The 57,394-nt window shown below is 52.6% G+C and carries 51 protein-coding genes and 2 pseudogenes (2 of these 53 only partly in view); 26 read left to right on the top strand and 27 right to left on the bottom strand.

Annotated elements, in window-relative coordinates; genetic code table 11:
• Both hlyD and cecR read right to left on the bottom strand, forming a co-directional pair.
• Positions 1 to 958, bottom strand: partial view of a secretion protein HlyD gene (gene hlyD / locus M4I31_RS15640; RefSeq protein ID WP_069323206.1) — the 5' portion only. The gene continues 38 nt to the left of window position 1, outside the view; the window shows 958 of its 996 coding nt (coding positions 1–958); it begins with the start codon at positions 956 to 958; its stop codon lies off the left edge, out of view.
• The gene (gene cecR / locus M4I31_RS15635) at positions 955 to 1,632 is read right to left on the bottom strand and encodes a transcriptional regulator CecR (protein ID WP_061381910.1); all 678 of its coding nucleotides are present in this window, start codon (positions 1,630 to 1,632) and stop codon (positions 955 to 957) included. The genes hlyD and cecR overlap by 4 nt, the downstream gene beginning before the upstream one ends.
• Before the next feature lie 221 nt (positions 1,633 to 1,853).
• On the opposite strand from cecR, the gene rhlE reads away from it, so the two are divergent.
• Positions 1,854 to 3,194, top strand: coding sequence for an ATP-dependent RNA helicase RhlE (rhlE, locus tag M4I31_RS15630; RefSeq protein WP_085047470.1), 1,341 nt, complete (start codon positions 1,854 to 1,856; stop codon positions 3,192 to 3,194).
• Between the two features lie 67 nt (positions 3,195 to 3,261).
• Here rhlE and M4I31_RS15625 read toward each other — a convergent pair whose 3' ends face one another.
• Positions 3,262 to 3,996 (bottom strand): GntR family transcriptional regulator, encoded by a 735-nt coding sequence (locus M4I31_RS15625; RefSeq protein WP_079224891.1) that lies wholly within the window; start codon positions 3,994 to 3,996, stop codon positions 3,262 to 3,264.
• Between the two features lie 202 nt (positions 3,997 to 4,198).
• Here M4I31_RS15625 and M4I31_RS15620 point away from each other — a divergent pair, with 202 nt between their 5' ends.
• The 5 genes from M4I31_RS15620 to M4I31_RS15600 all read left to right on the top strand — a co-directional run bounded on the left by M4I31_RS15620 (position 4,199) and on the right by M4I31_RS15600 (position 11,625).
• Positions 4,199 to 5,551, top strand: a complete 1,353-nt coding sequence (locus M4I31_RS15620) for an adenylosuccinate lyase family protein (RefSeq protein ID WP_085047469.1) — start codon at positions 4,199 to 4,201, stop codon at positions 5,549 to 5,551.
• A 33-nt stretch (positions 5,552 to 5,584) separates the two neighbouring features.
• Complete coding sequence (locus tag M4I31_RS15615) at positions 5,585 to 7,006, top strand: DASS family sodium-coupled anion symporter (RefSeq protein ID WP_085047468.1); 1,422 nt, start codon at positions 5,585 to 5,587, stop codon at positions 7,004 to 7,006.
• A gap of 177 nt (positions 7,007 to 7,183) precedes the next feature.
• Positions 7,184 to 9,334 (top strand): ATP-dependent DNA helicase DinG, encoded by a 2,151-nt coding sequence (dinG, locus tag M4I31_RS15610; RefSeq protein WP_085047467.1) that lies wholly within the window; start codon positions 7,184 to 7,186, stop codon positions 9,332 to 9,334.
• Positions 9,335 to 9,362: 28 nt separating this feature from the next.
• Positions 9,363 to 10,331, top strand: coding sequence for a DNA-binding protein YbiB (gene ybiB, locus M4I31_RS15605; RefSeq protein WP_038639100.1), 969 nt, complete (start codon positions 9,363 to 9,365; stop codon positions 10,329 to 10,331).
• 163 nt (positions 10,332 to 10,494) lie between these two features.
• Positions 10,495 to 11,625 (top strand): malate/lactate/ureidoglycolate dehydrogenase, encoded by a 1,131-nt coding sequence (locus M4I31_RS15600; RefSeq protein ID WP_085047466.1) that lies wholly within the window; start codon positions 10,495 to 10,497, stop codon positions 11,623 to 11,625.
• A 52-nt stretch (positions 11,626 to 11,677) separates the two neighbouring features.
• Here the strand turns inward: M4I31_RS15600 and ybiJ are convergent, their stop codons facing one another.
• The 3 genes from ybiJ to mcbA form a co-directional block, all read right to left on the bottom strand.
• Positions 11,678 to 11,938 carry a DUF1471 family protein YbiJ gene (ybiJ, locus tag M4I31_RS15595; protein ID WP_006685371.1) on the bottom strand — a complete coding sequence of 87 codons (261 nt, stop codon included), beginning with the start codon at positions 11,936 to 11,938 and terminating at the stop codon, positions 11,678 to 11,680.
• A gap of 301 nt (positions 11,939 to 12,239) precedes the next feature.
• On the bottom strand, positions 12,240 to 12,506 hold the full coding sequence (locus tag M4I31_RS15590) for a DksA/TraR family C4-type zinc finger protein (protein WP_085047465.1): 267 nt from the start codon (positions 12,504 to 12,506) through the stop codon (positions 12,240 to 12,242).
• A 143-nt stretch (positions 12,507 to 12,649) separates the two neighbouring features.
• A complete protein-coding gene (gene mcbA, locus M4I31_RS15585) occupies positions 12,650 to 12,910 on the bottom strand; it encodes a DUF1471 family periplasmic protein McbA (protein WP_069323210.1) in 261 nt (86 codons plus the stop codon).
• Between the two features lie 211 nt (positions 12,911 to 13,121).
• Between mcbA and rlmF the strand changes: the two genes are divergently transcribed.
• Positions 13,122 to 14,048, top strand: coding sequence for a 23S rRNA (adenine(1618)-N(6))-methyltransferase RlmF (gene rlmF / locus M4I31_RS15580; protein WP_085047463.1), 927 nt, complete (start codon positions 13,122 to 13,124; stop codon positions 14,046 to 14,048).
• Here rlmF and ybiO read toward each other — a convergent pair.
• From ybiO to rhtA, 6 genes are all read right to left on the bottom strand, one after another.
• Positions 14,045 to 16,282: a mechanosensitive channel protein gene (gene ybiO / locus M4I31_RS15575; protein WP_038639109.1), complete on the bottom strand. Its 2,238-nt coding sequence runs from the start codon at positions 16,280 to 16,282 to the stop codon at positions 14,045 to 14,047. The genes rlmF and ybiO overlap by 4 nt on opposite strands.
• A gap of 117 nt (positions 16,283 to 16,399) precedes the next feature.
• A complete protein-coding gene (glnQ, locus tag M4I31_RS15570; RefSeq protein ID WP_042309588.1) occupies positions 16,400 to 17,122 on the bottom strand; it encodes a glutamine ABC transporter ATP-binding protein GlnQ in 723 nt (240 codons plus the stop codon).
• Entirely contained in the window at positions 17,119 to 17,778 is a 660-nt protein-coding gene (glnP, locus tag M4I31_RS15565) for a glutamine ABC transporter permease GlnP (protein ID WP_006685364.1), read from the bottom strand. The genes glnQ and glnP overlap by 4 nt, the downstream gene beginning before the upstream one ends.
• Positions 17,779 to 17,914: 136 nt before the next feature.
• Positions 17,915 to 18,661, bottom strand: a complete 747-nt coding sequence (glnH, locus tag M4I31_RS15560; protein WP_038639115.1) for a glutamine ABC transporter substrate-binding protein GlnH — start codon at positions 18,659 to 18,661, stop codon at positions 17,915 to 17,917.
• A gap of 365 nt (positions 18,662 to 19,026) precedes the next feature.
• Entirely contained in the window at positions 19,027 to 19,530 is a 504-nt protein-coding gene (gene dps / locus M4I31_RS15555) for a DNA starvation/stationary phase protection protein Dps (RefSeq protein ID WP_038639118.1), read from the bottom strand.
• Between the two features lie 303 nt (positions 19,531 to 19,833).
• Positions 19,834 to 20,721, bottom strand: a complete 888-nt coding sequence (gene rhtA / locus M4I31_RS15550) for a threonine/homoserine exporter RhtA (protein WP_085047462.1) — start codon at positions 20,719 to 20,721, stop codon at positions 19,834 to 19,836.
• 399 nt (positions 20,722 to 21,120) lie between these two features.
• On the opposite strand from rhtA, the gene ompX reads away from it, so the two are divergent.
• Complete coding sequence (ompX, locus tag M4I31_RS15545) at positions 21,121 to 21,636, top strand: outer membrane protein OmpX (protein WP_003035257.1); 516 nt, start codon at positions 21,121 to 21,123, stop codon at positions 21,634 to 21,636.
• A 63-nt stretch (positions 21,637 to 21,699) separates the two neighbouring features.
• Here the strand turns inward: ompX and M4I31_RS15540 are convergent, their stop codons facing one another.
• Complete coding sequence (locus M4I31_RS15540; RefSeq protein ID WP_085047461.1) at positions 21,700 to 23,286, bottom strand: phosphoethanolamine transferase; 1,587 nt, start codon at positions 23,284 to 23,286, stop codon at positions 21,700 to 21,702.
• Between the two features lie 276 nt (positions 23,287 to 23,562).
• Positions 23,563 to 23,691 carry a manganase accumulation protein MntS gene (gene mntS / locus M4I31_RS15535; protein WP_003831584.1) on the bottom strand — a complete coding sequence of 43 codons (129 nt, stop codon included), beginning with the start codon at positions 23,689 to 23,691 and terminating at the stop codon, positions 23,563 to 23,565.
• Between the two features lie 186 nt (positions 23,692 to 23,877).
• Between mntS and mntR the strand changes: the two genes are divergently transcribed.
• Positions 23,878 to 24,351: a manganese-binding transcriptional regulator MntR gene (gene mntR, locus M4I31_RS15530; protein WP_038639127.1), complete on the top strand. Its 474-nt coding sequence runs from the start codon at positions 23,878 to 23,880 to the stop codon at positions 24,349 to 24,351.
• Positions 24,348 to 25,457 (top strand): anion transporter, encoded by a 1,110-nt coding sequence (locus M4I31_RS15525; RefSeq protein ID WP_085047460.1) that lies wholly within the window; start codon positions 24,348 to 24,350, stop codon positions 25,455 to 25,457. The genes mntR and M4I31_RS15525 overlap by 4 nt, the downstream gene beginning before the upstream one ends.
• Before the next feature lie 94 nt (positions 25,458 to 25,551).
• On the opposite strand, the gene ldtB is transcribed toward M4I31_RS15525, so the two are convergent.
• The gene (ldtB, locus tag M4I31_RS15520) at positions 25,552 to 26,472 is read right to left on the bottom strand and encodes a L,D-transpeptidase (RefSeq protein ID WP_038643088.1); all 921 of its coding nucleotides are present in this window, start codon (positions 26,470 to 26,472) and stop codon (positions 25,552 to 25,554) included.
• Between the two features lie 232 nt (positions 26,473 to 26,704).
• Between ldtB and M4I31_RS15515 the strand changes: the two genes are divergently transcribed.
• Positions 26,705 to 28,300, top strand: coding sequence for an ABC-F family ATPase (locus tag M4I31_RS15515; protein ID WP_038639134.1), 1,596 nt, complete (start codon positions 26,705 to 26,707; stop codon positions 28,298 to 28,300).
• A 187-nt stretch (positions 28,301 to 28,487) separates the two neighbouring features.
• On the opposite strand, the pseudogene M4I31_RS24125 reads toward M4I31_RS15515, so the two are convergent.
• Positions 28,488 to 28,571: pseudogene (locus tag M4I31_RS24125) on the bottom strand (hypothetical protein); the annotation flags it as partial.
• On the opposite strand from M4I31_RS24125, the pseudogene M4I31_RS15510 reads away from it, so the two are divergent.
• Positions 28,570 to 28,860: pseudogene (locus M4I31_RS15510) on the top strand (substrate-binding domain-containing protein); the annotation flags it as partial. The pseudogenes M4I31_RS24125 and M4I31_RS15510 overlap by 2 nt on opposite strands.
• On the opposite strand, the gene M4I31_RS15505 reads toward M4I31_RS15510, so the two are convergent.
• The 4 genes from M4I31_RS15505 to M4I31_RS15490 all read right to left on the bottom strand — a co-directional run bounded on the left by M4I31_RS15505 (position 28,857) and on the right by M4I31_RS15490 (position 34,646).
• Positions 28,857 to 30,119, bottom strand: a complete 1,263-nt coding sequence (locus M4I31_RS15505; RefSeq protein ID WP_085047458.1) for a DUF1479 domain-containing protein — start codon at positions 30,117 to 30,119, stop codon at positions 28,857 to 28,859. The pseudogene M4I31_RS15510 and the gene M4I31_RS15505 sit on opposite strands and share 4 nt — an antisense overlap.
• Positions 30,120 to 30,273: 154 nt before the next feature.
• Positions 30,274 to 31,086: a Cof-type HAD-IIB family hydrolase gene (locus M4I31_RS15500; RefSeq protein ID WP_038639148.1), complete on the bottom strand. Its 813-nt coding sequence runs from the start codon at positions 31,084 to 31,086 to the stop codon at positions 30,274 to 30,276.
• A 222-nt stretch (positions 31,087 to 31,308) separates the two neighbouring features.
• Positions 31,309 to 33,741: a glycyl radical protein gene (locus M4I31_RS15495; protein WP_038639151.1), complete on the bottom strand. Its 2,433-nt coding sequence runs from the start codon at positions 33,739 to 33,741 to the stop codon at positions 31,309 to 31,311.
• 5 nt (positions 33,742 to 33,746) lie between these two features.
• Positions 33,747 to 34,646 carry a glycyl-radical enzyme activating protein gene (locus M4I31_RS15490; RefSeq protein ID WP_085047457.1) on the bottom strand — a complete coding sequence of 300 codons (900 nt, stop codon included), beginning with the start codon at positions 34,644 to 34,646 and terminating at the stop codon, positions 33,747 to 33,749.
• A 132-nt stretch (positions 34,647 to 34,778) separates the two neighbouring features.
• Here M4I31_RS15490 and fsa point away from each other — a divergent pair, with 132 nt between their 5' ends.
• Positions 34,779 to 35,441 (top strand): fructose-6-phosphate aldolase, encoded by a 663-nt coding sequence (fsa, locus tag M4I31_RS15485; RefSeq protein WP_085047456.1) that lies wholly within the window; start codon positions 34,779 to 34,781, stop codon positions 35,439 to 35,441.
• A gap of 174 nt (positions 35,442 to 35,615) precedes the next feature.
• Positions 35,616 to 36,557, top strand: coding sequence for an Rpn family recombination-promoting nuclease/putative transposase (locus tag M4I31_RS15480; RefSeq protein WP_085047455.1), 942 nt, complete (start codon positions 35,616 to 35,618; stop codon positions 36,555 to 36,557).
• Between the two features lie 47 nt (positions 36,558 to 36,604).
• Here M4I31_RS15480 and moeB read toward each other — a convergent pair whose 3' ends face one another.
• Together moeB and moeA are read right to left on the bottom strand one after the other, a co-directional pair.
• A complete protein-coding gene (gene moeB / locus M4I31_RS15475) occupies positions 36,605 to 37,354 on the bottom strand; it encodes a molybdopterin-synthase adenylyltransferase MoeB (RefSeq protein WP_085047454.1) in 750 nt (249 codons plus the stop codon).
• Entirely contained in the window at positions 37,354 to 38,589 is a 1,236-nt protein-coding gene (gene moeA / locus M4I31_RS15470; RefSeq protein ID WP_085047453.1) for a molybdopterin molybdotransferase MoeA, read from the bottom strand. The genes moeB and moeA overlap by 1 nt, the downstream gene beginning before the upstream one ends.
• 176 nt (positions 38,590 to 38,765) lie before the next feature.
• On the opposite strand from moeA, the gene M4I31_RS15465 reads away from it, so the two are divergent.
• The 6 genes from M4I31_RS15465 (at position 38,766) to gsiD (ending at position 46,015) form a co-directional block, all read left to right on the top strand.
• Positions 38,766 to 39,554 carry an aminoglycoside adenylyltransferase family protein gene (locus tag M4I31_RS15465; RefSeq protein WP_085047452.1) on the top strand — a complete coding sequence of 263 codons (789 nt, stop codon included), beginning with the start codon at positions 38,766 to 38,768 and terminating at the stop codon, positions 39,552 to 39,554.
• Positions 39,555 to 39,743: 189 nt separating this feature from the next.
• The gene (gene iaaA, locus M4I31_RS15460) at positions 39,744 to 40,709 is read left to right on the top strand and encodes a beta-aspartyl-peptidase (protein ID WP_069323360.1); all 966 of its coding nucleotides are present in this window, start codon (positions 39,744 to 39,746) and stop codon (positions 40,707 to 40,709) included.
• Complete coding sequence (gene gsiA, locus M4I31_RS15455; protein WP_069323224.1) at positions 40,696 to 42,567, top strand: glutathione ABC transporter ATP-binding protein GsiA; 1,872 nt, start codon at positions 40,696 to 40,698, stop codon at positions 42,565 to 42,567. Before iaaA ends, gsiA begins: the two co-directional genes overlap by 14 nt.
• 28 nt (positions 42,568 to 42,595) lie before the next feature.
• Positions 42,596 to 44,134: a glutathione ABC transporter substrate-binding protein GsiB gene (gene gsiB / locus M4I31_RS15450; RefSeq protein WP_038639178.1), complete on the top strand. Its 1,539-nt coding sequence runs from the start codon at positions 42,596 to 42,598 to the stop codon at positions 44,132 to 44,134.
• A 46-nt stretch (positions 44,135 to 44,180) separates the two neighbouring features.
• On the top strand, positions 44,181 to 45,101 hold the full coding sequence (gene gsiC / locus M4I31_RS15445; RefSeq protein WP_085049169.1) for a glutathione ABC transporter permease GsiC: 921 nt from the start codon (positions 44,181 to 44,183) through the stop codon (positions 45,099 to 45,101).
• A gap of 2 nt (positions 45,102 to 45,103) precedes the next feature.
• Positions 45,104 to 46,015: a glutathione ABC transporter permease GsiD gene (gene gsiD / locus M4I31_RS15440; RefSeq protein ID WP_069323226.1), complete on the top strand. Its 912-nt coding sequence runs from the start codon at positions 45,104 to 45,106 to the stop codon at positions 46,013 to 46,015.
• A 54-nt stretch (positions 46,016 to 46,069) separates the two neighbouring features.
• On the opposite strand, the gene rimO is transcribed toward gsiD, so the two are convergent.
• Entirely contained in the window at positions 46,070 to 47,377 is a 1,308-nt protein-coding gene (gene rimO / locus M4I31_RS15435; protein ID WP_038639187.1) for a 30S ribosomal protein S12 methylthiotransferase RimO, read from the bottom strand.
• Between the two features lie 231 nt (positions 47,378 to 47,608).
• Here rimO and M4I31_RS15430 point away from each other — a divergent pair, with 231 nt between their 5' ends.
• Positions 47,609 to 47,794: a glycine cleavage system protein T gene (locus M4I31_RS15430; RefSeq protein ID WP_223229568.1), complete on the top strand. Its 186-nt coding sequence runs from the start codon at positions 47,609 to 47,611 to the stop codon at positions 47,792 to 47,794.
• A gap of 52 nt (positions 47,795 to 47,846) precedes the next feature.
• Positions 47,847 to 50,297, top strand: coding sequence for a glycogen phosphorylase (glgP, locus tag M4I31_RS15425; RefSeq protein ID WP_085049171.1), 2,451 nt, complete (start codon positions 47,847 to 47,849; stop codon positions 50,295 to 50,297).
• Positions 50,298 to 50,328: 31 nt separating this feature from the next.
• Here the strand turns inward: glgP and M4I31_RS15420 are convergent, their stop codons facing one another.
• Entirely contained in the window at positions 50,329 to 51,255 is a 927-nt protein-coding gene (locus M4I31_RS15420; protein WP_085049172.1) for a LysR family transcriptional regulator, read from the bottom strand.
• 220 nt (positions 51,256 to 51,475) lie between these two features.
• On the opposite strand from M4I31_RS15420, the gene bssR reads away from it, so the two are divergent.
• Together bssR and M4I31_RS15410 are read left to right on the top strand one after the other, a co-directional pair.
• Positions 51,476 to 51,859, top strand: coding sequence for a biofilm formation regulator BssR (bssR, locus tag M4I31_RS15415; protein WP_038639191.1), 384 nt, complete (start codon positions 51,476 to 51,478; stop codon positions 51,857 to 51,859).
• 102 nt (positions 51,860 to 51,961) lie between these two features.
• Entirely contained in the window at positions 51,962 to 53,059 is a 1,098-nt protein-coding gene (locus M4I31_RS15410) for a PQQ-dependent sugar dehydrogenase (protein WP_085049173.1), read from the top strand.
• 5 nt (positions 53,060 to 53,064) lie between these two features.
• On the opposite strand, the gene M4I31_RS15405 is transcribed toward M4I31_RS15410, so the two are convergent.
• Entirely contained in the window at positions 53,065 to 53,691 is a 627-nt protein-coding gene (locus tag M4I31_RS15405; protein WP_069323230.1) for a glutathione S-transferase family protein, read from the bottom strand.
• Positions 53,692 to 54,020: 329 nt separating this feature from the next.
• Here M4I31_RS15405 and dacC point away from each other — a divergent pair, with 329 nt between their 5' ends.
• Positions 54,021 to 55,223, top strand: a complete 1,203-nt coding sequence (gene dacC, locus M4I31_RS15400; RefSeq protein WP_032940149.1) for a serine-type D-Ala-D-Ala carboxypeptidase — start codon at positions 54,021 to 54,023, stop codon at positions 55,221 to 55,223.
• Between the two features lie 48 nt (positions 55,224 to 55,271).
• On the opposite strand, the gene deoR is transcribed toward dacC, so the two are convergent.
• Positions 55,272 to 56,030 (bottom strand): DNA-binding transcriptional repressor DeoR, encoded by a 759-nt coding sequence (deoR, locus tag M4I31_RS15395; RefSeq protein WP_085049174.1) that lies wholly within the window; start codon positions 56,028 to 56,030, stop codon positions 55,272 to 55,274.
• A 63-nt stretch (positions 56,031 to 56,093) separates the two neighbouring features.
• Complete coding sequence (ybjG, locus tag M4I31_RS15390) at positions 56,094 to 56,702, bottom strand: undecaprenyl-diphosphate phosphatase (RefSeq protein ID WP_038639201.1); 609 nt, start codon at positions 56,700 to 56,702, stop codon at positions 56,094 to 56,096.
• Positions 56,703 to 56,998: 296 nt separating this feature from the next.
• On the opposite strand from ybjG, the gene M4I31_RS15385 reads away from it, so the two are divergent.
• Positions 56,999 to 57,394 carry the 5' portion of an MFS transporter gene (locus M4I31_RS15385; RefSeq protein WP_038639204.1) on the top strand. The gene runs 837 nt beyond the window's last position, so 396 of the gene's 1,233 nt are visible here — the first part of the coding sequence; it begins with the start codon at positions 56,999 to 57,001; the stop codon falls past the right edge of the window.

Here is a 57,394-nt window from a genome sequence, read left to right as displayed (position 1 = left end):
CCGGCATCCCCTGGCGCAGCGCATCGTCTGCGTCGGTCACCACAATGCGCAGACGATAAACAAGGTCGGTGCGCAGGTCAGGGGTCTCGACCGTTTTCGGGGTAAACTCGGCGGTAGGCGACACGAAGCCAATTTTACCGTGATAAGGCTTGTCCGGGCGGCCATCGGTGTAGAGCAGGATTTCGCGTCCTGGCTGCGCCTGGCTCAGATTTCGTTCGTCAACGTAGGCGCGAATCCAGACCGGACGCGTGAGTGATAGCGTCAGTACCGTGCCGCCTTCGTTCAGCATGCTACCCGGTTCAACCGCCCGGGTGAGAATCGTGCCGTCAGACGGAGAGGTTAACGTGGTGTCATGCAAATTCAGTTCAGCCTGCGCCAGCTCAGCTTGTGCTTGTTCGAGCGTGGCTTTTGCCTGCTCAATATCCTGCACACGATTACCACTGCGATACTGGGCGAGTTTATCCTGCGCGGATTTCAGTGAGGCCAGCGCCTGGTCACGTGATGAACGGGCGTTTTCCAGATCGTTAGCGGAGATGGTGCGGCTTTTCCACAGTCCTACCTGGCGATTGTAAAAGTTTTGCGCATAATCATAGGCGGCCTGCGCCTGTTTGACCGCCGCTGCGGTTTGCGCAATCTCTTCTTCACGATAACCGGCCAGCATCAGATCGTACTGTGCCTGGGCGGCGGCAACATTCGCTTTTGCCTGCATTAGCGCGTTTTCATACGGCGCGTGGTCCAGTTCGCCCAGCACCTGACCAGCGGTAATGGCGTCGCCTTCGTCAACCGCCAGCGAGGCCAGCCTGCCGCCGACGCGAAAACTCAGATTGACGCTACGGATATCGACGTTGCCGTAGAGCGTCAGACCGTTATCTTGCCGACTTTGATACCACCACGTTCCTCCAGCAATCACGGCAACGAGGGCCGCGATAACCAGCCCGAGAACGACAGGTTTTTTCATGACTCCAGACTCCTTTGCGTTAAACCTTGCAGAATAAGATCGATGTGACAGGTAACGGTGTGCTCAATCAGCGCGGTTTTATCCTCATCAAATTGTGACCAGCCCGTACGCAACAGAATAGTTTCTTTCCCCAGACGAAAGGCCAGCACCTCGCCGAGTATGGCGTGGGTGTGCAGAATCATTTGGGTGTCGTTGGCATCGCGACCAGTATAGGCAGCAATCAGGCGCGTCAGGTGGGTATGCAGCGGATTGATAACCTGGTCGTGCACCAGTTGATAAGCCGCGGTGGGTGAAAGCTGTTCACGTGAGATAAATTTGCTCAGGTTAACGGTGTCGTCCTGGGTTAACAGCATGATCATATTTTTACAGGCGCGCAGGATAAGTTCGCGCATCGCGCCACGATCGGGCTCCGGCTGAGCAAACAGACGTTCGGCTTCTTCCGCATGCGGGCGAAACTGTGAGCCAATAAAATCGGCAATCCACTGGGCGCAGGCGAGGTATAAATCCTCTTTTGAGCCAAAATAGTAGGTGATGGCCGCAATGTTTTGTCCGGCCTGCGCGGCGATATCGCGCGTTGTGGCGTGCAGACCATACTCGCCAAACTGCGCCAGCGCGGCGGCAATGAGCTGGTTTTTCGCCTGTTCGCCTTTGGTTGTCATAGTGGGTGTATTCATTGCACGGCTCTGATCTTAATCAATCGATTGATTAAGATTATGACTGATATGCCACCTTGTCCAGTCCGCGAGGTTATTTTCCGATGAAGGGATAATTTATGCGGTGCATCACAAAAACTGCTACACTCCGCCCCTTCATGACATTGTGGTTTTTGTCATCTCTATTGTGTGTATCTCCCTGAAAACGACACCGGTAACGGTCAGGGCGGTTCGGAGTTGTTATGTCTTTTGATTCCCTTGGTTTGAACCCTGAGATTTTACGTGCCGTTGCCGAGCAGGGTTACCGTGAACCTACCCCTATTCAGCAGCAGGCGATCCCCGCCGTGCTGGAAGGCCGCGATCTGATGGCCAGCGCCCAGACCGGTACGGGGAAAACAGCAGGCTTTACCCTGCCGTTGTTGCAGCATCTTGTGACTCATCAGCCGCATGGTAAAAGCCGTCGTCCGGTTCGTGCGCTGATCCTCACGCCGACTCGCGAGCTGGCGGCTCAGATTGGCGAAAACGTACGTGATTACAGTAAGTATCTCAATATTCGCTCGCTGGTGGTTTTCGGCGGTGTCAGCATTAACCCACAGATGATGAAGCTGCGTGGCGGCGTAGATGTGCTGATTGCCACCCCGGGTCGTTTGCTCGATCTGGAACACCAGAATGCGGTGAAACTGGATCAGGTTGAGATCCTGGTGCTGGATGAAGCTGACCGCATGCTGGATATGGGCTTTATTCATGACATTCGTCGCGTTCTGGCGAAACTGCCGGCAAAACGCCAGAACCTGCTGTTCTCGGCAACGTTCTCTGACGATATTAAATCGCTGGCCGAAAAGCTGCTGCATAACCCGCTGGAAATCGAAGTGGCGCGTCGTAATACCGCGTCTGAGCAGGTGACTCAGCATGTGCATTTCGTGGATAAAAAACGCAAACGTGAACTGTTGTCGCAGATGATTGGTCAGGGCAACTGGCAGCAGGTGCTGGTGTTTACCCGTACCAAACACGGTGCAAACCATCTGGCGGAACAACTGAATAAAGACGGCATTCGCAGCGCGGCGATCCACGGTAACAAATCTCAGGGGGCGCGTACGCGTGCGCTGGCCGATTTTAAATCCGGTGATATTCGCGTGCTGGTGGCGACCGATATTGCCGCGCGCGGGCTGGATATTGAAGAGCTGCCGCACGTGGTGAACTACGAGTTGCCAAACGTCCCGGAGGATTACGTGCACCGTATTGGTCGTACCGGTCGTGCGGCCGCTACTGGCGAAGCGTTGTCTCTGGTGTGCGTCGATGAACACAAACTGTTGCGTGATATCGAGAAGCTGCTGAAAAAAGAGATCCCACGTATTGCAACGCCAGGCTACGAGCCAGACCCGTCTATCAAAGCTGAGCCGATTCAGAACGGTCGCCAGCAGCGTGGCGGCGGTCGCGGCCAGGGCGGAGCAGGACGTGGCCAGCAGCCGCGTCGTCAGGATGGCGGCGCGCCGAAAGGGAAACCGCGTAGCGGCGAAGGCAAACCGGCAGGCGATAAACCTCGTCCACCGCGCCGTCCGCGCAGACCGTCTTCAGCAAAGTAATTCACCTGCTGTATGACAGTATAAACATGCTATCCGGTCTACACATTGTGTAGGCCGGCCAGGTCAATCATTCCCCTGAGCTTTGCGATTTCAGCACGATTGAGCAGGTATAGCGTCCTGCCGGATGAACAGAAATCGTCGTTTCAAAAACTTTTCCTTCCCTGTCCAGATAGCGGCGCACAATTCTCATCGCCGGAGAATCAGGTGCTACATTAAGGATTTTTGCCATCTTCTTAGGCACGCCAACTGCCGTAATCGTCTGGTGAACTTCATGACTTTTAATACCGTAGTGCGCTTCGATCAGATCGCTAATTAACGAGTGCGGATCATCGCGGATGTACGTGCGCAGCTTGGCGTAGTCCGTGCTGGCGTAACTGTCGGTCCAGCAAATTGGCGCGTCCGGGTTTTGCGCATCTTCACGGGTACTGGCAATGTGCAGCCATCGGGAACCTGGCGGGCAGCCAATCAACTGGGACAACTCTATGTCCGCCACAATCTCATCGATTTTCTTGATGACGCGCAGATTGTTCCTGGCCAGCAGCAGCAGATCCTCAAGATGCGATAGCGGATGATTGACGCCGTTAGCCTTAGGTTCGCAAACGCGGGTGCCTGCGCCTTTACGCCGTGAAATCAAACCTTGCTCTGTTAATTCCCTTAACGCCTCACGCATGGTGTGGCGGCTGACCTGCCATGTTTCGCACAGTTCCATTTCCGTAGGAAACAGCGAGCCGGGGGCAAAGGTTCCCACCGAAATTTGCTGTGCCAGTTCACGTGCTATTCGCTTGTACAGAGATTCTTTCATCGCAGTTTCATCAAAATATTAGTGATCTTTATCACGAAAATTTGTACGGACTATTCCCTACATTTATTATGAATACTATAAATGTCCGTACATTTAAATGTACGGACATTTGATAATGTCTGGACATTGTGGCGGCGTTTGAATATCCAACAAACCGCCGTAAACAAGCATCTTATCATTATCAGATTTTCCAGGGGGATTTATGGCTTCGAATGTACTTGATTCTGTTCTGTTCAGGGATTCTTTCGGCACACCGGCGATGCGCGCGGTGTTTGACGATCGCGAGCTGGTGCGCAAATACGTGGAAGTGGAAGTTGCGTTGGCTAAGGCTCAAGCGCGCTGTGGCGTAATACCTGAGGCGGCGGCGCAGGAAATTGCCGAGAAATGTAATGCCGACACGCTCGATTTTGATTTATTGCGCCATGAAACCGAAATAGTGGGGTATCCGATCCTACCGCTGGTGCACCAGATTTCTAAACAGGCTGGCGAGTCCGGCGGCTATGTGCACTGGGGGGCAACCACTCAGGACATTATGGACACCGCGGTAGTCCTACAAATTCGTGATGCGTTCACGTTAATTGAGACCGATATAAACAAACTTCGTGCGACGCTCGCAGACCTCGCACGTCGCTACCGTGATACGCCAATGGCCGGGAGAACCCACTTACAACAGGCTTTGCCCGTGACCTTCGGTTATAAAGCGGCCATCTGGCTGGATATGTTTGAACGCCACGCGGAACGTCTTACCCAAGCGCGTCCTCGTGTTCTGGTCGGCGAATTTGCGGGTGCAGCGGGTACGCTGGCATCGCTGGGGGATAAAGGGCTGGCGGTACAAAAAGCGATGATGGAAGAGCTTGGACTGAATGTTCCAACGTCCACCTGGCACGTCGCGCGTGATGGTTTTGCCGAAGCGGTTAACTTGTTAGCGGTGATTACTGGTTCGCTGGGTAAGATTGCCTACGACGTAATGTTGCTGGCAGCCAATGAGTTTGGCGAGCTGTATGAGCCGTTTGTTAAAGGGCGTGGCGCCAGCAGTACCATGCCGCAGAAACGCAACCCGATCTCCAGCGAACTGATGCTGGCCTGTGCTAAAGGCGTGCGTCAGCAAGCGGGACTGATGCTGGATGCGATGGTGCAGGACCTGGAACGGGCGACCGGGCCGTGGCATGCGGAATGGATTGCTATCCCGGAAAGTTTCGTCCTCAGCGCAGGGGCGTTGCATCAGGCCAATTTTATGCTGGCGGGGCTGATAGTCGATGAAGCGGCGATGAAACGTAACCTCGGTATGACCAACGGCCTGATTGTGGCTGAGGCGGTCATGATGGGACTGGCGCCATACATCGGTCGTCAGGATGCGCATGATGTTGTGTACGACGCCTGCCGTATCGTCAACGAACAGGGGGGGCGACTGGCTGATGTGCTGAATGCGATGCCATCTGTTGCAGAACGACTGGATCCGCAGTTGATTGAGAAACTGACCGACCCGGCAAACTACCTAGGAATGGCACCCGCGATGGTCGATCAGGTGCTGGCCAAATATATGTCGCAGAAATGAAGGTTCTCGGGCTAACGGAATAAGGATATTTTTATGTCAACGAATTCTGTCGCGGGAAAATCCATTCTGGCGTTCCTGATACCGCTGGTGATTGGGGGGATAATTTGGTTTTATCCCGTACCTGATGGTCTGACGCCTCAGGCCTGGCATATGTTTGCTATTTTTGCCGCGACCATTGCCGCCATTCTTACCCAACCGCTCCCTTCGGGGGCGGTAATGCTGATTGCGCTTTGTGTGGTGATTTTTACCAAGACCTTGCCAGAGGCGAAAGCGCTGTCAGGGTTTGCTTCCGGTACGGTATGGCTCATCTTCTGCGCCTATGTTCTTTCTCTGGGGTTTGTTACCTCAGGGCTCGGGAAACGTATCGCGTATAAAATGTTATCGCTATTTGGCGGCAGTAGCCTGGGTATTGCCTATTCGCTGGGGGTATCCGATCTGATTATGGCTCCGGCAATGCCGTCAGTGACAGCCCGTTCCGGAGGGATTATTTTCCCTATCACTCGTTCAATCAATGACGTATTAGGTTCGGCTCCGGGAGTAACCGGCAAGCGTATTGGTGATTTCTTAACCATGGTGTGCTTTCAGTTTACGCCCATTACCGGGGCGATATTCCTCACCGGGATGGCGGCAAATCCGCTGGTGGCGAGTCTGGCTAAATCCTCATTAGGCGTCGAGATAACCTGGGGCGGGTGGTTTGTTTCCGCTGTTGTTCCTGCGATGGTCTGTTTCTGTTTGATGCCGCTTCTGGTCTATAAGTTGCTGGATCCTGAGCTTAAACGTACGCCAGAGGCAAAAGCGATGGGTAAGCAGGCGCTCGGTGAACTCGGTGCGATGAGCAGTAACGAGAAAAAGGTCGCGTTTGGCTTTGTGTTGGCATTGGTCGGCTGGGGCACCAGCTTAATCACGGGATTATCGGCAACCTCGGTCGGACTGGGATTGGCCGCTTATCTTTTCGCCTCTGGCGCAGTCAGTTGGAAAAGCCTGCTCAATGACCATGCAGCGTGGGACACGGTAATCTGGTTTAGCGTCATTATTAGCCTGGCGACCGGTCTTGCCGATCTGGGCTTTATTAAATGGATGACGATAAAACTGGGCAGCGGTATTCAGGGATTTGGCGCGATAGAGTCCTTCGTTTTGCTGGGGATCCTGTATATTTATGTCCACTATCTCTTTGCCACGGCGACCGGCCATGTCGCTGCGCTGTATGCCCCTTTTGCGGCCACGGCGATCGCTGCTGGCGCGCCGCCGATGATGGTGGCGATCTGCTTTGGTATCTTCAGTAATCTGATGTGGGGCAATACGGAATACGGTGGTGGACCTGGCCCCATCTATTTTGCCCAGGGCTATTTTGAACGCCCGCGCTTTTACAAAATCAACCTCTGTGTGGTGACGGCAAATGTCATTATCATTTTTGCCGTGGGTATGCTGTGGTGGAAGTTACTGGGATATTATTAGCCGCCGCGTTTATTCGGCCTGCAATGTACCTGACTGTAGTCCGAATAGGGTGTAAGCCGCCTTCCGGCAATTTAAGTCCGCGCTGCGAAGCGCTTTCCAGAATGGGGGAAAAAGGTACATCCAGCGCCTGAAATGTGCCACAATAGTGGCTGTTTATACAGTATTTCAGGTTTTCTCATGGCACTTACGGCTGCGCTGAAAGCGCAAATTGCCGCCTGGTACAAGGCGCTTCAGGAACAGATCCCCGACTTTATCCCCCGCGCACCGCAGCGGCAGATGATTGCTGACGTTGCGAAAACGCTCTCCGGGGAAGAAGGGCGGCATCTGGCGATTGAAGCGCCGACTGGGGTGGGGAAAACCCTGTCCTATTTAATTCCGGGAATCGCCATTGCCCGGGAAGAACAAAAAACGCTGGTGGTGAGTACCGCCAACGTCGCCTTGCAGGATCAGATCTACAGCAAAGATCTGCCGTTACTGCGCAAAATTATACCTGACCTGCGTTTCACCGCCGCGTTCGGTCGTGGGCGCTATGTCTGCCCGCGTAACTTAGCGGCGCTTGCCAGTACCGAACCTAATCAGCAGGATCTGCTGGCTTTTCTCGACGATGACCTGACGCCAAATAACCAGGAAGAACAAAAGCGCTGCGCCAGGCTGAAAGGCGACCTCGACACCTATAAATGGGACGGGTTGCGCGATCACACGGATATCGCTATTGATGACGGACTTTGGCAACGCCTGAGCACCGATAAGGCCAGCTGTCTGAATCGTAATTGTCACTATTATCGTGAATGTCCTTTTTTTGTCGCCCGCCGTGAGATTCAGGAAGCCGAAGTGGTGGTTGCCAACCATGCGCTGGTGATGGCCGCCATGGAAAGTGAAGCTGTTTTGCCGGAGCCGAAAAACCTGCTGCTGGTGCTTGATGAAGGACACCACTTGCCGGACGTTGCGCGCGATGCGCTGGAGATGAGTGCGGAAATCAGCGCCCCCTGGTATCGACTGCAGTTGGATCTGTTTTGTAAGTTAGTGGCTACCTGCCTTGAGCAGTTTCGCCCCAAAACCACGCCGCCGTTGGCAAATGCCGAGCGTCTGAACGGCCACTGCGAAGAACTGTATGAACTGATTTCTTCACTTAACAATATTCTTAATCTGTATATGCCTGCCACCCAGGAAGCAGAACACCGTTTTGCGATGGGTGAACTGCCAGCGGAAGTAATGGAGATATGTCAGCGCCTGGCGAAGCTCACAGAAATGCTGCGCGGTCTGGCTGAACTGTTCCTCAACGATCTCAGCGAAAAAACCGGCACTCACGATATTGTGCGTCTGCATCGGGTTATTTTGCAGATGAACCGGGCGCTGGGTATGTTCGAAGCGCAAAGCAAGCTGTGGCGGCTGGCCTCGCTGGCGCAGTCGTCAGGCGCTCCGGTGAGTAAATGGGCGACGCGTGAAGTGCGTGACGGGCAGATCCACGTCTGGTTCCACTGCGTGGGGATCCGCGTGAGCGATCAACTGGAAAGACTGCTGTGGCGCAGCGTACCACATATTATCGTTACCTCCGCCACGCTGCGCTCGCTCAACAGCTTTTCGCGTCTACAGGAGATGAGCGGCCTCAAAGAAAAGGCCGGTGACCGCTTCGTCGCGCTGGATTCTCCGTTTAATCATGTTGAGCAAGGCAAAATTGTTATTCCTCAGATGCGCTACGAACCGTTGATAGAGAACGAAGAGCAGCATATTGCGGAAATGGCTGCCTATTTCCGCGAACAGCTGGAAAGCAAAAAGCATCAGGGCATGCTGGTGCTGTTTGCCAGCGGTCGGGCGATGCAGCGTTTTCTTGAGCACGTCGCCGATCTACGTCTGCTGTTGCTGGTCCAGGGCGATCAGCCGCGCTATCGTCTGGTGGAGCTACACCGCAAACGGGTACAAAACGGTGAGCGTAGCGTGCTGGTGGGTCTGCAATCTTTTGCCGAAGGTCTGGATTTGAAAGGCGACCTGCTGACGCAGGTGCATATTCATAAAATCGCCTTTCCGCCAATCGACAGCCCGGTAGTGATCACCGAGGGTGAGTGGCTGAAAAGCCTGAATCGTTATCCTTTCGAAGTACAGAGTTTACCGGCCGCATCGTTTAATTTAATCCAGCAGGTCGGGCGACTCATCCGTAGCCACGGCTGCTGGGGGGAAGTCGTTATTTATGACAAGCGTTTATTGACCAAAAGCTACGGCAAGCGTTTACTGAATGCGTTACCCATATTTCCGATAGAGCAACCTGCTGTGCCAGACGTTATAGTAAAACCAAAAGAAAAAGCGAAACCCACGCGCCGCCGCAGGCGTTAACGATGTGAGCAACAGCAAGGAGTTATCGATGGATTACCGCAAAATCATCAAAGAGATTGGGCGAGGGAAAAATCACGCGCGTGACCTGGATAAGGATACTGCTCGCGGACTGTATACCCATATGCTGAACGGCGATGTACCGGAGCTTGAGATGGGCGGCGTACTGATTGCGCTACGTATTAAAGGCGAGGGTGAAGCGGAGATGCTGGGCTTTTACGAAGCGATGCAGAATCATACTATTCGCTTGACGCCGCCGGTTGCTAAACCCATGCCCATTGTTATTCCCAGCTATAATGGCGCACGCAAGCAGGCGAATCTGACTCCGTTGCTGGCAATTTTACTGCACAAGCTGGGCTTCCCGGTAGTGGTGCACGGCGTCAGTGAAGATCCAACCCGCGTGCTGACAGAAACCATTTTCGAACTGATGGGCATTACGCCAACGCGGCATGCGGGGCAGGCACAGGCAAAACTCGATGGTCATGAGCCGGTGTTTATCCCGGTGAGCGCGCTGTGTCCTCCGCTGGAGAAACAGCTGGCGATGCGCTGGAGAATGGGCGTGCGTAACAGCGCGCATACGCTGGCTAAACTCGCCACGCCGTTTGCTGAAGATGCCGCGCTGCGTCTTGCCAGCGTGTCGCATCCGGAATATGTATCGCGCGTGGCGAAATTCTTTAGCGACATCGGTGGCCGTGGCCTGTTGATGCACGGTACAGAAGGCGAGGTGTATGCCAACCCGCAGCGCTGTCCGCAGATAAGCCTGATCGATTCATCCGCTGTGCGAGTGTTGCAGGAGCGTCAGAGTGAGATGCCCGACGAGCCGGTACCGCTGCCAGTGGCAAAAGATCCGGAAACTACCGCGCGCTGGATTGAACGTTGTCTGGCCGGTAGCGAGCCTGTTCCGGCCTCGTTGAAAATTCAGATGGCCTGCTGCCTGGTCGCAACCGGCGAATCTTCCTCGCTGGCTGAAGGCCTTGCTCGCGTCGGGCAAAGCTTCTAATTTTCTTGTTCCCCCCGACAGGTCATTTACCAGGCCTGTCGGTTCATCCTTTGCATCAACGTGAAATTTCTGCACGTTTATTGATCTCCTGACTGCCGTGGCGCAGCATAGTTTGTTGAAAAATAAGAAACACAACAAACACGCGACACAACAGGAGATAACAATGAACAGTGGACATCGCTTCCATGTGCCAACGCTGCACGCCTTTATTCAGGCCGTTTTTCACCAGATGGGGAGTAACGAGCAGGAAGCGCGGCTGGTGGCCGATCATCTGATTGCCTCTAACCTCGCCGGGCACGACTCCCACGGCATCGGCATGATCCCAAGCTATATTCGCTCCTTCTCGCAGGGACATCTGCAGATCAACCGTCATGCCAAAGTGGTTAAAGATGCGGGGGCGGTGATTACGCTTGATGGCGATTGCGCATTTGGTCAGGTGGCGGCGCACGAGGCAATGACGCTTGGGATTGAAAAAGCGCGCCAGTACGGTATCGCCGCCGTGGCGTTACACAATTCGCACCATATCGGACGCATTGGTTACTGGGCGGAACAATGTGCGGCGGCAGGTTTTGTTTCAGTACACTTTGTGAATGTGGTGGGCATCCCGATGGTCGCGCCGTTCCACGGCCGCGATAGCCGTTTTGGCACCAACCCTTTCTGCGTCGTTTTTCCGCGTAAAGATACTTTCCCGTTGTTGTTGGACTATGCAACCAGCGCCATCGCTTTTGGCAAAACCCGCGTGGCATGGCATAAGGGGGAACCGGTGGCTCCGGGATGTCTGATTGATGCCGAAGGAGCGCCGACCACCGATCCTGCTGTGATGCAGGTCTCTCCGCTGGGGTCGTTGCTGACCTTCGCTCAACACAAGGGTTATGCGCTGGCGGCGATGTGCGAAATTATGGGCGGCGCGCTTTCTGGTGGTAAAACCACACATGAGGAGAGCCTGCAGACCAGTGCGGACGCCATCATTAACTGTATGACCACCCTTATTTTTAACCCGGAACTGTTCGGCGCGCCGGATTGCGATAACCAGGTCGCGGCATTTACTGAGTGGGTAAAAGCGTCCCCACATGCCGATGACGCCCCGATCCTGTTGCCAGGTGAGTGGGAAGTGAATACTCGTGAGGAAAGGCTGGAACAAGGTATTCCACTGGATGCCGGAAGCTGGCAGGCAATCTGCGAGGCGGCGTTGCAAATAGGGATGCCCGACACCGTGTTACAGGAATTCCGTCAACGGCTGAAACACCAGGCAAAAAAAAGCCCGTCCAGTGGCGGACGGGCAAACAAAGGGTAACAAACAGGGTCAATGAGGGTTGGAGCATTGGGTCGTACAGGTAATCTTTCGGTTATTTATAGATAACCGCGGTGCCGCTCATTTTGTCGTTGCCGACAGCAGAGGTGATGTTGTAGCCCGTTGCGCCGGCAGCGGCGGCTTTCTCAGCCAGTTTTGCTTCCAGACCGTCCAGCGTGGTGGCGCCATCAGCAGATACCACACCAATTTTATTCATGCTTTGTGCCTGAGTGGAGGAAACCGGCTCGGCAGCGAAAACGCCAAATGACAGGGTAGAAAGGGCGATGGCGGCAACGGCAAATTTAATATTTTTCATGATTAATCTCTCGCAGGTTTGTTCTGTTAGTCAGTGTTCTGGTAAGAAGACGTTGTTTCGTCGATGTGAGAAGTATCACGTTTTTTTATGCGAGAGAAAATCGAATAGAATTGACGGCGTCAATCAAAAAAATTGAATGACAAATAACTTATTGAATATTAATAAATTCGAAAGAGGGATTTACAGTTCTTGTCACTGCGCTTTACAGTGAAAGCGACAACGGCACATTTTGCTACACAGCATGCGAAAAAGCGTGCTCGTAAAGGAAATTATCTGCGCTGAAACGTTTGGTAAAGATAAGTCAACGTAACTGGCTGTCTTTCGAACCTCTGCGATTATATCCTGAAAATGCTGAGCTATGTGAATCTTTATCCTGCTGACAGGCTATGCATAAGCGTACGCCTGGCACTGCCTCACGTCTGGCCTGCGGGATAGGATTACCGCACTCTTCGCATTCATACAGACTTTCCCCGCTCGGTAATTCACCACGGGCGCGGGCAACAGCATCTTCAATAGTATTGTTGATCTGCTCGTTAACTGCGTCGTCATTTGCCCATCCGGATGCCATATGTACCTCCTGTTATTGTCTACAGAATAAGTATAGCGAATATGATGGCTGAAAAACGACCACACATCAGCGGTATCAGATTTCAGACCATTCGCGCAGGAAACTGCATTCGGGATGAATGCAGTTGGGCTGAAGTGGAGGGGTTACTTATAGATAGTGGCGCTACCGTACATCTGGTTTTTACCGCCCGCAGAGTTAACGACAAAGCCTTTTGCGCCTTGCTCTTTTGCTTTCTCTGCCAGCTTGTCTTCGAGATCGCTCAGGTTAGTGGCGCCGGTAGCGAATACTGTACCTGAGGCCTGGAGCTGACCGGTTGCTGGGCTGGTGTTGGGCTGTGCGGCAAAGGATGCGAACGTCATACCGGTTAGTACGGTAGCGGCAAGTAATGTGAGGCATTTCTTCATGGTGATATCCTCTGAGAAACAACAGGTGGTGCCTGATAAGTTTAGGCCGCCAGCGGAAGACATTAACCGCAAAAAACTGGTGATAACATGTCTGTTTTTTGAACAATCGGTAAGGCAACGTCCAGGCATAAAAAATCAAATATCCTTGTTGTGTGTGTTTACCGCGTGGCGTTATGCGGGTATCTTACGCCGCTGTTAAAAGGAGAATGCTATGTCCCCCCAGAAACCGGGATTACACCCGCGTAACCGCCACAATGGCCGTTATGATCTTGCGACTTTATGCCAGGTTACACCCGAGTTGACGCAATTTCTCACCCTCACGCCCGGCGGCGAGCAGAGCGTTAACTTCGCCAATCCGCAGGCAGTGAAGGCGCTCAATAAAGCACTGCTGGCGCATTTTTATGCGGTGAAAAACTGGGATATTCCAGACGGTTTTCTGTGTCCGCCAGTTCCTGGTCGTGCGGACTACATTCACCATCTGGCCGACCTGTTAGGTGAAACGACAGGAACTATTCCGGTAAATGCGAGCGTGCTGGATGTAGGGGTTGGGGCAAACTGCATTTATCCGCTGATTGGCGTGCATGAATACGGCTGGCGATTCACCGGTAGCGAAACCAGTCGCGAAGCGTTTAACAGCGCTCAGGCGATTGTTAACGCCAATCCGGGGTTGACTCGCGCAATTCGTTTGCGCCGGCAAAAAGATGCAGCGTCAATCTTCAACGGTATCATTCATAAAAATGAGCAGTATGAAGCCACAGTATGTAACCCGCCATTCCATGATTCTGCGGCCTCAGCCCGCGCCGGAAGCGAACGTAAGCGTCGTAATCTGGGTCAGGACAAAGATGATGCGCTGAACTTTGGCGGACAGCAGCAGGAGCTGTGGTGTGAAGGCGGCGAAGTGGCGTTCATCAAGAAAATGATCGCCGAAAGCCAGGCCTTTGGCCGTCAGGTGATGTGGTTTACCACGCTGGTTTCGCGCGGTGAGAATTTACCTCCGCTGTATCACGCATTAACGGATGCGGGCGCGGTGAAAGTGGTTAAGAAAGAGATGGCCCAGGGGCAAAAGCAGAGCCGCTTTATTGCCTGGACCTTTATGGATAACGATCAGCGTCGTCGTTTTATGGCGCGTAAACGCTAGAGCGTTGGCTCCCCTGGCGGCAGTTGTTCGCTTGCCGCCGACGGAGGGCCATTCACCGGTGCAGGCAAGACCTGATACGTCTGTACCGGGGCGCGTACGTTGGCCAGATCGAAGTGTTTTTTCACCTGGCTGTCGAGCGCGAAACGTACCGTCCACTGTTTCAGCGGCAGGGTCGTAAATGAGACCCGTAGCGTGAAAGCCGTATTGGTTAACCCCACGATCCCGGCAAACGACGGCTCGCCGATAATAAGCCCGCGAATATCGTCCTTTTCCATCAGCTCAGCGACAGCGTCTTTCAACGCCTGATTGGCTTTATCCGCATCTTCATGACGGTCGACATCGTAATTGGCGACGACTGAGCCAATGCCACGCACAAAGTTGGCGAAGGTGGTTATCGATGACCAGGGAATGATATGGTACGCCCCGGTATCCTGACGCACCCCCACAGAACGAATGGACATCCTTTCAACCGTACCGGTGAGTGGACCGATAGTGACTAAATCCCCGGTGTTCATACCATTTTCGAACTGAATGAAGATCCCGGTGATAATGTCTTTTACCAGCGTTTGCGAGCCAAAAGAGATCGCCAGCCCCAGCGCCCCGGCCCCGGCCAGCAAGGGGGCGATGTTGACGCCAATTTCGGACAGCACAATCATGATAGTAATAGTGCTGATAATCACCGCCAGCGCATTGCGGAACAGCGTTAACAGCGTGCGGGTACGGGCACTGGGCAATGGGCGACCGTGTATATCGGAAGCCAGACGATTTTCAATCAGGCTGGCAAGGATCGTCCAGCCAATGGCGGAGAAGAAAAGAATCAGCGCGATACGAATCAGGATATCCACCGTTTTCTCTCCGGCGCCGTAATGCAGCCAGTTCCAGAAGTCGAACAATCCCCAGGCATTGAGCAGCAGCATCACCGCGACGCACACCGTCAGGATCCGGGCCACGCTTAACGCCGTCGACAGCCAGCCATTCAGCCGTTTTTGTAATTCCGGGTAGCTGCGCTGGGTATGTGGCGACAGGGTAATCGTTTTGGCTATCCAACGCGAAAGCATGCCGGAAACAAAGGCGGCAATGCCGATAATCACCAGGCTGCGTAACGTTGCGCCCATCATGAATTTCAGACTGTTGCCAGGGTCAAACAGCGAGAAGAAAAACAGCACAATGAAGTAAGCGCTGGCCAGCCAATGCCATACCAGCGCGAAGGCGCGGATAAACAGGCTGAAAAAGGCTAGCGATCTTTCCGCCAGATTGAGCAAATGCTGCGTGATCTCTTTCTTATTTCTGAAAATCAGATACAGCGCCCATAGCGTGATACACAGCATGATGATGACGTTTGCCATCGCACCGACCTGCACGTTGACCTGATTTGAGATAATAGGAACGGCAACAATCAGTCCGTAACCAATCAGGCTGCTTAATGAACTCAAACGGCGATTCCAGTAGCGCGCGCCGTCATCCTGAATGTTAAACGGGCGTAGCTCCGCTACCGTCGGGCAAAATATCAGACGTAAAATCGCTTTGAAGAACTCAATCAGCGCAAAGGCATTGAGGAACAGACTTTGCTGGAAAGCGATGGTGCGGCTCCCGGCGTTCATTCGATCGCTCAGAATCTGCCCTATAAACAACGTCAGCGCCAGCAGTAATAAATCGATAATAAATGCGCCGACGATCATCGCCGGAAGCTGTAGCCAGTTGCTGCGTTCGCGGTTTTTCCGTCGCGCCCATTGCCCCATTTTGCGATACAGCGGCAGCGCGCACAGGCGGATCAGCCAGTAAAACCCAAACACTGACGCTGCCAGCATTAAAAAATGGGTCAGGGCATTGGTGAAGGTTTGCGGGTTAAAGGTTTTATGCGGGGCGTCGGTGATGTTGCGGTAAAGCTGGGCAAAGCGGTCGGAAAGAACTTCACTATAGTGACGACTGACATCTGTCACGTTTTCCAACACCGTTTTTTCTTCAGTTAGCGTGGGGGGGACAATCACCGGCACGGGTTCGGGAGGAGGCGTTGCCGCGACTTTGCGCAATTGACCAATCAACTCCTGGCGCGATGCTTCATTGTCCAGTACGTCAGCCAGCGCGGCGTAAGCGGCTTTCTTTTGCTCAACATCAGGCTCTTTTGCGGGGGTGGCTTGCGGGTCGGCTGAAGTCGATGTTGTGACGCCGGGTATCGTCACCGCGTGAGACGGTATGCTCAGCAGACAAAAGAAGACCAACAGGATCCAGCGCATGACTCCTCCCATGAGAAAATAAATTCAAAAGGATAAGTATAGATGCCAGAGCGTAAGAGAATGGAAATGAGAGGATTCTGGTGAAAACCTCCCTTCGGGCGAAGGGAGGTCAATGCATCAGGAGACGTGCTGCAAGAATTCCTGTAAACGCTGGCTGGGTGGATTTTCAATCAGGGCTTGCGGATTACCGTCTTCGGCAATACGTCCCTTATCAATGAAAATCAGACGTGAGGCCACTTTTTCGGCAAAGCCGATTTCGTGGGTCACAATCACCATGGTCATTCCTTCTTCCGCCAGATCCTGCATGACTTTCAGAACTTCGTGACGCAGTTCAGGGTCAAGCGCCGAGGTTGGCTCATCAAACAGCATCATTTTCGGCTTTACTGCCAGTGCACGGGCAATAGCCACACGCTGTTGTTGACCGCCGGACAGTTCAGAAGGGTAGTGATGCGCGCGCTCGGCCAGGCCGACCTTCGCCAGCAATTCTTTCGCCAACTTCTCTGCCTGTTCTTTATTCGCCCCGCGTACGCGCTGCGGTCCAAACATGACGTTTTCCAGCGCCGTCAGGTGGGGGAACAGGTAGAACTGCTGAAACACCATCCCGGCTTCCTGGCGAATTAACCGCTCATCGACCTTGGGATCGTTGACTTTCAGACCGTCGACGATCAGATCGCCAGAGGTTATCTCTTCCAGCTTGTTAATGCAGCGCAGCAGAGTAGATTTACCGGAACCGGACGGCCCGATGATGACCACGACTTCGCCCTGCTTAATGTTCAGATCAATATTGTGCAGCACCTGGGTAGGACCAAAGTGCTTAGAAACGTTTTTAAATTCAATCACAGGATTTTCATCCTTCTTTCCAGACGACGCAGAATGAAGCTCAGCACCAGCGTAATGATCAGATAGAACACCGCAACGGCGCTCCAGATTTCCAGTGCGCGGAAGTTACCGGCAATGATTTCCTGGCCCTGGCGGGTCAGTTCAGCGACGCCAATGACGATAAACAGCGAGGTATCTTTAATGCTGATGATCCACTGGTTGCCCAGCGGCGGCAGCATACGACGCAGCGCGAGAGGCAAAATAACGTGACGGATAGTCTCTGTACGTGAAAGTCCAAGCGCCAGTCCGGCTTCACTGAATCCTTTATGGATTGAGAGCACCGCGCCGCGGGTGATTTCCGCAATATAGGCACCGGAGTTGATCATAATGGTGACAACGGCGGCGCTAAAGGGGTCAATACGTAAATCGTTAAACGCCATTGGCAGGGCGAAGTAGATAAACATCACTTGCACAACGATTGGTGTACCGCGAATGACTTCGATAAACACCAGCGCTACGTGGTTGGCTATCCAACCGCCGAAAGTACGCGCAAACCCTGCTGCAAGCCCGATTACCAGGCCGCCAGCCAGACCGAGGATCGAGATCCATAAGGTCATTTTGGCGCCTTCAATCAAAAGCGGGATGGCGGGCCAGATGGCACTCCAGTCAAACTGCATATGTCGTTCCTGTTACCGTGGTGTAAATATTCAAATGCCCGTTTTGCCAGATACGCTGTGCTTATCCGGTTACAGGTCTCAAAAATCCTGGGAAAGGCCCGGTATGCATCGCGCCACCGGGCATCACTGCCAGTTATTATTTAGGTTCAGTACCGAACCATTTTTTGTAGATCTCGTTATAAGTACCGTTCTCTTTCAGCGTTTTCAGCGCGCCGTTCACTTTCTCACGCAGGTCATTGCTGCCTTTCGGGAAGGCGATACCGTACTGCTGAGCTTCCAGCGAGTCACCTACGGCTTTGAACTGGCCGTTACCCGCGGTTTTGATGAAATAAAGAATGTTTGGCGTGTCATGCAGCACGGCGTCTGCGCGGTTGGTGCCCAGTTCCATATAGGCGTTATCGATATTTGGGAACTGACGCAGGTCTTTGGTTTTGATGTTAGCTTTTGCGTAATCAACGGAACCGGTGCCGCTCTTCACAGCAACGACTTTACCATCCAGGTCTTTCACGCTTTTAACGTCGTTATTATTCGCTTTGACCATCACTAACAGACCGCTTTTGTAGTAGCCGTCAGAGAAGTCGATCGCTTTTTTACGCTCGTCGGTGATGGTGATACCCGCCAGTGCCAGGTCGACGTTTTTGGTTTGCAGAGCCGGGATGATGCCGCTGAAATCCATTGGTTTCAGTTCATAATCCAGCTTCAATTCTTTGGCGACGGCAGCCCACAGATCCACATCAAATCCAACGTATTTGTCACCCTGTTTGAATTCAAATGGAACAAACGCGGTGTCAGTTGCGACAACCAGTTTCTTATCTGCGGCATGGGAGGACACCGCAAAAGCCAGGGTAAGTGCAGCCAGTGAAACTTTTAATACAGACTTCATAGGATTTCCTTTTATATCCACGGGGCGATCCCCTGCGAGAACATATGGCTTAATGAAAAAATCGTGCCACTTTTGCAACTCATTGTTTTAAAAAGAAGGTATTTCTTTTCTCTGCACAATAAGTAGGGCAAAGCGGATAATCTGCACTATTTTGGGGCACTCATTTGGTGCGTACCTGACACGGTGCAAACGGTATGACTATTTAGCGTAAAAATTGTTGATAAAACAATCTTTCGTTAACGATTGTGTGAGGTGATTATTACAATTAATTTACTTTGGAGTGACGAATGATCAATGTTATGCACCATAGATGTGCAAAACCCCCGCCGGAGCGAGGGTTTTATAGGTAATTCTTATGCCTACAGTTATTCAATGTTGGCTTCGATAAACCACAGGAATTTGTCGAGATCGCGTGACGCAGCGGTGAAGATATCCGCTGTATCTTCGTCTTTTGCTTCGCTAATGGCTTTACGTACGCTATTGGCGACCACTGCATAACGATCGGCCAGCTCTTTTAAGTGGTCCTGTACGCTATGGATATCCAGCGGATAGCTTTTCAGCGGCGTTTTGCTGTTAATGACCTGGGTTGTACCCAATGCCACACCGCCTAACTGTACGGCGCGCTCAGCCATGGTATCGAGATGATCGGTCAGGGCAGTACGGAAGCCATCCAGCATTTCATGGACAGCAATAAAGTTCGCGCCGCGCATGTTCCAGTGAGCCTGTTTAGTGATCAACGACAGGTCGATGAACTGGATCACTTGCTGATTCAGCAGTTCTACCGTTGCTTTCTTTTCGCTGTCTGTCACATCGTTGCGAGTATAAACGAGGGCGGATGCTTTTGTTTTTACCAGTTTTGCGGTACTCATATTTTCATATCCTCTTGATATTTATGTCCCAACTCTTCAACGGAAATAAGTATAGCGCTAATTTTGGATTTATTTTTCCGGTGTTACCTATTACTTTAATAGCGAAGAGAGGAGCGGATAATAAAAATCTATTAAAATCATGATGATAACTGGTTTGATTGTCGCGCAATGTTATTTTTATGTTAATGTGAAAATTAAAAGAAATAAGCGAATGAGAAAAAACTATTTATTAGAAAAATTATCACGCAGATTTACAATTGGATATTCTGCATGATTATGCAAACCATGCAGAATATTAAGGGGTTAATTCACGTCAACTTGCTTAATTTGCGGTTCTTTGCGAATAGTGAGTGTAGAACCCATTGATGCGGCAATAATCGCCCCCAGGGCCAGCGTCTGGATAAGCGTTAGGGTTTCACCGAGGAAGATCATTCCCGAAACCGCAGCCAGCGCGGGTTCCATGCTCATTAACGTACCAAAAGTCCGCGTTGGCAATCGCGTTAGTGCGATCATCTCTAATGAGTAGGGGAGCGCGGTGGAGAGTACGGCCACGGCCAGGCCCAACGGCAGTATTGACCAGTGCCACAGGGCATCGCCGGCCTGAACTGCGCCAATGGGAACAAAAATCAGCGCGGCGATTAATGAACCAACCGCTACGGTTGCCGGACCATGTTCCGCGCCGGCACGCTGCCCGGTGAGAATATAAACGGCCCAACAGGCGCCAGCTCCCAACGCCAGCGCTGCGCCGGTTAAATCCACATGAGAAACGTCCTGGCCAAGCGGTAACAGGAACCAAAGCCCAAGAACGGCCAGCGCAACCCAAATAAAATCTACAGGGCGTCGGGATGAAAACAGCGCCACTGCAAGCGGGCCGGTAAACTCCAGCGCCACGGCAATTCCCAGCGGGACAGTCTGAATAGACAGATAAAAGAGGTAGTTCATCCCGCCAAGAGACAGACCATAAAACAGCAGCGGCAGGCGCTGTTCTTTGGCAAAACGTAAACGCCAGGGTTTAAAGAAGGCGATAAGGATGAGCGTGCCCAGTGCGAGGCGCAGCGCGGTAACGCCAGGCGCACCGACGAGAGGGAACAGCGATTTTGCCAGAGATGCTCCGCTTTGAATGGAGGACATAGCAATAAGCAAAACTAAAATAGGTAACCAAACTGGCGCTTTTCGTAACGACCCCGGCATCCTTTCTCCTGACAAATGATGGTTACATCTCTTCATCTGCGCGGCGTTGCGACGCGGATGGCAAAATGTATAGAAAAGTAAAACAGCGAGTGTAATGGAAATACACTCAACTGGTTGAGTATTGGTTGAAAAAAAATTCTTCAGATCCGTACAATGGTACGAAATTGGTGGATTAATAATCTGCGTGATTAGGAATTATCTGGATGAATGTGTCGTATTGTGCGCGCAATAATGGCTCATTAGATTAAAAAAGTGGTGTAAATTGAAAGGTATAGCTGGCTTGTGAAATGTTTTGTTACATGAAAGAGCCCGTTAGACACCGCGAATCGCAAAGAGTTTCCCATCAATTTTTGTTATATTTAAAACTTAGGATTTACTTGAAGCACATTTGAGGTGGTTATGAAAAAAATTGCATGTCTTTCAGCACTGGCCGCTGTTCTGGCTTTCTCCGCAGGTACTGCTGTAGCTGCTACTTCTACCGTTACTGGTGGTTACGCTCAGAGTGATGCTCAGGGCGCAGCGAACAAAATGAACGGTTTCAACCTGAAGTATCGCTACGAGCAGGACAACAACCCGCTGGGTGTAATCGGTTCCTTCACTTACACTGAAAAAGACCGTACCGATGCTTCTGGCGACTACAACAAAACCCAGTACTACGGCATCACTGCGGGTCCGGCTTACCGTCTGAACGACTGGGCAAGCATCTACGGTGTAGTGGGTGTTGGTTACGGTAAATTCCAGAACGCAGCATCTCCGGCTGACAACCACACCACCAGCGACTACGGTTTCTCTTACGGTGCTGGTCTGCAGTTCAACCCGATCGAAAACGTTGCTCTGGACTTCTCCTATGAGCAGAGCCGTATTCGTAGCGTTGACGTTGGCACCTGGATCGCTGGCGTGGGTTACCGCTTCTAATCACTTCGGTGATATAAAAAATCCGCCTTTTGAGGCGGATTTTTTTTGCGTGTAATTTAGAGATTAACGAGATTTGGTCTCAAAGATATCGGTACCCAGATGGTTGTAATCCACCTTCTGCAGTTTGAAGTTGGTGATATACACCGGTCCGGCTTTCTTCTCTGAGATAAAACGGTAGCTGTTGGTAATTTCCTTCGCGCTGATCCCCGTCCATTGAGAGAAAAAGCTGAGGAAATCATTGGCAGAGCGACGGGCTTTGATCACCCGATGCGCTTTATCATCGCTCGACAGCACCATAAAAGGCACCTGGAAATTCTGCTGGAACCGATCGTCATGCGCCAGGTACTGCACCTCTTTTCCCCGCTCTTTAAAGGCGAGGCCATGATCGGAGAAATAGACCATCGAGAAGCTATTGCCGCTGTTACGTAATTGCTCGTAAAGCTGGCGCAGCAGGTCATCCGTCTGCGTCATGGTGTACAGATAGCAAGATGTCTCTTTTGACTGAACGAAGGTCTCGTATTTTCCTTGCGTACGGTCGCAGGCCTGCGGATGTGAACCCATTAAATGCAGCACGATGAGCTGCGGCTGAGTGCGCTCGGTGGCCAGCACCTGGGCGGTCATCTTTAAAAGTTCTTCGTCACGGGTATTTTTATCCGCTTCGAAATCACCATTTTTGAGGAAGTGCACTTCATCAGCCCGCTTTGCGATACTGGCGATAGCCGTATCGTATTCACCAATCTGCCCCTGATTGGAAAACCACCACGTCTGGAATCCCGCGCGGTTAGCCAGAGTGACAAAGTTATCCTGGAACTGCGGCTTATTATCAACGACCCGATTAAGCGTTAAGCCAAGCGATTTTTGCGTTGAACCGCTTGCGGCAATGTAATCTGCGAACAGATAGCCGTTAACGGAACTGGCAAACGGGGTGTTATCCCAGTGACCGCCAAACGCGCCTAATGCATCGCGGCGGGCGCTTTCACCAATGACCACGACATAGGTGTGATACTTTGGCTTCACGGCGGTTACTGTCCAGCTGTCTTTCACACTCGACAGCTTCGCCATGCGCTCCTGTTCATCGAGCACTTCGTTATTATTGACGATCACGTCTTTGGCGAAGCGGAAAACCGGATAACCGGTGTCCTTAAGCTTGAACACGCCGCCCCAGGCCAGGTTTTGTACCGGGGTAACAAAAAACGCGATGACGCTAAACAACAAACACAGACTGTCGTACTTATTCCAACTGCGCTTCTGCGCTTCTTTTTTACGGCGTACGGCGATAACGCCGAGGGCAAAAATAAATACCCCAACCAGATAATTGTACCAGGGGAAGATGGTCAGGATCTCGGTGGACTCTTCCATATTGGTTGAATGCAGCGCCAGCAACGTATTGAAGTTAGGCGAACCGTAAGCCTGACCAAACGGAAAGTACATTGCCGCAATAAGTGAGCAAATGCCGATCAGCACTTTCTGCGCGCGCGGCGCGCTGCGCCACAGCAGTATTAATATACAGGTGAAAGCAACGCTGTAGAGCAAGCTAAGCGGATAGCCCAACGCCAGGTTGATCAGCATAGACTGTAAGAAATAGAGGCCAGTCCACGGACTAATGGCCCGGCTACGAGCAATGATTGAATCTTTGAGGGTTAAATTCATACGCCACTAATGCAAAAACGCCATGTGCTTACCCTGGCGTTAAGGGTCATTGCCTGCCTGAGAGAGCGAGAAGAGGGATAGGGTCCGCATCCGCGAGCCGCAATATACGCAGGGCTGCGAAAAGATAGAGTGTGCATGAGAGAAGGTCAACTACTACAAGGAAATTGTTTTGCGAGAGAGGTGGCAAAACTGACAAAAAGCAGGGTTATTGGGACGAAAAACACTACTGTACCCAGATGACAGCAGGGAAAGGAAGCGGCGTACCGCGACGCCGCATTATTTTTCTGAAGGTTTATCCTGCTCTGGTTTGCTGTTGATCATGTCACACAGCATAGAGATAAGCATCAACCGTACTTTAAAGGGAGAATGGCTAAACACGCGTATACACCTCTTAAATTCATTCATATAAACCTCCTGACTTCACGATCCCATCAGTCCTTGAGGGATGTCTTTATTATATACAGATATAGCACAGGCTATATTATATAGCTATTGCTAAAACGTTAATTTTTTGTGCCCACGCAACTCTGGTTTACAATGAGCGCTCTCTAATCAGATGCCGTTAACGCGTCACAGTAACGAGGAAGCAGAATGAGTCGTCGCGCAGGTACGCCAACAACAAAAAAAGTGACGCAATTGGTGAATGTCGAAGAACACGTTGAAGGATTTCGTCAGGTCCGGGAGGCGCATCGCCGCGAGCTGATTGATGACTACGTAGAGCTGATTTCCGATCTCATTATTGAGGTAGGTGAAGCGCGCCAGGTGGACATGGCTGCCCGACTCGGGGTTTCCCAGCCGACGGTTGCCAAAATGTTGAAGCGCCTTGCTTCCGTCGGGTTGATTGAAATGATCCCCTGGCGCGGTGTGTTTTTAACCGCAGAAGGCGAACGTCTGGCCCAGGAGAGCCGGGAGCGTCATCAGATTGTGGAAAATTTCCTGTTGATGTTAGGTATCAGCCCGGAAATTGCCCGCCGTGACGCAGAGGGAATGGAGCACCACGTCAGTAAGGAAACGCTGGAGGCTTTTAGCCGTTTTACGCAACAGCAAGGATCTGGCTCTGAATGAGTTTTCCTTTACTACGCGCCTTGCAGCGCGATCGTTTTTTCCAGCTGTTAATCATCGTCGGGGTTGTACTGAGCGTGTTCACGCCGTTTACGCCCCGTTCCTGGCCTGGAGCGATTGACTGGCACACCATTATTACGCTTAGCGGCCTGATGTTACTGACCAAAGGCGTTGAATTAAGCGGTTACTTCGATGTGTTAGGGCGCAAGATGACCCGCCGCTTTCACACTGAACGCCAATTGGCGATATTTATGGTGCTGGCGGCGGCGCTGCTGTCGACGTTTCTGACCAACGATGTGGCATTGTTTATTGTTGTCCCGCTGACCATCACCCTGAAAAAATTGTGCGCCATTCCGGTGAATCGCCTGATTATCTTTGAGGCGCTGGCGGTAAACGCCGGATCGTTGCTGACGCCAATCGGCAATCCGCAAAATATCCTGATGTGGGGGCGCTCCGGGTTGTCATTTACCGCGTTTACCTGGCAAATGGCGCCGCTCGCGGGTGCCATGATGCTGACGCTGGTGGTGCTGTGCTGGTTCAGTTTCCCGAACAAAGCATTGCACTATCATACCGGGACGCGCGCGCCAGACTGGCAACCACGCCTGGTGTGGAGCTGTCTGGCGCTGTATATCATCTTTCTGACGGCGCTGGAGTTAAAACAAGAGCTGTGGGGTCTGGCGATTGTGGCGGCGGGGTTCATGGTTCTGGCGCGTCGCGTCATCCTCAGCGTGGACTGGACGCTGCTGCTGGTATTTATGGCGATGTTTATTGATGTGTATTTGCTGACGCAGCTACCGGCATTGCAGGGGATAACGCACCAGATTGGCACGCTCTCAGCGCCGGGTCTCTGGTTGACGGCCATTGGCCTGTCGCAGTTTATCAGTAATGTTCCCAGTACGATTTTGTTGCTGAACTACGTTCCGCCGACGCTGCTGCTGGCCTGGGCGGTTAATGTGGGTGGGTTTGGTCTGCTGCCGGGATCGCTGGCGAATCTTATCGCTTTACGCATGGCAAACGATCGACGGATCTGGTGGCGTTTTCATTGGTATTCGTTGCCGATGCTGATATGGGCGGCGCTGGTAGGGTATGTTTTGCTGCAGATGATGTAATTGATATGGTGTGCCGGATGGCGGCTGGCGCCTGATCCGGCCTACTGCGTTGGTAGGCCCGATAAGCGTAGCGCCATCGGGCATGTATAGCAGATTAGTTCAGACGAACCGGCATACCAGAACGGTTCTGTACCGCCTGCTCAACGACGGACTGATCGACATCAGACTGACCGGTGACGCTGGTAATGCTCTTGTTCAGCGTAATCGGTACGATTTCCCCGCCTTCAAACTGTGCTTCCGTGGTGGACAGCGGGTTGTGTACCTCGATGTAGCGGCTGCCGTCTGGTTCGGTAGTGGCTTTCACCGGCTCATCGATAAACTGTACGCGAGTGCCGACCGGCACATTTTCAAACAGGAATTTGATGTCGTCGTTACGCAGACGGACACAACCGTGGCTGACACGTAAGCCAACGCCGAAGTTAGCATTGGTGCCGTGAATAGCATACAGACGGCCGATATACAGTGCGTACAGCCCCATCGGGTTATCCGGGCCTGCCGGAACCACGGCTGGCAGCGGTTCGCCCGCAGCGCGGTATTCCGCATGCATTTTCGCCGTTGGCGTCCAGGTTGGGCCCGCTTTCTTACGTTCTACTTTGGTGGTCCAGTTGATCGGCGTGTCTTTGCCTAACTGGCCGATACCGATCGGCAGAACGATAACGGTGTTGGTGCCTTTCGGGTAGTAGTACAGACGCATTTCAGCGCTGTTGATAACAATACCTTCATGCACGGTATCCGGCAGGATCAACTGCTGAGGAATGTTCAGTACGGTGCCGCCCTTCGGCAGGAAAGTATCCACGCCAGGGTTCGCTTCCAGCATGTTAGACAGACCCATCTGATATTCTGCCGCAAAATACTCCAGCGGTTGGGTATTGCCTTCAGGAATGGTGATGACCTGGTTTTGGCCAATCAAACGGCTACCATCGGTAGGCAGCGGGTACGTGACGGCTGAGGCAGTGTTGCAAAAACCAACTACCGCAAGTGCCGCCGCGAAAAGCGTTGTCAATTTCATATTCATCTTCATGTATGCGAGATTCAGTGCCAGGCAGGCGAGTGGGTTGAGATTTATGTAGTGTTGGGCACGCATTATATGTGCAATCTGAGCAACAAGGAATTCGGATGTGTACTAAATCACATTTTTTTCCTTTTGCTTTCACTTTCCCCCTTCAGCATGAAGGGGCGATCTTATCGTAGACTTATGGCATAATAAGCGGTTTGTCACATATTTCTTTCTCTTTCAGGATACGCCAGTGTTAGTTTCCAGCAACGTCACCATGCAGTTTGGCAGTAAGCCGCTGTTTGAAAATATTTCCGTCAAATTTGGCGGCGGCAACCGTTACGGCCTGATTGGCGCGAACGGTAGCGGTAAATCCACTTTTATGAAAATTCTCGGCGGTGATCTCGAACCGACGCTGGGTAACGTTTCCCTCGATCCGAATGAGCGCATCGGTAAGCTGCGTCAGGATCAGTTCGCCTTTGAAGAGTTCACCGTGCTTGACACCGTGATCATGGGGCATGCTGAACTGTGGGCAGTGAAGCAGGAGCGCGATCGTATATACGCGCTGGCCGAAATGAGTGAAGAAGACGGCTATAAAGTGGCTGACCTCGAAGTTCAGTACGGTGAAATGGATGGTTATTCTGCTGAAGCGCGTGCGGGCGAACTGCTGCTGGGCGTGGGTATTCCGGTAGAACAACATTACGGCCCGATGAGCGAAGTCGCACCGGGCTGGAAGCTGCGTGTGCTTCTGGCGCAGGCGCTGTTCTCTAACCCGGACATTCTGCTGCTCGACGAACCAACGAACAACCTGGATATCGACACCATCCGCTGGCTGGAGCAGACGCTGAACGAACGTGACAGCACCATGATCATCATTTCGCACGACCGTCACTTCCTGAACATGGTCTGCACGCACATGGCGGATCTGGACTACGGCGAACTGCGTGTTTATCCGGGGAACTACGACGAATACATGACGGCGGCCACCCAGGCGCGTGAACGTCTGCTGGCCGATAATGCCAAGAAGAAAGCGCAGATTGCTGACCTGCAATCTTTCGTCAGCCGCTTTAGCGCCAACGCCTCAAAATCTCGTCAGGCGACTTCCCGCGCCCGTCAGATCGATAAAATTAAACTGGAAGAAGTTAAAGCTTCCAGCCGTCAGAACCCGTTCATTCGCTTCGAACAGGATAAGAAACTGTTCCGTAACGCGCTGGAAGTGGAAGCGCTTACTAAAGGTTTTGATGAAGGCCCGCTGTTTAAAAACTTCAATCTGCTGCTCGAGGTGGGTGAGAAGATTGCCATTCTGGGCGCCAACGGCGTGGGTAAATCCACTATGCTGAAAACGCTGGTCGGTGATTTGCAGCCGGATAACGGTACCGTGAAGTGGTCCGAAAACGCGCAAGTTGGTTACTACGCGCAGGATCATGAATATGAGTTCGAAAACGATCTAACCGTATTCGAGTGGATGAGCCAGTGGAAACAAGAAGGCGATGATGAACAGGTTGTGCGCAGCTTCCTCGGTCGTCTGCTGTTCAGCCAGGACGATATCAAGAAGCCTGCAAAAGTGCTCTCTGGTGGTGAAAAAGGGCGCATGCTGTTCGGTAAGCTGATGATGCAGAAACCGAATATTCTGGTAATGGATGAACCAACTAACCACCTGGATATGGAATCGATTGAGTCGCTGAACATGGCGCTGGAAATGTATCAGGGCACGTTGATTTTCGTTTCTCACGACCGTGAGTTCGTCAGTTCTCTGGCAACCCGTGTGATTGAAATTACGCCGGAGCGCGTGATCGACTTCACCGGTAACTACGAAGATTACTTGCGTAGTAAAGGTATCGACGGCTAATTTCCCGTCGTCTTTCACGCTGCAGATGTGTTGGCTTCACCTGTTCACCCCGGTCACTTACTAATGTAAGCTCCCGGGGATTCACAGGTTTGCCGCCTTCCTGCAGCGCGAAATACTTAGGGAAAGGCGTCGAGCCTTTATTCCCTCTCCCTGTGGGAGAGGGGTAGGGTGAGGGCATCAGGCAGCACTACACCAGCCACTCGCCCCCTTCAACCCCATTCACCAGCAGCTTACGTTTTTCCCCCGCCGGTAACGACACCTTCAGCGCCAGTGCCCTGCAAAAACACGGCCTGCGCGTACCTCAGGACGTCTCTGTCATGAGCATCGACGGCTTTAATCTGGCGGCGATTCAGGATGTACCCTTAACCGCAGTGCATGTTCCCCGCGATGAACTTGGAACGGAAGCGGTATATATGCTCCAGCAGCGGCTGATGCGCCCGGATGCGCCGGTGGGGACATTATTGCTTAACGGCATGCTGGCCGTACGGGAATCAGTACGGCGGATACGTCAGGGGAAACGACGCACTGCCGTTGATCGGGAAGGACTGTACGACAGCTAAGCTATACCCAGCGCGCGTTTACCGTGGATATTCAAATCCTCCAGCGTGAAGCGTCCTTCCCAGCCAGTTTCATAATCCTCGCGCGGGAAATCCCCCGGCGACGCGCCTTTTTCCAGCGCGGCCTTCACTTTGTGGGCGTAGGCCAGATTCTTTTCGCACATCGGCGCGGCAGGGATATACATCACATTGCCCCAGCCCTGCTGATTTTCCACCGGCGCGACGGAGTGGATCACATCGCAATGCCACCAGACGGAGTCTCCGGCGTCCAGTTGCGGAATACTGGTTAACGCCTCTATCAGCAGCGGATGCCATTGCGTGGAAATCGGCAGAACTCTGCCGGGCGCGACGCCGCAAAGCTCATCTTCCGGCACATCGTCAAGCAATGGACGTAATAGCACATAGGCCATCGCTTCAGGAATCGGGACTACGTGCAACAATCCCTGACCTGGCAACATATCGGAGAGTGCCGTCCAGCCCTGGAAGGTACGAAATACTGAACATTTAGTGGTGTTATCTACCGTGTACTCTTCAACTTCTGTGCGATGCGCCGCCTGCCATGGATCGTAATCTTCCAGCTTGCCATTGAAAACATTCGCAAAGACCTGCTGATATGCCGGCAGAAGCCAGCGCTCCAGCGCGCCGGAATCCGTATGCGCGCCCAGCCCTTTGGACGTTGTTCCCGGCGGACGACGACGTATGCGGTCAGGATAGATGACGCTGATGTCCGGGTTAAACCATTGTTTCCCTTCGCTTGTAAACGTCCACAGGCGATTAAGGAATGACTGCGCATTGGCCATTTCTTCGCTCTGACGGGCCTGCATTTGCGCCTGGGACCAGTAGATGGGGTAGATCTCCGGTCGGGATGCGCTGAGGGTGCCAAAGAAGTTATCACCGGGGCCTTTGTAGACCTCATCGAAATGGTTTCGATCCAGGTAATCGAGCATCGACTGATCCCATGCCAGCGCCTGTTCGCGGGGGAAATGTCCCTTGATGACCACGCATCCGCGACGCTTAATCTCTTCACGCTGCTCTGCGTTTACGCGTCCCGCCTTGATATCCGCATAGGACAACGTTGGCCAAACCGGGGAACCTTGCGCTTTGAGGGCGTTGATTTCCGCCACGCGAGTGGCAATGGCATCGCTCAGCTGATTGAAAATCAACTGAACATCCCCAAGCTGTGCCCGCAATTGTTGTTTCATCTGACGGATTGCCGCTTTGTGATCGACGGGCAATGTGTCGCTGGTAAACGTAAAAGCCATAACCACCTCGCATTAACTTTCATTCGAAACTAATTTATCTTACACATGCAATATAAGTTAAAAATAGGTTAATGCAAGTTTAAAAACTTGATGGTGTGCACGGAATGCATTAAGCGTGAGAACCGGAGCACGCCCCGGTTAGCAGGATTAGACGTTAGTTAAAAGGAGAGGTGTTATCCAGCACCGCCTGAATCACATTCAGCGCGCCCTGATGGTTATTGTCATCGGTCTGATAGCGGGCAATCGCTTTGATGCTCTCTGCCGCATTGGCCATGGCGAAAGAGTAATGCGCCATTTTCAACATTTCTGCATCGTTGCCGCTATCGCCAATGGCGACGACGTTTTGTGGAGACAGGTTCCAGCGTTTCAGCAGGCGGCTGATACCGTTGGCTTTATGTAAGCCCGGAATAATCAAATCGATAAACCCAAAGCCGCTGGTGACGGGCTTCATTATGCCATCCAGAGCGGTATGCAGGTGATCGATAACCAACGGGATTTGTTGGTCGGGTAAGTTCAGCGAAAATTTAAACAGCACATCATCAATGTCCTGATAATCCTTCACCGGTTTCAGGCGATGGTAGTGTTTCGACATCAATGCCACGAAAGACTCAGGAGCATTCTCACTGACGTAGGCGCTTTGCAGACCACAGGCAACAAAATTGAGCTGCTTGTCTTTGAGGAGTTCGCCAATAACAATGCGTGATTCGTGACGGGTAAGCTCGCCGTGAAACAGCTGTTTGCCATGCTCATAAACCAGCGCGCCATTCTCAGCGACAAACGATATTTCGTCTTTAAGCTCCGGGAAAAAGGAGATCAGCTGGAAATACTGGTTGCCGCTGGCCACGACAAATTCAATATCTCGTTTTTTCAGTTCCTGATACTGCGCCATAAAACGTGCACGATCGTATTTCTTGGCGTCGTCGAGAAAAGTTCCGTCCATATCGGTGACGATAACTTTGATGGTCATACTTGCTCCTGGCTCATAACTGCGACCAGAAACATTCTAATAACAATGTGACCTGAAGCACAAATTTAATTTCGAATGAAAGTAAAAGGCCGGGTGGCAGCTTCGCCTTACCCGGCTAAGGGGAGAGCAGTTGTAGGCCGGATAAGCGTCAGCGCATCCGGCAATGGGGAGGGTAGCGTGCCGGATGGCGGCGTGAACGCCTTATCCGGCCTACAATATTGCTTACAGCATATGCTCAGTACGCGCGATGATATCGTCCTGCGCATCCGGAGACAGGGCAGTGAAGAAGGCGGAATAGCCTGCGACACGCACCACCAGGTCACGGTATTGATCCGGGTGTTTTTTTGCTTCCAGCAGCGTTTCACGGGACACAATGTTGTACTGAATATGCCAGCCTTTGTGCTCTTCAAAGAAGGTGCGCAGCAGGATCATCAGCTTTTGTTTATCTGATTCATTCTCCAGCGTGGCCGGATTCAGCTTCTGATTTAACAACACACCGCCGAGAATGGAGCCGGTAGGCAGTTTACCCACCGAGCCAATCACCGCCGTCGGGCCGAGATGGTCCGTACCGGAAGCCGGACTTGCGCCTTCAGCCAGCGGGGTGTGAGCTTTACGGCCATCCGGCGTTGCCATGGTTGCCGCGCCAAACGGCACGTTGGCGGAGATAGAAGAGGTCCCGGCGTAGTAATTGCCGCCAACCGGACCGCGACCATAACGTGGATTATGGTACTGTTTCAGTTCATCAATATAGGTCTGATAAGCGCGGGCCAGCAGCGTATCAACGGAATCGTCATCGTTACCGTACTTCGGCGCGCCGTTGATCAGTCGTTGGCGTAATTGCTCGTGAGTCAGACCATCAAAATCATCAGCCAGTGCAGCAGCTAATTGCTGCTGGCCGATAGCGCCTTGATCGAAGACCAGTTTCTTCACAGCCGCCAGGCTGTTGCCGAGGTTGGCAATACCCACCTGCAAACCTGATACCCAGTCATACTTCGCGCCGCCTTGCTTAATGCTTTTCGCGCGTTCGATACAGTCGTCTACCAGCGCCGAACAGAGAATATCGTGTACGTTCTCTTCCAGCATGGTGTCGACGACATACTCGATTTCGATGGATTTACGCGTGTAGTAGCGAATCTGTGTATCCCAGGCGTCCAGCACTTCATCGAAATTGTTGAAATTGCCGGCCGAGAGCGCTTTTTCCTGCGGCAGGAAGACCTTGCCGCTGGTGGCATCGCGTCCGCCTTCCAGCGCCGCCAGCATCACACGGGCAAAGTTAATAAAGCTCATACCGGTACAACGATAGCCCCATTTGCCGCCAACGGCGGTTTCGATGCAACCAATGGCCGCATAGTCGTAGGCATCCTGCGGTTCAATGCCAAGCTTGATAAATTCAGGTATGACGATTTCATCGTTGTTAAAGGCTGGCATCCCGAAGCCGCAGCGAATGACCTGCACACAGGCATCAAGGAAATCGTTACTCATCCCCGCATGATAGCGCACGCTCAGGTTAGGCTGAGTAGAGCGCAGGCGGCCGCAGGATTCGAGAATGGCGTAGGAGAGCGGGTTGACGGCATCCACCGCCTGACCGTTAACCAGATTCTGTCCGCCAATGGTCACGTTCTGATACAGCGGGCTACCTGCCGATGCTTTGGAGTGGGAGCCGGAGCGGATTTTGTTTACTTCCAGCAGCTTCAGCCAGCAGCTGTGCAGCAGCTCAATGGCGTGTTCGCGATCCAGCGATTGATTCAGCTCCACATCACGACGGTAGAAAGGATAGAGATACTGGTCCATGCGACCAAACGACACTGAATGGCCGTTGGATTCAATTTGCAGAATCAACTGGATGAAGTAGCACAACTGCAGCGCCTGCCAGAACGTTTTAGGCGGCTCATGGGCAATCACATCACAGTTTTCCGCCATGGTCAGCAGCTCTTCGCGACGGCTGGCGCGGGTTTCCGTGGACGCCATTTTTCGTGCCAGAGCGGCAAAGCGCTCAATATGCAGACTGACGGCCTCCAGCACGATATCAATCGCTTTCAGGAACTGATCGCCATGGAGGTCTTCCAGACAAGTCAGATTGATGCGGGAGCGACGTTCATCAACTTTGTGGCGCAGGCCGTCGAGACCTTTTTCCAGCAGCAGCGGGAAGTTCACTGCCAGGTGTGCGTCGCCGGAAGTCATATTGCCTTCGGCTTTGATAATGCCGGTTTCCAGCAGACCTTTCTGCTCATCGGTAAACATCCCGTAGCAGCGATCCTGTACGGTCTGGCCGCGCCACCACGGGCACACCTCGTGCAATACGCGTTTGTTCTCTTCACTTACCGAAAAGCCAGCGCCCGGCCTGTCGGCGAGGTCATCGATCTCTTTTTCAATCCAGGAGACGGTATATTCCGGGAAGATCGGCGCGGCGCGCACTTCGCTCGCCTGGTTGCCGATAATCAGTTCGTCATGCTTGATCCAGATAGTACGTTCCGCCAGATGATGGGCCAGCGCCAGCGCGCGGCGTACCGGGATCGGCTTATCCAGATGTTGTTGATACATCTCGGTATAGTGCTGGGCGCGCTCGGTGCAAACCGGCGGCTTCACGATGTGGATCAGGGCTGTTTTATGCGCTTTGATACGGTCGCTGAGTGTGTCCAGTTTCAAAGTGGTCATGGCGATTATCCTCGTAGGGTCGCGGTTAAACCTTTATGGCGGGCATACTGCTGAGCAAATTCGAGCAGGGCAGGCGCCTCAAGCGGTTTATCCGGTGCGTTGTAGGGTTGACTGAGTAAGTGGTATTTATTGATGCCCAGGGTGTGATAGGGCAAAAAATGGATCTCACCGACGTGAAGCTCGTCGGCAGCAAAATCGGTAATAGCCTGGATGGCGGCTTCGTCAGCGTTGAAACCCTGAATCAGCGGTACGCGGATAATCATTTTTTTACCCGCAGCGGCCAATTTTTTCAGATTGTCTAATACACGAGAGGCACAGCCATCGGTCCACTGCTTAAACGGCGCGTCGGCGACATGTTTTAAATCAGCCAGGAACAGATCAACGTAAGGTAATGACGGCTCGATATACTTCCACGGCACATGCAGACAGGTTTCGATCGCCGTATGAATGCCCGCATCGTGGCTGGCCTTGAATAATTCTGCCGCCAGTTCTGGCTGCATAAACGGTTCGCCACCGGAGAGGGTGAGCCCGCCACCGCTACGATCGTAAAACGGTTTATCACGCAGTACGGTCGCCATGATGTCGTCCACGCTTTTTACCTCTCCGCAGACGGTCAGCGCCTGGGTTGGACAGCAGTCCGTCAGGGCGGCGAAAGCGTCATCGGTCAGTTTTTCGCGATGAATAAGCAGACCGCTCAGCGCTCGCTCAATCACCGCAGGTGCCGCCTGAGCACAGAGATCGCAACCGTCGAGACACAACCGTGCGTCGTAGAGCAGGTCCCGTGTGCGGGCGCGGCTTTCCGGATTCTGACACCAACGGCAGCCCAGGGAGCATCCCTTAAGGAACACCACGGTACGGATACCGGGACCATCATGCGTGGAATAGCGCTGGATATTGAAAATCATAAGCGGCCTCTCTTCTTTCGTATAAAGATTAAATTACTTTCGAATGAAAGTTATATTGACGTGCGTCAACTAACCGTGAGGTTTCGCCGTGCTACCTTTTATTCATGCTAATTATTCGTTTGAGGAAAGGTTATGGAACTCTATTTAGATACGTCTGATGTCGCCGCTGTCAAAGCTCTGGCGCGTGTTTTGCCGTTGGCTGGGGTGACCACTAACCCGAGCATTGTGGCGGCAGGTAAAGAGAGGCTGGAAGTGTTGCTGCCGCAACTGCAGGAAGCGATGGGAGGACAAGGCCGTCTGTTTGCGCAGGTGATGGCGACGACCGCCGAAGGCATGGTCAATGATGCGCGTAAACTGCGGGCAATTATCGCGGATATCGTGGTCAAAGTGCCGGTGACGGCTGAAGGTCTGGCGGCAATTAAGCTACTGAAAGAAGAAGGGATCCCGACGCTGGGTACCGCGGTATACGGTGCTGCTCAAGGGCTGTTAGCGGCGCTGGCAGGAGCGGAATATGTTGCGCCATACGTAAACCGCGTGGATGCGCAGGGGGGAGATGGTATTCAGACGGTGACCGATCTGCAAACCTTACTGAACATGCATGCGCCGCACGCCAAAGTACTGGCAGCTAGCTTCAAAACGCCGCGTCAGGCGCTGGATTGCCTGCTGGCAGGCTGCGAGTCCATCACGCTGCCGCTGGACGTGGCGCAGCAGTTTATGACCTCTCCGGCTGTGGATGCGGCGATTGTGAAGTTTGAGCAGGACTGGCAGGGGGCGTTTGGACGGACGTCGATCTAGTTTTAGGTCGGATTACTCCGGCATATTTGCGTAGGTGATTCCGTTAAAATGAATCTGTTGCAGTTAAGAGCAATAAACTGCGAATCCCCCTCGTAAAACCGGTAAAGCCTGCATGCTACCCGTCATCGCGACGGGTACATTCACGTCATCATGTTTATCAGGTGACGGACCGCCATGAAAAAAACACCTACAGCCACACCGCACGATGCGCTGTTTAAAACATTTTTAAAATACCCTGCCACAGCCCGTGATTTTATTGAAATTCATCTTCCTCCCACGCTACGGGCGCTTTGCGATCTGGCGACGTTAGAACTGCAACCTACCAGTTTTATTGAAGAAAACTTACGCGCATATTATTCAGATGTGCTTTGGTCGATGAAAACCAGTGATGGGGAGGGTTATATCTATGTCGTGATTGAACATCAAAGTCGTCCTGATGTGCATATGTCGTTTCGCCTGATGCGTTATGCGATAGCGGCAATGCAAAGCCACCTTGACGCCGGGCATACCCGCTTACCGTTAGTCGTGCCGATGTTGTTTTATCATGGCGTCGATACGCCTTATCCCTTCTCTTTATGCTGGCTGGATGAGTTTGATAATCCGCTCCTGGCGCGCCAGCTTTATTTGTCGGCATTTCCATTGGTGGATATTACCGTGATCCCGGATGAAGAAATTATGCAGCACCGGCGTATCGCACTGCTGGAATTGATTCAAAAGCATATTCGCCAGCGCGATTTAGTAGGACTGGTGGACAATCTGGCTACGCTGCTGGTTACAGGAAGTGCTAATGACAGCCAGCTAAAAGCGCTGTTTAATTATCTGCTAATCCAGCATGGTCACAAACCGCGCTTTGGGCGATTTATGCGTAAGCTGGCGCAGCAGGTACCCGAACACAAGGAGCGTACAATGAATATTGTTGAAAAAATACGTAGGGCAGGGGAGCGAAAGGGGCTACGGAAAGGCATGGAGCGCGGTCATGAAAAAGGTTTAGCTGAAGGTCGTCGCGAGGAAGCGCAGCGCATTGCCCACTCAATGCTGGCCGATGGTCTCCCACGGGAGCTTATCGTGAGAATCACTGGGCTATCTGAGGAAGATATTAAATCTTTGACGCATTGAATGTATGTTAATACAGCCCCGGAAAATAAATGCCGCCGGGGCTTACGTTACTGCCCGCACACCTCACATCCCGGGTTACGCATCAGCTTCATTTCGCGAAACTGGCAGGTCATGGCGTCGTACATGACGATTTTTCCAGATGCGGGTTTACCGTAGTTTGCCAATAATTTAATGGTTTCCATGGCCTGTAATGAGCCGATCACGCCGATTAGCGGAGCCATTACGCCAGCTTCCACGCAGGTGAGGGCATTTTCACCGAACAGGCGGCTCAGGCAACGGTAGCAGGGTTCGCCTTCCTGATAGGTAAAGACGGTAATTTGTCCTTCCATGCGAATTGCCGCCCCGGAAACCAGCGGAACCTTTGCGCTAAAGCATCCGGCATTAAGCTGATTGCGGATGCTGACGTTATCCGTACAGTCCAGCACCAAATCGTGTTTGGCGATCAGCGCGTGAATTTCGCTATCATCCAGCAGCGCATTCACTGGCGTAATGGCGATATAAGGATTAATCCGCGCCAGCGCGTCGCGGGCGGATAGCACTTTCGGTTGCCCTACGGTTGCATCGCTGTGCAGCGTCTGACGCTGGAGGTTCGACACGGAAACGGTGTCAAAGTCGAGCAGCGTTAAATGTCCGATGCCTGCGCCTGCCAGGTATTGGGTCGCGGCGCAGCCAAGTCCCCCCAGACCAACGACCAGTACCCGCGCTTCCTTCAGCGCTTCCTGACCTTCAAAATCGAAGCCGCGCAGAATGATTTGCCGGTTATAGCGCATCATCTCCTGGTCGCTGAGTTCCGCCATTACAGACCTCCAAACAGCGCGTTAAACGGCTCGACTTCAACCCACTCTCCGGCTTCAACGTTACCACGATCGCGTTCCAGCACGATAAAACAGTTGCCGAGGCTAAAGGAGCTAAAAATATGTGAGCCCTGGTGTCCGGTGGTGGTGACTTCCAGTTCGCCTTCTGCGGTACGCTGCAATACGCCGCGTTGAAAATCCAGACGACCTGGCGTCTTCTTCAGACGTGACGCGGTGCGTACGCGTTGGCGAGGAGGCAACCCACAGCCCGTGTTGCCGCTGAGTTTCGCCAGCAGCGGTTGCACCAGTTGATAAAAGGTGAGGGCTGCTGACACCGGGTTACCCGGCAGGCCGCAAAACCAACTGTTGCTTAGTTTGCCAAAGGCGAACGGTTTGCCCGGTTTGATGGCCAGCTTCCAGAAGGCAATTTCTCCCAGTTCCTCCAGAATGGTTTTGGTGTAATCCGCTTCACCGACAGAAACGCCACCGGAGCTGATAACGACATCGGCCTGGCTGTCGGCTTCAATAAACGCCGCGCGTAGCGCGTTGGGATCGTCGCGAATAATCCCAAGGTTGATCACCTCGCAGCCCAACTGTTGCAGCATCAGGTGAACGGCCAGACGGTTGGTGTCATAAATCTGTCCGTCGCCCAGCGGTTGACCCGGCAGTTGCAGTTCATCACCGGTGGAGAACAACGCCACCCGGACTTTGCGCACAACAGGTGCATCAGCAATACCGAGCGAAGCCAGAACCGGGAGCTCGGCGGTTGTCAGGCGGGTCCCGGCGGGGAAGACGACTGCACCGTTTGCAATATCTTCACCGCGCAGACGAATATTTTGTCCGCCGCGGACTTCGGCGGTAAAACGTACACCGTCATCGGTTTGTTCCGTTTGTTCCTGCATGACCACCGCTTCACAACCGGCAGGCACCGGGGCGCCGGTCATGATGCGGATACAGGTCCCCGCGGGCCATTCGCCGTGAAAAGGCTGTCCGGCAAAGGCTTTGCCTGCTACCGCAAGCGGCAAACCCGAGCGTAAATCGTCTAATCGCACCGCATAGCCATCCATTGCCGAATTATCGAATCCTGGTACATCAATGGGGGAAACGACGTCGGCGGCCAGAATGCGGCCAAAGCATTGAACCAGCGGCAGCGTTTCGACGGCGGTGAGCGGGGTAATACGCGACAGCATCTGAGAGAGAGCCGTTTCAAGCGGCATCAGTCCGGCGGTAAATTCCATGAGAAGACTCCTGCGGGCAAAATCGAATCCGGCCATTATGTCAGAAAATGGCCGCGGACAGTATGCTACCTCAGGCTTAGAATCAGATCTGATCAAGGTTTCATGCCAGAGGATAGCGCCACAGGAAAAATGCAGTATAGACTCAATATTTCCGCTCTTTTTCCCCAGGGGGCTAAATGGCTACTCCTATTCCGGACGCAATTCGACGGCAGGTGAATGCCGCCAGTGCGCTCATCCGCCAGCTTTTCGAAGAGAATCTCGTGGCTATTCATCTGTATGGTTCTGCTGTCGACAGCGGTTTAAAACCTCTCAGCGACATTGATTTGTTGGTCACCATACGGGAACCAATGGATGCCCGGTTAAGAGAAACCGTGATGCGGGAATTGCTGACCATTTCAGCGCCGCCCGGAACCTCAGAACGTTACCGCGCGCTGGAAGTCACCGTTGTTGTGTACTCGCTGATCGTACCGTGGCAATTCCCACCCGTAAGAGAAATGCAGTTTGGCGAGTGGTTGCGTGAGGAGATCGGCGCCGGCGTGTTTGAACCGGCGCTGGCGGACGCTGATCTTGCCATTTTGCTGACCCAGGCCCGGCGCGCCAGCGTACCGTTGTTCGGTGAACCCGCTGATATATTTTTCAACGCCATTCCTGCCAATGATGTCTTGAAAACGTTTCGACATACTCTTGAACAGTGGCAAGAACCCGCAGATTTAGAGGGTGATGAGCGCAATATTATTCTGGCTCTGGCGCGTATCTGGTACAGCGTCGTGACCGGCGATATTGTCGCTAAGGATGAGGCCGCGTCGTGGCTCATGCCTAAATTGCCCGTTGAGCATGCTGACACGCTGCAAGCTGCATGTGCGGAATATCTGGGGGTGGCCAAAACGAACTGGGCTGAATCCATGCCGTCAGTACAACGGTTTGTATGGCATGCAAAAAAACAGATTACCGATCTGCTTGAATAGGTTATTCAACGTCGTCGGGGATTCATTCCTGTTAACTCCATCTGAATGACCTGACAGCATCGATTATGAGAGGCAGGCCTTTACCTTTACATGACGTCTGCATCTTTCTATATTCAAAAATCGAATCAATAAGTCACCGAAATTCTGATATTTATAACCCCGGAACCGGTCACCTTAATGGACGAAAAAATGGGTAAAGCAGTTATTGCAATTCACGGCGGCGCCGGGGCTATTACCCGTGCACAGCTGAGCCAGGAGCAGGAGTTGCGTTATATACAGGCGCTGTCAGATGTTGTCGAAACCGGTCAGCGGATGCTCGAAGAGGGGCGTAGCGCACTGGATGTGGTGACCGAGGCCGTGCGTCTGCTGGAAGAGTGCCCGCTGTTTAATGCCGGAATTGGCGCAGTATATACCCGTGATGAAACCCATGAGCTGGACGCCTGCGTGATGGACGGTAATACCCTGAAAGCGGGAGCCGTCGCTGGAGTCAGTCATCTGCGAAATCCAGTTCTCGCGGCACGCCTGGTGATGGAACACAGCCCACACGTCATGATGATAGGTGAGGGGGCAGAGAATTTTGCCATTGCGCAGGGTATGGAGCGCGTTTCGGCGGATATTTTCTCGACGCCAGAACGCTACGCTCAACTGCTGGCGGCGCGAACGGCGGGTGAAATGGTGCTGGATCATAACGCTACCCCACTGGATGAGAACAACAAAATGGGTACCGTGGGGGCGGTTGCGCTGGATATGTCTGGTAATCTGGCGGCGGCGACATCGACCGGCGGGATGACCAACAAATTGCCGGGCCGGGTGGGTGACAGTCCACTGGTTGGCGCAGGCTGTTATGCCAATAACGCAAACGTGGCGGTTTCCTGCACCGGAACCGGAGAAGTCTTTATTCGTGCGCTGGCGGCTTATGACATTGCGGCATTGATGGATTATGGCGGCCTGAGTTTATCTGAGGCGTGCGAGCGTGTGGTGATGGAAAAATTACCGGCGTTGGGCGGCAGTGGCGGCTTAATTGCTATCGATCATGAGGGCAATGTCGCCTTACCGTTTAACAGTGAAGGCATGTACCGTGCCTGGGGATACGCGGGCGATACGCCAACCACCGGTATTTATCGGGAAAAAGGAGATACCGTTGCCACACAGTGATGAGCTTGACGTCAGTGACGTGCTGGCAGTGAGTAACCTGAACATTGCCTTTGAACAGGAACAGCAGCGCGTAAGTGCGGTGCGTAATCTGTCATTTCGTCTGAAGCGTGGCGAAACGCTGGCGATAGTTGGCGAGTCCGGTTCAGGAAAGTCGGTCACGGCTTTGTCGCTGATGCGTCTGATAGAACAGGCTGGCGGCGAGGTGAGCTGTGATGAAATGCTCCTCCGACGCCGCAACCGCCAGGTTATTGAGCTGGGTGAACAGAGCGCATCACAGATGCGCCACGTGCGCGGCGCGGATATCGCGATGATCTTTCAGGAGCCGATGACATCGCTAAATCCGGTGTTTACCGTGGGGGAGCAGATTGCCGAGTCTATCCGTTTACACCAGGGGGCCAGTCATGAAGAGGCGATGCTGGAAGCTAAACGGATGCTCGATCAGGTCCGTATTCCTGAGGCGAAGGCGATTTTATCGCGTTATCCGCACCAGCTTTCCGGCGGCATGCGCCAGCGCGTGATGATCGCCATGGCGCTGTCGTGCCGCCCTGCGGTGCTGATTGCCGATGAGCCGACCACCGCGCTGGATGTCACTATTCAGGCGCAGATCCTGCAACTCATAAAAGTGTTGCAGCAGGATATGTCGATGGGGGTGATCTTTATTACCCACGATATGGGTGTGGTGGCGGATATTGCCGACCGTGTGCTGGTAATGTATCAGGGTGAGGCGGTTGAAACCGGCAGCGTTGAGCAGATCTTTCATGCTCCCCAGCATCCCTATACTAAAGCGTTGCTGGCAGCCGTACCGCAGCTTGGCGCCATGAGCGGACAAGAGTATCCGCGCCGTTTCCCACTTATTTCTTTACACGATCCCAGTCATGTTGAACCGCAAACCGAGCAGGACACCGTGGTTGAAGGCGAGCCTATCCTACGGGTACGCAATCTGGTGACGCGTTTTCCTCTGCGCAGCGGCATTCTTAACCGGGTAACCCGTGAGGTGCATGCGGTGGAAAACGTCAGCTTTGACCTGTGGCCGGGAGAAACGCTCTCGCTGGTGGGCGAGTCGGGCTGCGGCAAGTCCACCACAGGACGGGCGTTGCTGCGCCTGGTTGAGTCTCAGCGTGGAGAGATCATCTTCAACGGACAGCGGATTGATACCCTCGCCGCCAGCAAACTGCAGCCGCTGCGCCGGGACATTCAGTTCATCTTCCAGGACCCTTATGCATCGCTCGATCCTCGCCAGACGGTGGGATATTCCATTTTAGAGCCGTTACGGGTGCATGGATTACTGCAAGGTGATGCGGCGGCAAAACGGGTTGCCTGGCTGCTGGAGCGCGTAGGATTGCTCCCTGAGCATGCCTGGCGCTATCCGCACGAGTTTTCCGGCGGTCAGCGTCAGCGTATCTGCATTGCCCGGGCGCTGGCGCTCAATCCCAAGGTAATTATTGCCGATGAGTCGGTCTCGGCGCTGGATGTCTCGATTCGTGGGCAAATTATCAACTTGTTGCTCGACCTGCAGCGCGAAATGGGGATCGCATATCTGTTTATTTCCCACGATATGGCGGTAGTGGAGCGGATCAGTCACCGTGTGGCGGTGATGTATCTGGGGCAGATTGTCGAGATCGGCACCCGGCGGGCGGTATTTGAAAATCCACAGCATCCGTATACGCGCAAACTGATGGCGGCAGTACCGGTTGCCGATCCATCACATCATCGGCCCCAGCGCGTGCTGTTATCGGATGATATCCCCAGCAATATCCGCAAGCGCGGCGAAGAGATTTCCCCCGTGTCACTACAGTTAGTTGGCCCGGGGCATTATGTCGCGCGTCCACAACCAGAAAATGCGCTTTCGCGTTTATAACAGGCAGACAGGGTTTAAGGAGAATAACATGACAAAAATTGTTGCTCGAAAATGGCTGGTTGCTGTGGGAGTGGCCTCGGCGCTGGCCGCCGCACCGGGCTGGGCCGCCAAAGACGTGGTGGTGGCAGTGGGATCTAACTTCACCACGCTCGACCCCTATGACGCGAACGACACGTTGTCGCAGGCGGTAGCAAAGTCGTTTTATCAAGGACTGTTTGGCCTTGATAAAGAGATGAAGCTGAAAAATGTGCTGGCGGAGAGTTATACGGTTTCTGATGATGGCCTGACTTACACCCTTAAGCTGCGTCAGGGCGTGAAGTTTCAGGATGGCACTGACTTCAACGCCGATGCGGTCAAAGCTAACCTCGATCGGGCCAGTAATCCGGAAAACCATCTGAAACGCTACAACCTGTATAAGAATATTGATAAAACCGAGGTTGTCGACCCGTCGACGGTGAAGATTACGCTGAAGCAACCGTTCTCGGCATTCATCAATATTCTGGCGCACCCGGCAACGGCGATGATTTCGCCTGCCGCGCTGGAGAAATACGGTAAGGAGATCGGCTTTCATCCTGTCGGCACCGGACCGTATCAGCTTGAAACCTGGAATCAGACGGATTTTGTCAAGGTTAAGAAGTTCGCGGGCTACTGGCAGCAAGGGTTGCCAAAGCTTGACACGATTACCTGGCGTCCGGTGACCGACAACAACACGCGTGCGGCCATGCTGCAGACCGGGGAGGCGCAGTTTGCCTTCCCGATCCCTTACGAGCAGGCGGCGTTACTGGCGAAGAACAAAAACCTGGAACTGGTGGCCAGCCCGTCTATCATGCAGCGTTATATCAGCATGAACGTCACGCAAAAACCATTCGATAACCCGAAGGTGCGTGAGGCGCTGAACTATGCCATCAACCGCCAGGCGCTGGTGAAAGTCGCTTTTGCCGGGTACGCGACGCCTGCCACCGGTGTTCTCCCGCCATCGATTGCCTATGCGCAAAGCTATACGCCGTGGCCTTACGATCCGGCGAAAGCGCGCGAGTTGCTGAAAGAAGCGGGTTACCCTAATGGTTTTACCACCACGCTATGGTCTTCGCATAACCACAGTACCGCGCAGAAAGTACTGCAATTTACCCAGCAGCAGTTGGCACAGGTGGGCATTAAGGCGCAGGTAACGGCGATGGACGCTGGTCAGCGAGCGGCGGAAGTTGAAGGTAAAGCGCAGAAAGAGAGCGGAGTGCGGATGTTCTACACCGGCTGGTCTGCTTCTACAGGTGAAGCGGACTGGGCGCTGTCGCCGCTATTTGCATCACAAAACTGGCCGCCGACGCTGTTTAATACGGCGTTCTACAGCAATAAGCAGGTGGACAGTGATTTAGCCGCGGCTCTGCAAACCAACGATCCGGCGCAGAAAGCGAAGCTCTACAAAGATGCGCAGGATATCATCTGGAAAGAGTCGCCGTGGATCCCGCTGGTAGTGGAAAAACTGATTTCGGCGCACAGCACCAGGTTGACGGGATTCTGGATCATGCCGGATACCGGATTTAGCTTTGATGATGCGGATTTAAAATAAGCGATGCATTCGGCCCCGTAATGCAGGGGCCGGCGAAGGGAGCGTGATGCTTAACTATGTTTTCAAGCGCCTGCTGGGGTTGATCCCAACGCTGTTGATTGTGGCGGTGCTGGTGTTTTTATTTGTTCACCTGCTACCCGGCGATCCGGCCCGGCTGATTGCCGGACCGGAGGCTGACGCTGAGGTGATTGAACTGGTGCGTAAGCAACTGGGTCTGGACCAACCGCTGCATATTCAGTTCTGGCATTACATGACCAACGTGTTGCAAGGCGATTTTGGAACCTCGATGGTTTCTCGCCGCCCGGTTGCGGAAGAGATTGCCAGCCGTTTTATACCATCGCTATGGCTGACAATTGCCAGTATGGCCTGGGCAGTGTTATTTGGCATGACGGCGGGGATTATCGCCGCCGTGTGGCGTAATCGCTGGCCGGACAGGTTAAGTATGACGCTGGCGGTCACCGGAATCTCTTTTCCGGCTTTTGCGCTCGGCATGCTGCTTATGCAGATATTTTCCGTTGAACTCGGCTGGTTGCCCACCGTGGGCGCTGACACCTGGCTGCACTATATCCTCCCGTCTATTACGCTGGGGGCGGCGGTGGCTGCGGTGCTGGCCCGCTTTACCCGTGCTTCGTTTGTCGATGTGCTCAGTGAAGATTATATGCGCACCGCGCGAGCTAAAGGGGTGAGTGAAACCTGGGTGGTGTTGAAACATGGTCTGCGTAACGCGATGATCCCGGTGGTTACCATGATGGGGCTACAGTTTGGTTTTTTACTCGGCGGCTCAATCGTGGTTGAGAAGGTGTTTAACTGGCCAGGGCTTGGACGACTGTTAGTGGACTCAGTCGAAATGCGCGACTACCCGGTGATACAGGCCGAGGTGCTGTTATTCTCTCTGGAGTTTATTCTTATTAATTTAGTGGTGGATGTACTCTACGCCGCCATTAATCCGGCTATCAGGTACAAGTAAGGATGCGATTTTTTAACTGGCGCCGACAGGCGATTTTAAATGCGATGCCCCTTGTTAAGCCAGAGCAGATTCGCACGCCGTGGCATGAGTTCTGGCGTCGTTTCCGCCGCCAGCGCATGGCGATGATCGCGGGATTGTTTGTCCTTATCCTGATTATGGTGGCGATTTTTGCCCGCTGGCTGACGCCATTTGATGCCGAAAACTACTTCGATTATGACCGTCTGAATGACGGGCCGTCGATGCTGCACTGGTTTGGCGTTGACTCCCTGGGACGGGATATCTTTAGCCGTGTGCTGGTTGGCGCGCAAATCTCGCTGGCGGCAGGGGTCTTTGCCGTATTTATTGGCGCGACGATTGGCACCGTGTTGGGATTGCTGGCGGGATACTACGAAGGCTGGTGGGATCGACTGATTATGCGCATCTGCGATGTACTGTTCGCCTTTCCGGGTATTTTGCTGGCGATCGCAGTGGTGGCAGTGCTGGGCAGCGGTATTGCCAACGTGATTATTGCCGTGGCTATTTTTTCTATTCCGGCCTTCGCGCGCCTGGTGCGTGGGAATACGCTAGTGCTGAAGCAGCAGACCTTTATTGAATCTGCGCGCAGTATTGGCGCCAGCGATGCAACCATCATCTTTAACCATATTCTGCCGGGAACGGTCTCATCGATTGTGGTCTTTTTTACCATGCGAATTGGCACGTCGATTATCTCTGCCGCGAGCTTGTCATTTCTGGGATTGGGCGCGCAGCCGCCGACCCCGGAGTGGGGGGCAATGCTCAATGAGGCGCGGGCCGATATGGTGATTGCGCCGCATGTGGCGATTTTCCCGGCGGTGGCGATATTTCTGACGGTGCTGGCGTTTAACTTACTGGGCGATGGCCTGCGCGACGCGCTGGACCCGAAGATAAAAGGATAAACCACAGGCCGGATAAGACGTAACGCTTATCCGGCCTGCGTTGGGTTACGCTATTTAAACGCGGGTGCCCCACAGATCGTATTCATCTGCGTTTTCGACCTTCACGCGGATGATATCGCCAGGTTTCACCCTGGTTTCGCCATTCAGGTATACCGCGCCATCGATTTCCGGGGCGTCAGCCATACTGCGACCAATCGCGCCTTCTTCGTCAACTTCATCAACGATAACCAGAATTTCGCGGCCCACTTTCTCCTGCAAGCGTTCAGCAGAGATCTGCTGTTGCAACTGCATAAAGCGGTTCCAGCGTTCTTCTTTCACCTCTTCCGGGATTTGATCTGGCAGGTCATTGGCGCCAGCGCCTTCTACCGGGCTGTACTTAAAGCAGCCGACGCGATCCAGGCGTGCTTCCTTCAGGAAGTCGAGCAACATCTGGAAGTCTTCTTCTGTTTCCCCCGGGAAACCAACAATGAAGGTGGAGCGCAGCGTCAGTTCAGGACAAATTTCACGCCACTGCTTGATGCGCGCCAGCTGTCTGTCCACGGAGCCTGGGCGTTTCATCAGCTTGAGAATACGCGGGCTGGCATGCTGCAGCGGGATGTCCAGATACGGCAGGATTTTGCCTTCCGCCATCAACGGGATCACGTCATCAACGTGCGGGTAGGGATAGACGTAATGCAGACGCGTCCAGATCCCCAGTTTTGATAACTGTTCGCACAGATCAACCATGCTGGTTTTGACCGGCTCGCCGTTATGGAAACCGGTGCGATGCTTCACATCCACGCCGTACGCGGACGTATCCTGAGAAATGACCAGTATCTCTTTCACGCCCGCATCTACCAGACGCTTGGCTTCGCTGAGAACGTCGCCGATCGGACGACTCACCAGATCGCCACGCATCGACGGAATAATGCAGAACGTGCAGCGGTGGTTGCAGCCTTCAGAAATTTTCAGATAGGCATAATGGCGCGGAGTCAGCTTGACGCCCTGCTCAGGAACCAGACTCTGGAACGGGTTATGCTTTGGTTTTGGCACATAGTGATGAACGTGCTCCAGAACCTGTTCATAGCTGTGCGGACCGGTGATTTCCAGCACTTTCGGGTGGACTTCACGGATCTGATCGACTTTCGCGCCCAGACAGCCGGTAACGATCACCTTGCCGTTTTCGTTCAACGCTTCGCCGATTGCTTCCAGGGACTCCTGAACTGCGCTGTCGATAAAGCCGCAGGTGTTAACGATAACCATATCCGCGTCGTCGTAGCTTGGCACAACATCATAGCCTTCGGTACGAAGTTCGGTCAGGATGCGCTCAGAATCGACGAGGTTTTTCGGACAACCTAGTGATATAAAACCAATTTTTGCCATTTTCTTATACTGTATATTGCTCGTAATCGGGGGATTATACAGATGCCGTCACGGTACATCTATATCTGATCGGCATAAGACCGGGAGAATAAAGACCAATACCTATAAATAGTGGATCGGTTAGCGGAAGGTGTTTAGCGAGTCTAATTCCGGCTTTAAGTGTCACTTCTTGGCTGTAGAAATTAATTAGCGTAAATTTTATCTCGTCGAGCGTTATTAATGAGGTTAAATTTGAAAGATATTGTATTGCAGTCGAAACTTGAAATGGCTAAAACTCTTTATGCTAATGGTGTGAGTTTATATTATATCTCACTGGCCACAGGCTTAAGTTGGCGTGCATTAATGACAGAATTAACGTTTATCGCCAGTCATGAAATTATTCGGCAAAAAACTGACGCTCGCAAACCCAGAGTTTAAATAATTCACCTGTCTATTACCCATCCTGCAAAATTTGAAAGGTAACGTTAATATGTATATTTCGCCACTGCCGCTCGCGGCGGACTCTGATGTTGATAAACTGAGAGATGATATTGCTAATAAACTTTTATTTACTATTGGCAAAGATCCCGCCATCGCTACGAAACGGGAGTGGCTTAATGCGACGTTATATGCGGTACGCGATCGAATGGTCGAGCGCTGGCACCGTTCTAATCGGGCACAATTCTCTCAGGATGCGCGCCAGGTTTATTATCTGTCGATGGAATTTTTAATTGGCCGTACGTTGTCTAATGCGTTGCTCTCGTTAGGTATTTACGACGAAGTCAGAAGCGCGCTTGAGGCAATAGGGCTGGAACTGGAAGAGCTGATTGACGAGGAAAATGATCCCGGACTTGGGAATGGCGGCCTTGGACGACTGGCGGCTTGTTTCCTTGATTCGCTGGCAACGCTTGGCCTGCCGGGATGCGGATACGGCATTCGCTATAACTACGGTATGTTTAAACAAAATATTGTCGATGGCGTGCAAAAAGAGTCGCTGGACTATTGGTTAGAATATGGTAATCCGTGGGAATTCAAACGTCATAATACGCATTATAAAGTGCGCTTTGGCGGGCGACTGCAACAAGAAGGGAATAAAACCCGCTGGCTAGAAACTGAAGATATTCTGGCGGTGGCCCATGACCAGATTATTCCCGGCTATGCGACGGAAACCACCAATACATTGCGGTTGTGGAACGTTCAGGTAAATAGTGAGGTCAATGCGGGCAAACTGAATCAGCAGGAAGACTTTGCTACGGAAGTGGAAAACAAATATCACTTCGAGCGGATCTCGCGAGTTTTGTACCCGGATGATTCGACTGATGCAGGGCGAGAATTGCGTTTACGCCAGGCCTATTTCCTGGCCTCGGCCACGATTCAGGACATCCTGAGCCGACATTATCAGTTGCACCGCACATACGATAATCTGGCCGATAAAATCGCTATCCATCTCAATGATACGCATCCGGTGCTGGCGATTCCTGAGCTGATGCGTTTGTTGATCGATCATCACCAGTTTAGTTGGGATAACGCGTTTGACGTGACCTGTCAGATTTTTTCTTATACCAACCATACGTTGATGAGCGAGGCGCTGGAAACCTGGCCGGTAGAAATGTTAAGTCGACTTTTACCGCGTCATTTGCAGATTATTTTTGAGATTAACGACCGCTTCCTGAAGACGTTACAGGAGCGCTATCGCGATGACAGCGAACTGTTGCAGCGCGTATCGCTGATTGATGAATCTAATGGGCGCGTGGTGCGCATGGCCTGGCTGGCGGTGGTTGTCAGCCATAAGGTAAATGGCGTGTCGGCGTTGCATTCAAAACTGATGACCGACTCTCTGTTTGCTGATTTTGCGCGTATCTTTCCTCTGCGTTTCACCAACGTAACCAATGGTGTCACGGCGCGGCGTTGGCTGGCGCTGGCTAATCCTCCGCTTGCCAATGTGCTGGATGAGAATATTGGTGAAAGCTGGCGGACCAAATTAATGCAATTGGGCGAGTTAAAGCAATACATAGATTATCCGACGGTGAATGAGGCGGTACGCCGGGCGAAGTATGAAAATAAGCAGCGACTGGCGCAACATATTGCCGCCCATTACGGCGTGGTGGTGAATCCAGATGCGTTGTTTGATGTGCAGGTGAAACGTATTCACGAATACAAGCGGCAGCTTATGAATGTGCTGCATGTGATCACGCGCTATAACCGGATTAAAGCCGCGCCGGATGCCAACTGGGTTCCACGGGTGAATATTTTTGCCGGAAAAGCCGCCTCGTCTTATTACATGGCGAAGCAAATTATCCGCTTAATTAACGATGTGGCGCAGTTAGTCAACAATGACCCGCAAACAGGCGGCAAACTGAAGGTGGTTTTCATCCCAGATTACAGCGTCAGTCTCGCACAGCTAATTATTCCGGCTGCCGATCTGTCAGAGCAAATTTCCCTGGCCGGGACGGAAGCCTCCGGGACCAGCAATATGAAGTTTGGTATGAATGGCGCGTTGACCATCGGTACGCTCGACGGTGCGAATATTGAAATGCGCGAGTACGTTGGGGAAGATAACATCTTCATCTTTGGTAATACGGCTAATCAGGTTGCAGCCTTACGACGCGATGGCTATGACCCGCGACCCCTCTTTGAAAATGATGAGGAACTGCGCCTGGCGCTGACGCAAATCGGTACGGGTATGTTCAGCCCTCAGGAGCCCGGACGTTACAGAGACGTGCTGGATTCATTAATCAATTTTGGCGACAACTATCAGGTGTTGGCGGATTACCGCAGCTATGTGAACTGTCAGGATGCGGTGGATGAGCTGTATCGAACTCCCCGGGAGTGGACGACCAGGACGATGCACAATATTGCCAACATGGGGTATTTCTCATCGGACAGAACGGTGCAGGAATATGCCGACCATATCTGGCGCATAGCTAAAATTCACGTATAGCAATTTTCCCAACGCTGAGCCTCCCTGGTTTTCATAACAGGGAGGCGGTTTGCAAATCGGCCAGAATGGGGGAGAGGATCTTATGGGTATTGCTGTCTTTGCGCGATGAAGCAAACACACTAAATTGCGGCAGGGGAAACGGTGTGTTTATTTTTTTCAGCCCATACAGATGAGCATGTGTTGCAAATACCTTTTCCGGGATCACCCCTATACAATGGGTATTGGACACAATCGTCAGTATCGCCGTAAATGATGAGGTCAGCAGGCAGCGATCCCCGGATCTGAATTTTTTATCCACAATACTGCGATGGTAAATGATTTTTTCATTCTTGGTATTATAACCCACCAGGTTCGCGTTTCTGAATTGTGCTTCGCTAATGGAACTACCGTATAAATCGTTATTCTGCGACGCTACCAGTACCAGGCGCATATCGCATATTTTCTGGCATGAAAGGCTTGCTGACTCAACGGAAAAAGTTGAAAAAATGGCATCCGCCTGGCGCATATTCAATAACTCAATAATGCTCTGTTCATTCAGGTCGGAGGTGAGATGCAAGAGACTGATATCGGCGTCGGTATCGATTATCCTCGCGGTAACGTCGGGAATGACGATAGGGGAAATAAAGGATTCCGTATAGAGCGTTAGCCTTTTTTTGGCGGCAGGCGTGGAAAGCGGCATCAGCAACGACAGTTTGTCGATAATAGGGATCGTATTATCATAAAGCTCATCAGAGTAGACCGTCGGTAACAGCGCATTTCCGCTGCGGACAAACAGATTATCCCCCATCATTTCGCGCAGTTTTCTCAAGGACTGGCTGACGGCAGAGGGTGAGATATTCAACATATCAGCGACTCGGGAGATACTACCTACGCTATAGATCAAACAGAAAATCGTCAGCAGATTGAGATCAATTTTTGAGAGCGTGCGAATTTTCTCTGCATCATTTGCTTTCGACATAGACCCCTCATAATCAGCACTACGGCAGTAATCACATCAGGTATAGCAAAAAATGTCATGCCAGCGGGAAACTGACTCTTTTCGCTAAGCGCATCGCCTGGAGTTGTAACATTGTAAATTATGTTAATCAATTGAGCTTTGTTGATGTAGGACATCTATTTGTTCAAAAAACAACCATACTATTAAGTTGCACCATGGTTGGAAAGAGGAGGAACAAAGTATGGTTGTTGACAGACTGAGAACCGATCTTCTCAACAAATTGATAAACGCCCGTATCGAACTTGCCGCTTATCTGCTGTTGAGAAAAGCGAAAGGCTACATGTCAGTCAGCGAGAGCGATCGTCTGCGTGATAATTTTTTTGTGCTGAATCGCGAATTGCACGAGCAATCACAGCTTCACGGTATGCATCTTGATCAGGAAGAGTGGAATGCCCTTCATCGTGCTGAAGGGGCGTTAGCCGCCGCCGCTGTTTGTCTTATGAGTGGACATCATGATTGTCCAACTTTTATTGCCGTTAACGCAGATAAACTGGAAAACTGCCTGACAACGCTGACGCTGAGCATCCAGTGTTTGCAATCTTATCCAACGCTGGAACACGTCTGAATCAGGGGGAGGGCGCTCCCCCTTTTCGTTAAGATTATGTAAATGTGACGGGATAATTCCCCCTGCTGGCTACGCTTTATGCAGAGCCATTAAGGAGGTGTTATGCGTCGACTCTTTCTCTGTGCTATCCCACTTGCGCTATTTTCCTCTTATGCCGCCGCGGTAAAGGTGGAGGTGCTGCAAACCAAACTTGATCACCCGTGGTCGCTGGCTTTTTTACCCGATAATCGCGGTATATTAATTACCCTTAAAGGCGGCCAGCTTAGACTTTGGCAACCTGATAAGGGGCTTTCCGACCCGCTGACCGGCGTACCTAAAGTCTGGGCGAATGGTCAGGGAGGATTGTTGGATGTGGCGTTAGCGCCTGATTTTGCACAATCCCGGCGAGTGTGGCTCAGCTTTGCTGAAGTCGACAGTGAAGGTAAAGCCGGCACGGCGGTAGGTTACGGACGCCTGAGCGACGATCTCAAACACCTGCAAGCGTTCCAGACCGTTTTTCGCCAACAGCCGAAGCTCTCAACCGGAAACCATTTTGGCGGGCGCATGGTGTTTGATGGCCATGGCTATCTGTTTATTGGCCTGGGTGAAAATAACCAACGTGCAACCGCGCAGGATCTGGATAAATTGCAGGGCAAGGTGGTACGTCTGACCGACGAGGGCAAAACACCGCCGGATAATCCGTTTGTGAATCAGGCGGGGGCGCGGGCAGAAATTTGGTCGTATGGCATCCGTAATCCACAAGGTATGGCGATGAATCCATGGAGCGATGCGCTGTGGCTCAATGAGCATGGTCCGCGCGGAGGCGATGAAATTAATATCCCCGCAAGAGGCAAAAACTACGGCTGGCCGATCGCCACCTGGGGCGTTAATTACAGTGGTCTTAAAATTCCCGAAGCGAAAGGCCAAATTGTTGCGGGTACTGAGCAACCCATCTTTTACTGGGAAAAGTCACCGGCGGTCAGCGGGATGGCTTTTTATCATAGCGATACCTTCCCGCAGTGGCGGCAGAAGTTATTCATTGGCGCATTGAAAGATAAAGAGGTGATCGTGCTGAGCGTCAAAGGGAATGCGGTCACGGAGGATGGCCGCATTTTACAGGATAGAGGGCAGCGGATCCGCGATGTGCGCGTCGGACCAGACGGCTATTTGTACGTGTTAACCGACGAGTCCGACGGGGAATTATTGAAAGTGAGTCCCTGAGCTGATTAGCTGACCGGGATCATTACCACTTTTTGAAATGCCGGGCGTTCAGTCAGTTGCTGATACCAGCGTTCCAGGTGTGGACGCGGGGTCCAGGTGAGACCAACGTTGAACAGGTTATAGACAAATGGCGCAATGGCGATATCCGCCGTGCCAAATTCAGCCCCGGAGAACCACGGCTGGTCCGCCAGTGCGTTATCCAGAATAGCAAACAGCTTATCGCAAACCTGAGTACTTGCTTCAATGGCTGCCATGTCGCGCTGATCGGCCGGTGTTCGGACCAGACCAAATAAGATAACCCGGTGCGTAGGACTCAGCGTCTGGTTCGCCCAATCCATCCATTTTTCGCCGACGGCACGCGCGGCTGGGGCATCAATCCATAAGCGATTTTGTCCGTACTGAGCCGCCAGATAACGGACAATGGTATTGGATTCCCACAGGACAACGTCCGTTTCATCATCGCGTAGCAGTGGGACCAACCCGTTCGGGTTCATCGCCAGATAGTCGGCGTCGCGGTTACCGCCATGCTGCCCGCCCGCCAGAATTTGGTTGTACGGCAGTTCCAGTTCTTCAAGCGTCCACAATACTTTTTTTACGTTGGTCGAGTTATTGCGACCCCACAGTGTAATCATAGTAACCCCGCAAATTAATCGAGCAGCTTCATGGCTGCAGATACCCTCTGACTCGCTCACATGGTGGGGTAAACCTAATATTTACGCAACAACGTCTAAAAAAATCGTGCCAGGGGCAGCGCTGCGCGGCGTTATTGCATAAACTTTAAAAACTTTACCAACTTACGGTTTCTTTAAGCTCGTTAGTGCGTTATTACTCACCGCACTTATTTTACACGTCATCCATCAGGTTTTTTCTGCAATGGGTTGGCCGAGGTTGTCTGGCCAGTTTTGTGTAAACACGGTGTGGTATGACGTGGTTTTTTAGAATGGATACTCGGGTGGCATTTATGACGCAATACTTCTCTTCACTTCGCAGCTTTGCTGCAGGTTCTGCACTCTTAATCCTTTTGGCGCCGACCGTACAGGCGGCGGAGCAACCCACGGCTCCGCCGAGTGTGGACGCGCGTGCATGGATCCTGATGGATTACGCCAGCGGCAAGGTGCTGGCGGAAGGTAATGCTGATGAGAAACTGGATCCTGCCAGTCTGACCAAGATTATGACCAGCTATGTGGTCGGTCAGGCGCTGAAGGCCGGAAAAATTAACCTCAACGACATGGTCACCGTGGGCAAAGATGCCTGGGCGACCGGTAATCCGGCCCTGCGCGGTTCGTCGGTTATGTTCCTCAAACCTGGCGATCAGGTTGCGGTATCCGATCTGAACAAAGGCGTTATCATTCAGTCTGGTAATGATGCCTGTATCGCACTCGCTGATTACGTTGCCGGGAGCCAGGAGTCCTTCATCGGTCTGATGAACGGTTACGCGAAAAAGCTGGGACTGACCAATACCACGTTCCAGACGGTGCATGGCCTGGATGCGGCAGGGCAGTTCAGTACCGCGCGTGATATGGCGTTGCTCGGCAAGGCGTTAATCCACGATGTGCCCGAAGAGTACGCTATTCACAAAGAGAAAGAGTTTACCTTTAATAAAATTCGCCAGCCGAACCGCAACCGTCTGTTGTGGAGCACCAACCTGAACGTGGACGGAATGAAAACCGGTACCACGGCGGGCGCAGGTTATAACCTCGTCGCTTCCGCGACCCAGGGCGATATGCGCCTGATCTCCGTCGTGTTGGGAGCGAAAACCGACCGTATCCGTTTTAATGAGTCCGAAAAGCTGCTGACCTGGGGCTTCCGCTTCTTTGAAACCGTTACGCCGATCAAGCCGGATGCCACCTTCGTGACTCAGCGCGTCTGGTTTGGCGATAAGAGCGAAGTCAATTTGGGTGCCGGGGAAGCGGGTTCGGTTACCATCCCGCGCGGTCAGCTTAAGAACCTGAAAGCCAGCTTTACGCTGACCGAGCCACAGTTAACCGCGCCGCTGAAAAAGGGGCAGGTTGTGGGGACTATCGACTTCCAGTTGAACGGTAAATCTATCGAGCAGCGTCCGTTGATGGTGATGGAAGCGGTGGAAGAGGGTGGTTTCTTTAGCCGGATGTGGGATTTTGTGATGATGAAGTTCCACCAGTGGTTTGGCGGTTGGTTCTCTTAATCTTACCGATTGCCGGATGGCGCTACGATCGCTGTCCGGCAGTATCACCTAATACAACAGCTTTATGCGTTGCGCCTTAGCGTATTCCACAAACTCATCGTCGGGGCGGCTATCACTGATGATGGTATCAAAACGTTTTAATTCCCCCATCCTCGCAGGACGTACCTTCCCAAACTTGCTGTGGTCGACCACCAGAACGTGATGCTGCGCCATCGACATTGCCCAGTGTTTCACCGCTAATTCTTCCAGATTAAAGCAGGTCGCGCCTTTCTCAATGTGCACGCCAGCCGCGGAATAAAAGGCGATATCCGGGCACAGATTATTCAGTGTTTCCTGAAAATCGAGCGGTTTGAAGATGGCGTTACTGGCATGAAATTCCCCACCACACAGAATGACGCGACACTGCGGTTTTTCCTGCAATACCAGAAACGTATTTAGCGAGTAGCAGATTGCGGTGAAAGGCAGGTCATTGTCGATAGCCTCAATAATCCACGGCGTGGTCGTGCCGCAGTCGAAAAAGATGGTCTGATGCGCCTGTACGAGGCTCGCCGCCTGCTGGGCGGCACGGCGCTTTTCATCAACCAGACGGGATTTTTGATCGCTGATTAAATAGTGGTTGGCGCTGCGGGGCTCCAGAACAATATAGCCCCCGAGCAAGACGACAGGCGCATTGTTATTATTCAGGTCGCGACGAATGGTCATCTCAGATACGCCCAGCAGCGTCGCGGCTTCTTTGAGGTGTAATTTATCGCTGCGTTTCAGCGCCTGTAGCAACTGACCAATACGCTCGTCGCGTCGAGTTTCCATAGTTCCCCTGGAGAGTAGTATAAGTGCTCGTATTGCGCCTAATACTACTCTTTTTACCGTGGGTTAGTCACGCACCCAGCCTTTACGGATGGGCAGAGCGAAACAGGTGCGATAGCAGGTCTGCAAGCCGAAATATAGGGTGGCGCCGAACCGTTGCCAGATCATCTGGGCGCTCAGGCAACCGATCAGCCCAGCCAGGAATCCGCCCAGCATATCCAGCGGCCAGTGTACGCCAAGGTAAACGCGCGACCATGCAATCGCCACGGCGACAACCATCAGCAGCGCGCCAGTCCACAGACGATGCCAGAACAGGAAAGCCAGAGCAAAAGTAAAGATAACCGTGCCGTGATCGCTCGGGAAAGAGTCATCCGCCGCATGGTGGAGGAAGTTGTACCCAATGTGGTTAACGAACGGACGATCGTGGGGGAACAGATGCCCCATCAGCCATGAAATAGTCAGGCCGACTGCCAGCGCTATCGCCATTTTTATGACCAACTGGCGCTGGAGAGTAACCTGAGCGCGCGGTCCCCAAAGCCAGAGAATAACGGCTAACAGCGGGACAATGCTGATTAAATCTTTGGCAATAAATATGGCGAGCGAGATAGCCCATTGCGCAGAGTCCGGCGTGGCATTGATGAGATAAAAAAGCGAGTTGTTCAGGTTTTCCAGCATAACGTCCAGACTCAGTGTAATTGTTAAAAGGCCCATAGGGGGAGAGCATAAAATTGCTGTTACAGGATAAAAAGCGGTCTTGTCTTATTTGTCTGCTAAATGACTATTTTTAAGACAATTAATGGGACTTATTGAGCATGATAGCGGCCTCAACTTAAATTAACCTTAAAGCAAAATGTTCTTGAGCAAATGAATGTAAAAATGTGCGCATTTTGCTTTCAAATCACATAATTCACTATCACCGGTACGGCGCATTTATTACACTTTGCGCGTTTTTTCCTTTGCTAAGAGACTGCATGCAAAACCGTTTATCTTCAGGCGCCCGGTTGGGGCGTCAGGCATTACTTTTTCCTCTCTGTCTGGTGCTTTACGAATTCTCTACTTATATCGGTAACGATATGATCCAACCTGGAATGTTGGCGGTGGTGGAGCAATATCAGGCCGGATTAGACTGGGTACCCACTTCCATGACTGCCTATCTGGCGGGTGGCATGTTTTTACAGTGGCTGTTAGGACCGCTGTCGGATCGTATTGGTCGTCGCCCGGTGATGTTAACCGGTGTGCTGTGGTTCATTGTGACCTGCCTTGCGACTCTGCTGGCACAGAATATTGAGCAATTTACCTTTCTGCGTTTCTTGCAGGGGATAAGCCTGTGCTTTATCGGCGCGGTAGGTTACGCCGCAATTCAGGAA

It is taken from the genome of Citrobacter sp. XT1-2-2 (genome assembly GCF_023516235.1).
GTDB lineage: Bacteria > Pseudomonadota > Gammaproteobacteria > Enterobacterales > Enterobacteriaceae > Citrobacter > Citrobacter werkmanii.
Note: the sequence above shows the minus strand (reverse complement) of the source record. Positions and strands in the feature narration are given on the sequence as shown.

Bases quoted from the DNA above. Each gene is read 5' to 3' on its own strand.
- bssR (WP_038639191.1), top strand. From the start codon at position 51,476: ATGGTTGTTGACAGACTGAGAACCGATCTTCTCAACAAATTGATAAAC.
- M4I31_RS15480 (WP_085047455.1), top strand. From the start codon at position 35,616: ATGAAAAAAACACCTACAGCCACACCGCACGATGCGCTGTTTAAAACA.
- M4I31_RS15405 (WP_069323230.1), bottom strand. From the start codon at position 53,691: ATGATTACACTGTGGGGTCGCAATAACTCGACCAACGTAAAAAAAGTA.
- M4I31_RS15540 (WP_085047461.1), bottom strand. From the start codon at position 23,286: ATGAATTTAACCCTCAAAGATTCAATCATTGCTCGTAGCCGGGCCATT.
- gsiB (WP_038639178.1), top strand. From the start codon at position 42,596: ATGACAAAAATTGTTGCTCGAAAATGGCTGGTTGCTGTGGGAGTGGCC.
- dinG (WP_085047467.1), top strand. From the start codon at position 7,184: ATGGCACTTACGGCTGCGCTGAAAGCGCAAATTGCCGCCTGGTACAAG.
- M4I31_RS15410 (WP_085049173.1), top strand. From the start codon at position 51,962: ATGCGTCGACTCTTTCTCTGTGCTATCCCACTTGCGCTATTTTCCTCT.
- cecR (WP_061381910.1), bottom strand. From the start codon at position 1,632: ATGAATACACCCACTATGACAACCAAAGGCGAACAGGCGAAAAACCAG.
- moeA (WP_085047453.1), bottom strand. From the start codon at position 38,589: ATGGAATTTACCGCCGGACTGATGCCGCTTGAAACGGCTCTCTCTCAG.
- rhtA (WP_085047462.1), bottom strand. From the start codon at position 20,721: ATGCCGGGGTCGTTACGAAAAGCGCCAGTTTGGTTACCTATTTTAGTT.
- M4I31_RS15525 (WP_085047460.1), top strand. From the start codon at position 24,348: ATGAGTTTTCCTTTACTACGCGCCTTGCAGCGCGATCGTTTTTTCCAG.
- iaaA (WP_069323360.1), top strand. From the start codon at position 39,744: ATGGGTAAAGCAGTTATTGCAATTCACGGCGGCGCCGGGGCTATTACC.
- glnP (WP_006685364.1), bottom strand. From the start codon at position 17,778: ATGCAGTTTGACTGGAGTGCCATCTGGCCCGCCATCCCGCTTTTGATT.
- ybiO (WP_038639109.1), bottom strand. From the start codon at position 16,282: ATGCGCTGGATCCTGTTGGTCTTCTTTTGTCTGCTGAGCATACCGTCT.
- ybjG (WP_038639201.1), bottom strand. From the start codon at position 56,702: ATGCTGGAAAACCTGAACAACTCGCTTTTTTATCTCATCAATGCCACG.
- M4I31_RS15505 (WP_085047458.1), bottom strand. From the start codon at position 30,119: ATGGCTTTTACGTTTACCAGCGACACATTGCCCGTCGATCACAAAGCG.
- rimO (WP_038639187.1), bottom strand. From the start codon at position 47,377: ATGGCAAAAATTGGTTTTATATCACTAGGTTGTCCGAAAAACCTCGTC.
- dps (WP_038639118.1), bottom strand. From the start codon at position 19,530: ATGAGTACCGCAAAACTGGTAAAAACAAAAGCATCCGCCCTCGTTTAT.
- M4I31_RS15600 (WP_085047466.1), top strand. From the start codon at position 10,495: ATGAACAGTGGACATCGCTTCCATGTGCCAACGCTGCACGCCTTTATT.
- gsiC (WP_085049169.1), top strand. From the start codon at position 44,181: ATGCTTAACTATGTTTTCAAGCGCCTGCTGGGGTTGATCCCAACGCTG.
- M4I31_RS15615 (WP_085047468.1), top strand. From the start codon at position 5,585: ATGTCAACGAATTCTGTCGCGGGAAAATCCATTCTGGCGTTCCTGATA.
- M4I31_RS15590 (WP_085047465.1), bottom strand. From the start codon at position 12,506: ATGGCATCCGGATGGGCAAATGACGACGCAGTTAACGAGCAGATCAAC.
- gsiD (WP_069323226.1), top strand. From the start codon at position 45,104: ATGCGATTTTTTAACTGGCGCCGACAGGCGATTTTAAATGCGATGCCC.
- M4I31_RS15465 (WP_085047452.1), top strand. From the start codon at position 38,766: ATGGCTACTCCTATTCCGGACGCAATTCGACGGCAGGTGAATGCCGCC.
- ybiB (WP_038639100.1), top strand. From the start codon at position 9,363: ATGGATTACCGCAAAATCATCAAAGAGATTGGGCGAGGGAAAAATCAC.
- M4I31_RS15420 (WP_085049172.1), bottom strand. From the start codon at position 51,255: ATGTCGAAAGCAAATGATGCAGAGAAAATTCGCACGCTCTCAAAAATT.
- mntS (WP_003831584.1), bottom strand. From the start codon at position 23,691: ATGAATGAATTTAAGAGGTGTATACGCGTGTTTAGCCATTCTCCCTTT.
- rlmF (WP_085047463.1), top strand. From the start codon at position 13,122: ATGTCCCCCCAGAAACCGGGATTACACCCGCGTAACCGCCACAATGGC.
- deoR (WP_085049174.1), bottom strand. From the start codon at position 56,030: ATGGAAACTCGACGCGACGAGCGTATTGGTCAGTTGCTACAGGCGCTG.
- M4I31_RS15620 (WP_085047469.1), top strand. From the start codon at position 4,199: ATGGCTTCGAATGTACTTGATTCTGTTCTGTTCAGGGATTCTTTCGGC.
- ldtB (WP_038643088.1), bottom strand. From the start codon at position 26,472: ATGAATATGAAATTGACAACGCTTTTCGCGGCGGCACTTGCGGTAGTT.
- rhlE (WP_085047470.1), top strand. From the start codon at position 1,854: ATGTCTTTTGATTCCCTTGGTTTGAACCCTGAGATTTTACGTGCCGTT.
- M4I31_RS15625 (WP_079224891.1), bottom strand. From the start codon at position 3,996: ATGAAAGAATCTCTGTACAAGCGAATAGCACGTGAACTGGCACAGCAA.
- mntR (WP_038639127.1), top strand. From the start codon at position 23,878: ATGAGTCGTCGCGCAGGTACGCCAACAACAAAAAAAGTGACGCAATTG.
- ompX (WP_003035257.1), top strand. From the start codon at position 21,121: ATGAAAAAAATTGCATGTCTTTCAGCACTGGCCGCTGTTCTGGCTTTC.
- fsa (WP_085047456.1), top strand. From the start codon at position 34,779: ATGGAACTCTATTTAGATACGTCTGATGTCGCCGCTGTCAAAGCTCTG.
- M4I31_RS15495 (WP_038639151.1), bottom strand. From the start codon at position 33,741: ATGACCACTTTGAAACTGGACACACTCAGCGACCGTATCAAAGCGCAT.
- dacC (WP_032940149.1), top strand. From the start codon at position 54,021: ATGACGCAATACTTCTCTTCACTTCGCAGCTTTGCTGCAGGTTCTGCA.
- glgP (WP_085049171.1), top strand. From the start codon at position 47,847: ATGTATATTTCGCCACTGCCGCTCGCGGCGGACTCTGATGTTGATAAA.
- mcbA (WP_069323210.1), bottom strand. From the start codon at position 12,910: ATGAAGAAATGCCTCACATTACTTGCCGCTACCGTACTAACCGGTATG.
- M4I31_RS15490 (WP_085047457.1), bottom strand. From the start codon at position 34,646: ATGATTTTCAATATCCAGCGCTATTCCACGCATGATGGTCCCGGTATC.
- ybiJ (WP_006685371.1), bottom strand. From the start codon at position 11,938: ATGAAAAATATTAAATTTGCCGTTGCCGCCATCGCCCTTTCTACCCTG.
- moeB (WP_085047454.1), bottom strand. From the start codon at position 37,354: ATGGCGGAACTCAGCGACCAGGAGATGATGCGCTATAACCGGCAAATC.
- M4I31_RS15500 (WP_038639148.1), bottom strand. From the start codon at position 31,086: ATGACCATCAAAGTTATCGTCACCGATATGGACGGAACTTTTCTCGAC.
- glnH (WP_038639115.1), bottom strand. From the start codon at position 18,661: ATGAAGTCTGTATTAAAAGTTTCACTGGCTGCACTTACCCTGGCTTTT.